This is a genomic window from Natrarchaeobius halalkaliphilus (assembly GCF_003841485.1).
GTDB lineage: Archaea > Halobacteriota > Halobacteria > Halobacteriales > Natrialbaceae > Natrarchaeobius > Natrarchaeobius halalkaliphilus.
In genome coordinates this window covers 166,371-221,303 of the sequence record NZ_REFY01000006.1, presented here as the reverse complement: position 1 = coordinate 221,303, position 54,933 = coordinate 166,371, and the positions used below count along the sequence as shown (strand labels likewise).

Sequence of the window (54,933 nt, the reverse complement as noted above, 5' to 3'; positions counted from 1 at the left end):
GGAGGGAACCGTCCAGTGGGCCTCAACCCTTCCAGGATATGCGGACGGGTACGGACCAGGAGCCGAAGCACAGACAGCAATGGACTTTCTCGAAGACATCTCCACGTCGCCGAGTAACCGTATCTGTATCGAATGTCTACACTTATTGGACGGCGATGAGAACTTCTGTCCGAACTGTGGTTACGATCTTCCGTAGGCGGGGTGGCCGTCTCAGTACGCCAGATTATTCTACTGAACGAAAGCAACAACACTGCGTTCTCAAGGCTATATTTCGAGCCCTGGGGCTTCGCAGTCTTGCGGTTTTGTTTTCAAAATCTGCGATGGGCGCTGCAGGATTTGAACCCGCGGCAACTTGGTCCGAAGCCAAGCACTCTGTCCAGACTGAGCTAAGCGCCCGCATCTCATCGTTTCCGTCGACTCCGTATAAGTTACTCGATTTTTGGCCACGTAGACACCAGTCGACACGCGACACGACGGTCGATTCACCGACCTTGTGGGCGGTTCCCAGCGGCTGACAATGACGGCCAAGGCTCTTTGCTGTCCGGCCCCGATCCTTCGATGTAGTATGACGGTTAATGAGGCCCCCGTGCCAGAAAACGGTCAGTTCGGAGATGCACAGCTCGAGTTGCTCACCGACGACGAAGAGGTCTGGACCGTCGTCCCCGTCGACGCACGCGGCGACCAGCGGGTGAGCGAGTGGCTCTCTATCGACAGCAGCGGGCTTCGCGATCTCGAGGAGTGGCGATAAGGCTCGAGTAAGGCGAGGTTCCCTGGAAGGCTCGATTCTCGCGAGCGGGCTGGTATCCGCAACGAACTCGTCTTTTGAAGCGATTACGTCGAACAGCGGAGGTCCACGGTCGGGGACGGACTCCCTGTCTAGAACGAGTGCTGGCGGGCGGTATCAGGCGACGACGACCGCTGCGGCCTCGAGTGCGGCGTCGACGACCGGGCCGAAGCCGGGAAGCAGCACGACAGTCATCACGGCCGCGAAGATGATCGCGGCGTACAGTCCGGTCGGCTGACTCAGCGAGTCGCGTTCGACGAGCGGATCGTCGAACCAGACGGCCTTGACCAGTCGTGAGTAGTAGTAAAGCGACAGTGCGCTGTTGATGACGAGGGCGGCCGCCACGACGAGCAGGCCGGCCTCGATCGCGCCGTAGAACAGGAAGTACTTGCTCCAGAATCCACCGAACGGTGGAATACCCGCGAGACTGAACATGAATATCGTGAGCGCGACGCAGGCGATCGGTGCCTGTCGTGCCAGTCCGTTGTAGTCCTCGAACGTTCGTCCGACGTTCCAGTATTCCGCCAGTGCGACGAACAGGAACGCGCCGGTGTTCATGAAGCCATAGACCAGCAGGTGCATCATCGCCGCACCCATTACGGTCTCGCTTCCGGCACCGAGTCCGGCGAGGCCGATCAGTGCGTAGCCGGCGTGGCCGATCGAGGAGTACGCGAGCATTCGCTTGACGTTGTTTTGTGTCGCGGCCGCGAAGTTTCCGACCGTCATGGTAACGATCGCCAGGATGATGAACGCCAGCGTCCAGTCGATTCCGATGAGGTCGGTGGTCACCTCGAGCGGGAACGCCGTCGTGAAGACGCGGAACGCGATCACGAAGCCGGCGGCCTTCGACGCCGAAGAGAGGAACGCACTGATCGGTGCGGGTGCGCCCTCGTAGGCTTCGGGTGCCCAGAAGTGGAACGGAACGCTCGCGGTCTTGAACGCGAAGCCGCCGATCAACATCAGAATGCCGAGACCGAGCAGGCCGCCGTACTCGCCACCCTCACCGGCGGCAAGGGCCTCGAGTTCGGCGGCGATGGCGTCGAGTTGCATGAAACCGGTCGCACCGTAAACCAGCGAGACGCCGTAGACGAAGATAGCCGACGAAAGCGCGCCGATCAGGAAGTACTTCAGTCCGGCCTCGACGCTGCCGCGATTGTCTTTGAGGATCGCGACCAGCGCGTAGGAGGGCAGACTCGCCAATTCGAGGGCGATGAAGATGGTGACGAGGCTGTTTGCGGCGGCCATCGTGGCCATCCCGGTCGCGGCGAGCAAGACGAGTGAGTAGTACTCGGCCTGGTAGGCGTGGCCCTCCATGTAGTCGTAGCTCGCGACGGCCACCAGCGCGGTGACGACTGCGATGACGACCATGAAGAACAGCGCCATCTGGTCGACGACGATCTGACCGTCGAAGAGTTCGATGACGCCGAAGCCGTCCATTCCCGTCGCACCGACGCCGGCGGCGGTGAACCAGACGGCGACGGCGAGCGACGCGAGCGAGCCGATCGCTGCGGTCCCGGCGAGGAAGGTTCGGTTCGTCGAGCGCGGGTTGATGCTGTCGAAGACGAACAGTGCGAGTGCGGTTCCCGCGAGGAGCAATATCGGTGCGAGTGCGACCCACTCGGGAAGTTCGACCAGCGCCATTACAGTTCACCTCGCTCGAGGATCGGATCGACCGCGTCGGTTATCATATCGAATATCAGTTCGGGAGCCACGCCCAGGAGGATGATCAGCCCGAGCAACACGAACATCGGTGCGACGTCGTGAAGCGGTGCGCGACCCACGTCGTAGTCGGTTTCGAGGCTGTACGGACCGAAGACCGCCTGCTGCATCGCATACAGCAGGTAGCCCGCGACGATGACGATTCCGAACATCGCCAGGACGGTGAAGACGGGGGCGTACGCGAGGAAGTCCGAACCGAACGAACCGAAGAAGATGGCGAACTCGCCGTAGAATCCGCTCATCAACGGCAGCCCCATGTATCCGAACGCGCCGGCGATGAAGATGCCGACGGCGACGGGCATCCGGTCGGCCATTCCCGACATGTCGGTGACCATCCGGGTGTGTGTCGCGTTGTAGATGACGCCGACGGCCATGAACATCAGCCCCGAGATGAGGCCGTGGCTGACCATCTGGAACGTCGCGCCGCCGACACCGAACTGCGTGAACGCGATCAACCCGAGGATGACGTATCCCATCGAGGAGACGGACGAGTAGGCGACGATCCGTTTCAGGTCGGTCTGAGCCAGCGCGAGCATCGCGCCGTAGATCACGCTGATCACGGCGATCGCTGCGATCGGAATCGCGTAGGCTTCGGCCTGATCCGGAAACATCGTGAAGTTAAAGCGCAACAGCGCGTAGGTACCCATCTTCAACAACACGCCGGCGAGCAACACCGACGCGGGCGTCGGCGCTTCGACGTGAGCGTCGGGCAGCCACGTGTGGAACGGAACGATAGGGACCTTGACGGCGAAGCCGATGAACATCGCGACGAACACGATCGACGCGAGCGTCGGCCCGTCGATCCCGAAGAGTCCCTCGAGGCCGCCGTTTCGCATCGCGGTCGCGATTTCCGGCAAGGCGAAACTCGAGACGCTATCCCCGAGGCCGAAGACGAGCGCGATGAACGCACCGAACATCAACAGCGATGCGACGTTCGTGTAGACGAAGAACTTGATCGCGGCGTACTTGCGGCGCGGACCGCCCCAGATCCCGATCAGGAGATACATCGGAATCAACACTGCCTCCCAGAAGATGAACCAGAGGAAGAAATCGAGCGAGACGAAGACGCCGATCAGGTTCGCCTCGATGAACAACACGAGGCCGTAGAACTGGGACTCGCGGTCGTCGATCGGCGTCCAGGAACTCACGATGGCGAGCGAAACGAGGATCGTCGTCAGCACGACGAGCGGTAGCGAGATGCCGTCGAGACCGACGAACCAGGTGATCGCGTAGTCACCGAGTTGGATCCACTCGTACTGGGATTCGAACGCAAGTTCGCCGTCGAGTAAGGCGTTGCCGCTTCCGTCGAAGGCGGCGAACAACCACAGCGAGATCGCGACGGGGACCAGACTGATCGCGAACGCCAGTTTTCCGGCGAGACGGTTCGGCGCGACGAACGTCGCAAGCGCGCCGATCAGTGCGACCGCGATCATGGCTTCGATCATCATAGGAACCACCCTCCGAGGATACCGAACACGAGCAACAAGACGATGAACCCGGTTACGAGGAGTGCCGCGTAGTTAGTCACGATACCCGTCTGCAGGCGTTTCATGCGGCCGCTTCCGAACAGACTGGTCGTCGAGACGCCGTTGACGACGCCGTCGATGACGGTCTGGTCGAACCGATCAGCCGCTCGAGCCAGCGGAACGGTGAGTCCGTTGGCGAGCCAGACCTGGTACTCGTCCTGGTAGTAGTTGGCTTCGGCGGCGTCGCCCAGGCGGCCGAGGCGCTCTTTGTGCGCGACTGGCTCGGGAACGTTATAAAGCATCCAGGCGAGGCCAGCCCCGGAGAACGCAAGCAGCAACGAGACGCCGGCGGCGATCAGGACCGTCGTCGACTCGGTGCCGATGTACTCCGTGTCGTACCCGAGTAATCCGTCGTAGGCACCGTAGGTCAGCCCCTCGATCGCACCGTACTCGCCGTCGAGCCAGGACTCGAGGAACGTGATGTCGAGCTGGGCGAGCTTGGCGACCGGTGCGAGGTTGGCGATGCCGGCCACAAGTGCAAGGACGCCGAGGACGATCAGGGGGGCTTTGATCGACCAGCCCACGGAGTGTGGGTCTTCAGCGGCCTCCGAGCGCGGTTCGCCGTGGAAGGTCAAAAAGACCATCCGGAAGGTGTAAAAACCGGTGAAGAAGACGGCGACGAGCCCCATCGCGTACGCCGCGAGGATTACGGGTTCCTCGAGGCCGACGATTAGCGCGTCGTAGAGGATTTCGTCTTTGGACCAAAAGCCCGAGAACGGAACGATCCCGGCGAGCGCGAGCGCGCCGGCGAGGAACGTATAGTACGTGACGGGCGCTTTGTCCTTGAGACCGCCCATCTTCCACATGTCCTGTTCGTGGTGCATGAGGACGATGACGGCTCCGGCACCCAGGAACAACAGCGCCTTGAAGAAGGCGTGGTTCATGAGGTGGAAGACGCCGGCGACGTAGCCGCCGACGCCGAGTCCGAGCATCATATAGCCGTACTGAGAAATCGTCGAGTACGCGAGCACCTGTTTGATGTCGTCTTTGACGACGCCCATCGTCGCCGCAAACAGCGCGGTGAAGCCGCCAACGAAGGCGATGATTCCGAGCGCCGTCGGACTGAGCGCGTAGTACCCGAACATTCGAGCGACCAGGTAGACCCCCGCTGCGACCATCGTCGCCGCGTGAATGAGTGCGGAGACGGTGGTCGGACCCTCCATCGCGTCGGGGAGCCAGGTGTGCAGCGGGAACTGTGCGGACTTGCCGATGACGCCGCCCAGTACGAGCAACGCGGTGATCGTGACCCAGGTATCGGCGTCGAATCCGAACAGCGTCGTGCCGTCGGTAATCGCGGTCTCGGCGGCCGTGACGAACGAATCGTCGCCGGCGAACTGTAGCGTTCCGAACGTCGCCGCGATGGCGACGACGCCGATCAGGAAGAAGTAGTCACCGAACCGGGTGACCAGAAACGCCTTCTTCGCCGCCGATGGGGCGCTTTTCGTTCGGAACCAGAACCCGATCAGCAAGAACGAGCACAGTCCCACCAGCTCGAAGAACATGAACGCCATCAGCAGGTTGTCCGCGTAGACGAACGCGAGCATGCTGAACGTAAACAGCCCGAGCCCGGCGTAGTACCGCGGGAGGCCGGTCTCGCCCTCGGCGTTCATATACCCGAGGCTGAATATGTGGACGAGGAACGCGACGAGCGAGACGATGACCAGCATCAACGCGGCGAGCGGGTCGATCAGAATGCCGAAGGTGAACGTGATTCCCTCGGTGCCGACCTCGCTTATCGCGTCTCCAGCCGCCCACTGATAGAGCGTTTCGTGATACACTTCACCGCGTGCGACCGCCGCGAGCATCACGACAGACAGGAGCAACGATCCTCCCGTCGCGAGAATGCCCGGAATCGCTCCCTTCTTCGGCAAGTGTTTGCCGAACGCGAGAGCGACGACGAACGCCACGAGCGGGAACACTGCGATCGCCGGCGCATAGTCGAATACACCTTCCATCTTACCACCTCATCGTCGTCGGTACCGTGACGTCGACGTCACGGAAGTTACGGTACAACACCAGGATGATTCCGAGTCCAACGGCGACCTCGGCGGCAGCGAGCGCCATCGTAAACAGCGCGAACACCTGCCCAGTGAGGTTGCCGTGGTAGAACGCGAACGCGATCAGGTTGATGTTCGCCGCGTTCAACATGAGTTCGACGGACATCAGAAACAGCAGTGCGTTCCGACGGGTCAGAACCCCGAAGAGTCCGATACAGAACAGCGCCATCGAGAGGAGTACGTAGTACTCGACCGCGACCGTCACTGCTGGTCACCCCCGGTGCGTTCGGTCGCTCCGGAGCTCTGCGTCGAAAGTGGAGCGACGGGCCCGTCTCCCTCTTCGCGTTTGGCGAGAACGAGCGAGGCGTCGAGTGCGGCGTCGAGTGCGACCGCGATCAACAGGAACGCGGCGAGGAAGGACTCGGTGTTGGCCATCGCTTCCTCGGTCGATTGCAAGGGTGAGAGATCGAACATCGCGTAGCCGATCTCGGACGTGATCGAGATTCCCTCCGGATAGCCGCTCATCTGTCCGAACTGCGTGTTCAGGGCGATCGCACCCATCATGGCGAAGAGGATGACGGCGAGGATGCCGGGCGCAAGCGCCCCGCCGAGTCGAAGCTTCGGGCCGGTCGTCATGTCTGTACCACCTCGTCGGCGTCGGCGTCCGTCTCTTCACGCTGTGTCAACATCACGGCGAACGTAATGAGGATGAGGACCCCGCCGACGTAGACGAGGATCTGCATCATCGCGACGAACTCCGCCGCGAGCATCACGTAGTGGACCGCGACGCTGAGCAGCGCCACTCCGAGCATCAGCGCGGAGTGCCAGGGGTCCTTCAGCAGGACCACGCCCAGCGCGCTGGTGAGCGTGACGAAGGCGAACAGCCCGAACGCGAGTAGATCGTATGTCATTGTTGTCGTAACTGCCCGTTCCGGGACGGGCGACCCGTTACTGGTAATCGACCTCGCCTTCACCGTCCCCGATCCACGCGCCCCGGTCGGGCTCGCGTGACTCGAGCGGGTCGATATCTTTGTACCACGGTACCGATTTCAGCTGTTCTTTGTTGTAGACCAGATCGTGTTTGGTGTCGGCCGTGAACTCGAAGTTTTGGGTGAGCAAGATCGCATCGACGGGACAGACTTCCTCGCAGAGCCGACAGTAGATACACTGTCCGATGTGGAGGTTGTACTGTTCACCGTTGCGTTTGTCGTCCATTACGATCTGGATCGTGTCGTTCGGACAGACGTTTTCGCACTGGCGACACCAGATGCACCGTTCCTGGCTGAACTTGTGGACGCCTCTGAATCGCGGTGAGATGTCCGGGGCAGTTTCCGGATACTCGACGGTAAACGTCGAGCCATCCAGTGCGTGTTTCATCGTCGTCGCCATCGATTTGAGTAGTCCGATCATGCGATCACCCCAACGATTGCCGCAGTGAGAGCGAGGTTCGCAAAGGAGAGAACGAGCAGCCCTTTCCAGCCGATTTCGATGAGCTGGTCGATCCTGACGCGTGGAATCGCCGACCGGAGCCACTGAGTCAGGAAGAACACGCCCCAGATCTTGAGGATGAACCAGACGATTCCGAGTTCGGACGGACCCGGACCGGCCGGGCCGCCGAGGAAGATCGTCGCGATAATTGCACCGCCAAGGAAGATGTGCAGGAACTCACCGAGATAGACCAACACGAAATACACCGAGGAGTACTCGGTCTGGTAGCCTGCGATCAGTTCTGCGGGCGCTTCCGGCATGTCGAACGGATTCCGTCCGACCTCAGCGAAGTTCGCGATCAGGAACAACACGAACGCGAACGGGTTGACCAGAGCGAACCAGGCCGGCACGGCCCACTCGAGTCCCGGTATTGTAAACAGGACCGTTTCGTTCTGGACGGCGACGATCTCGCCCATCTGCAGCGAGCCCGCAAAGAGCACGACCGACATCCCGGTCACGACGAGCGGGATCTCGTAGGCGATGTTCTGGGCGACCGCACGCAGACCGCCGAGCATCGAGTACTTGTTCCCCGACGCGTAACCGGCCATCACCAGCCCGATCGAGGCGATGCCAGCGACCGCGAAGACGAACGCCAGACCGACCTCGGGATCTGCGAGGTGGATACCGCTTCCCATCGGGATCACGGCAAAGCCGAGTAACGCCGAACCCGCGATGACGATCGGCGCGAGGTCGTACGCCGGCCGGTCGGCGTTCTCGGGAATAATGTTTTCTTTCGAGAGCAACCGAACTGCGTCGGCAACGATAATCAGAATGCCACCGGGTCCGATGTGATTGACTGCGATCCGATCGGTGAAAGCGGCGGTGATCTTTCGTTTTGCCCACGGTCCGGCGACGCCCGTCATCGCGAGCATCAGGTTGGCGATGATGAACGCGCCGAGAAACGCCGCGATCAGCTCCCCGGCGATACCGAACTCGCTCAGACCGGTGAGGTCACCGATTCGTTCGGGCAATAACACGGTGTCGCTGTTTTGAAGCGGATTGATCGCCGCGTTCATCGATCCACCTCCCCGAGGACGATATCCAGACTACCGAGCGACGCGATCAAGTCGGGGATGTACTCGCCTTCGGACATCTCCTCCAGTGCCTGCAGGTTCGAAAAACACGGACTGCGAATCTTGAAGCGAGCGGGTTTGTCCGTTCCGTCAGAACGCATGTAGATGCCGAGTTCCCCTTTGGCGGCTTCGACCGCGCGATAGGTTTCGCTGTCGGCGTCCGGCTTCAGCGTCCGTGGCACGTTCGCCTGAACCTCGCGGTCGTCTTCGGGCCAGTCCGCGATCAGGTCGAGACACTGTTCGACGATCTTCGCGGACTCTTCGACTTCTTGCATCCGACAGAGGACGCGCGCGTAGTTATCGCAGCCGTCGCGCGTGATGACGTCCCACTCCAGGTTCTCGTAGTAGCCGTAGGGGTCGTCCCGCCGGAGGTCGTAATCGACGCCCGAGCCGCGGGCGACGGGGCCGGTACAGCCGTAGTCCTTCGCGACGTCCGGCTCCAGGACGCCGGTGTCGACACATCGGGTCTGGAAGATTTCGTTCGTCGTGATCAGGTCGTTGTACTCCGCGACCTTCGCGGGGAGTTCGTCGAGGAAGTCCCGCGTCTGATCGATGAACTCCTCGCGAGGTTCGGGAAGATCCCAGGCGACTCCGCCGACGCGGAAGTAGTTGAACATCATCCGCTGTCCCGTGAGCTCCTCCAGAATGTCCTGGACGATCTCGCGGTCGCGGAAGGTGTACATGAACGTCGCCGTGAACTCGCCGTAAACGTCGAGTGCGAACGTTCCGAGCGCGAGCATGTGCGAGGCGATGCGACACAACTCGGCTCCGAGCGTCCGGATGATCTGGGCGTACTCGGGAACGTCGATGTCGGCCAGATCCTCGATCGCTCGCGCGTAGGCCCACTCGTTGAGGAGTCCCGACGAGACGTAGTCCCAGCGGTCGGGATAGGGCATGATCTGGTGGCGGTAGGTTCCCTGTTGACACATCTGTTCCTCACACCGATGCAGATAGCCGATGTCGGGTTCGATGTCGGCAACCGTCTCCCCATCGAGAACCGTCTTGACGTGGAGAACACCGTGTGTCGCCGGATGGTGTGGCCCCACGTTCAGGAACATCGTATCCGACTCCGGATCCTCGTGGTCCGGCTCGAGCGGGTTCGCGTGTTCGGTCAACGTCACGACCTGGGGTTTTTCCTGGTCGTAGTCCGCCGAAAGCGGGTGACCCTGCCAGGTCTCGGGAAGGAGAATCCGTCGCAGGTCCGGATGACCGTCGTATCCGATCCCGACGAGATCGTACGCTTCGCGCTCGTGCCAGTCGGCCGTCCGATAGACCGGTTCGGCGCTCTGGTTGACGGGGTTCGAAAGCGGGGTCGGAACGACGATGCTGACCTCGTCGGTCGGATCGGCGTACTTCTTCAGGTGGTAGATCGTCTCGAAGCGGTCCTCGTACTGCTGGGCGGTGACGCACGAACAGTGGTCGTAGCCGCCGTCGTCTCGCAGATCGAAGAGGACGTCCCGAACCTCGTTCGGGTTCACGACGAATCCCGGTGCGTTGCGGTGATCTTCCCGTGCGAGCGCACGGTCTCCGATCAGTTCTGCGAGCTCGTCTCGGGTGGGTTCTTCCGTCGACTCCGATTCGACTCCGGTGCTCATGGTGAATCAGCCCAGTTGTAGCGCATAACGAGGTCGTCTTCGTCGATTTCGCTCGCTAGCTTCCGTACCAGTTCGTCCTCCGGAAGGTCTCCGAACTCCTCGAGTTCGTACGGTTTGACGACGACCGGCGAGGACTCGCCGTTCTTGATCCGTTCTTGCAGTTTCAAGATTCCGTAGATCAGCGCCTCGGGACGGGGGGGACAGCCCGGGACGTGAATATCGATCGGGATGATCTCCTCTGCGCCTTTGACCACGTTGTACCCCTCCTGGAATGGACCACCGGAGATCGTACACGAGCCCATGCCGACGACGAACTTGGGCTCGGGCATCTGGTCGTAGACGCGTTTCATTCGCGGGCCGAACTTCGAGACGATCGTTCCGGGGACGATCATGACGTCGGCCTGGCGAGGAGATGCACGGGGAACCCCGGCTCCGTATCGGTCGACATCGTGTTTGATCGCGTACGTGTGAATCATCTCGATGCTACAGCAAGCGATTCCGAACTGCAGCATGAACATCGAGTTTCCCCGAACCCAGTTCATGAATTCGTCGAACTTCGTCAGGATGAACGGCGACGTGCCGAAGGCCTCTCGAAGCTTCGAGTTGAATCGATCGTCGAGACCGTCTCCGATCCGGGCGTCTCGAGTGTCCGTCGACGGTGCGGTGCTATCGTGGATCGTTTGCCGTGGTTCGTCGCTACTCATGGTCGATTACCGTCGGTTTCCACCTGCCGAGGTGTCTCTGCCCACTGTACCGCGCCGTTTCGCCACGCCCACGCGAGTCCGACGAGCAGGATGACGACGAACGCGACCATCGGGCCGAGAATCTCGAGCAGCGTGACGGCATCCGACTCGATGGCATCCAGATACACGACCGCCCACGGGAACAACAGGACGGTCTCGATATCGAAGATGACGAACAGAAGCGCAACCATGTAATACTGGATGTTGAATCGGATGCGCGTTCCGCCGGTCGGAATCTCGCCACTCTCGTAGGTGGCACGTTTGCTCGTTTCCGGAACGCTCGGCCGCAGGAGATACGATACCGCCATCATACCGAGCGGTATCAACAACCCCACGAACGCGAGTGCCCCAATAGCTATCCAGTCGTTCATCTCGGTAACGTTCGGGAGTTGAAACCCCACCCACATAAGGGTTGATTGTTAGATTTCCTGCTCAAAACCGTCCCAGACGCGTTTCACCGCCGTATTAGCCGATTTACAAGATCGAACGCTTATCCATCACGGTCTCGAAACGAAGTGATCCCGCCGTCGTGGAGTTCTCGCGAGACGTCACCGACGCCCTCGCGAAGCCGGTCATGATACGAGATCAACCGGTCCCGAACCGCATCGTGACTCCGGGCGAGGATCTGTGCCGCGGAGAGTGCAGCGTTGAACGACTTGCCCGCGTCGACCGCGACGAGCGGCGCGCCGGCCGGCATTCCGATGACGCTGTCGACTGACTTCTCCTGAACCGGGACGCCGATGACCGGCAGCGGGTACGCGATCGACGCCGTCATGTTCGGCAGATCGGCGGATTTTCCGCCGGCCCCGGCGATGATGACCTCGAGACCCCGGTCTTCTGCCGTCTCGGCGTAGGCCGTCATCAGGTCGGGCGTCCGGTGAGCGGACGTGACGTACGTCTCGAAGGTAAACCGTTCTTCGGGCGGAGCGTCGAACGCCGTTTGCTCTGCAAAGTCGAGTTCGTCGACGAACGCATCGTACGCACCGGGACGCGTTCCGCCGGTCATCATCGTCTCGAGATCCGAGTCACTTCCCATGACGATTCCCACGTCGGGCGTCTCCGCTGGTGGACGGTCCTGGTCGGCCTCACGGTGCAACCGATCGATCAGGTCGCGGACGCTGTCGCTCATGTGTGTGGTGATGGTCGGGCGGCCGACTTTAATTCGCGGTAAACGCTCTCGAGGGCGTTACGACCGAAACGTCACCGCGCGCTCGAGTTCGCGTGCGGTCTCGAGCAACGCCTCGACGGTCGCGCCCTCGTCGCGACCCGACACGGTCACGTGGCCCATCTTCCGGCCCGGTCGCGCCTCCCGTTTGCCGTACCAGTGGAGGTTCGCACCAGGCGTCTCGAGAACGCGATCGACGTTTCGAAGCTGTGCGTCTCGGCTCTCCTCGACGTCCGCCAGAAGGTTCGCAAGCGCCGTCGGCGAGCGGAGTTCGGTCGAACCGAGCGGCCAGCCGAGGACGGCCCGAACGTGCTGTTCGAACTGCGAGCTCTGCGCTCCTTCGATCGTCCAGTGACCCGAGTTGTGCGGTCGGGGAGCGATCTCGTTGAGCAGGATCTCCCCGTCCGGCGTTTCGAAGAGTTCGATACCGTAGACGCCGCGGCCGTCCATCGCGGAGAGGACGTCGCGAGCGACCTCGTAGGCACGCTCAGTCGCGGTTTCACTCGAGCGCGCGGGAACGATCGTCTCTCGCAGTATCTCGTCGACGTGAACGTTTTCACCCAGCGGGAACGTCGCGACTTCGCCGTCTCCTTTCACCGCGATGACGGACACCTCGCGCTCGAACTCGACGAACGACTCGACCATCGCGGGGCCCGCAATCGACTCGAGGGCCGCGTCGGCGTCGGCTTTCGACTCGACGGGAACGTTGCCGCGGCCGTCGTAGCCGCCCGTGCGAGCCTTGAGCATCACCGGTGCGCCGTAGTCGTCGATGGCGTCGCGGATGTCTTCGGCGTCCTCGACCGCCCGAAACGGTGGAACCGGAATGGCGGCGTCAGCGAGTTCGCGCTTTTGAACGAGCTTGTCGTGGATGGTCTCGAGCGTCGACGGCTTCGGGTGCACCGGCGTCCCGGTCTCCTCACCGATCTGCTCGAGGGCGGTCTGGTCGGCCAGTTCGATCTCGAACGTGAGGACGTCGGATCGGTCTGCGAGCTGTCGAATTCCCCCCCCATCGTCGAAGTCGGCGACGATCTGGTCGCGGGCGACCGTCGCCGCCGGACAGTCCGGCGTCGGATCCAGAACGACGATCTCGACGCCGAGTGGCGACGCAGCCTCCGCGAGCATTCGACCGAGCTGTCCCCCACCGACGACACCGACGGTCGATCCCGGCGTCTCGAGCGTGGTCATTGCGGGGCGGTTGTCCGTGTCCGCGCTTAAGGATTCCCAAAACCGACGACAGTGGGCGGCCATACGGATTACTGTAAATCATTGCCGGCGCACCCGCGACCCGGGCGGCGGGTGCGCCGGTAAATCGTTACAGTAATCCGTATCACACCCCGCTCCGACGGGAGAACGGTAGCTCTTTTACCGGCCCACACCACGCCTCCCGTATGACCACGCTCGGACTGGTAGTTGCGGAGTTCAATCGGCCGATCACCGAGCAGATGGAAGATGAGGCCCTCGAGACGGCACACGCCGCGGGAGCGTCGGTGTCCGAGACGGTCCGCGTTCCGGGCGTCTACGACGCCCCCCTCGCGGCGGACCGACTCGCCCGACTCGAGACCGTCGACGCGGTCGTCGTTCTCGGGAGCGTCATCACCGGCGACACCGATCACGATCAGGTGATCTCCGATGCGACCGCACAGCGGCTCTCCGACGTCAGCCTCGAGCGTGATACTCCCGTTACCCTGGGTGTAACGGGTCCCGGAATGTCAGCAGCAGAGGCGCGCGAACGCGTCGAAAACGCGGCGAAAGCCGTCGACGGCGCGCTCGATCTCGTTTCGGAACTTCCAGAACCCAGCGAAGACAACCAATGACGATGGAATTCACCGACCGCGTAACCCGAGTCGAACCGTCCGCAACCCTCGCGATCTCCGCGCTCGCGACCGAACTCGAGGCCGACGGCGCGGACGTCGTCGACCTCTCCGTCGGCGAACCGGACTTCCCGACGCCTCGGAATATCGTCGACGCCGGCCAGGAGGCGATGGACGCAGGCCACACCGGCTACACGACCTCCGCGGGGATCCTCGCGTTGCGCGAAGCGATCTCGGAGAAGCTGGCCGACGACGGCCTCGACCGCGGCACCGACGAGATCATCGTCACGCCCGGCGCGAAGCAAGCGCTCTACGAGATCGTCAGCTCGCTCGTCCAGGACGGCGACGAGGTCGTCTTGCTGGACCCGGCGTGGGTCTCCTACGAGGCGATGGTGAAGATGGCCGGCGGCTCGCTTTCCCGCGTCGACCTCTCGCCGCACGACTTCCAGCTCGAGCCGGCCAGAGACGAACTCGAAGAAGCCGTCTCCGCCGATACCGAGCTGTTGATCGTCAACTCGCCGTCGAACCCGACGGGTGCCGTCTACTCCGACGCCGCGCTAGAGGGCGTCCGCGATCTGGCGGTCGAACACGACGTCACCGTCATCTCCGACGAGATCTACAAGGAGATCACCTACGGCGTCGAACCGACGAGTCTGGGAACGCTCGACGGGATGGCCGACCGAACGGTGACGGTCAACGGCTTCTCGAAGGCCTACTCGATGACCGGCTGGCGACTCGGTTACTTCGCCGGCCCATCGGAGCTGATCGACCAGGCCGGCAAACTCCACAGCCACTCGGTCTCTTCTGCCGTGAACTTCGTCCAGCACGCCGGGATCGAGGCGCTCGAGAACACCGACGAGGCCGTCGCCGAGATGGTCGAGGCCTTCGAGGGACGCCGCGACCTGGTCGTCGACCTGCTCGCGGACCACGGCGTCGACGTCGCCGTTCCCGACGGCGCGTTCTACATGATGCTCCCCGTCGGGGACGACGATCAGGCCTGGTGTGAGGGTGCCATCGAGGACGCTCACGTCGCGACGGTTCCCGGAAGCGCCTTCGGCACGCCCGGCTACGCGCGAATCTCGTATGCCGCGAGCGAAGAGCGACTCGAGGAGGGAATCGAGCGGCTGGTCGCCGAAGGATATCTCTAGGACGACCGGGAATCGGTCCCGTCCGTCGGAAACGGACCGAGTCGTCAAGTTGATAGCCAGAGAGTCCATCCGTTAGTCTGACTATGCCGCCCTCACCAGCCACGGCCGGTGTGGATCCGTCCGTCGCTCTCGAGTTCTCGACGGCGTCAGCGCTCGCCCCGGCCACGCTGGGGCTGTCGTTGACGGACGCGCTCGCGTGGCTCGCGATCGGCGCGTTCTTCGTCGCAATCGTTCTCCAGTGGCGTGACGTTCGCGAGCCTGCACGGCTGATCGCGTCGGGTGCCTGGCTCGTCTTCGGCGTCTTCTGGCTGACGATGGCGCCGTACTACTATTACGACGCCCAGAGCCCGCTCCAGACGGTCCTTTCGATGGCAGCGTTACCCCTCTGTGCGTACGCCGGCTACCTCCTCTATGCCGGACGGGAGTCGCTTTTCGTGCTCTCGAAGGCCGTCGCGATAATGGGGTTGATCTACCTCCCCGCGGAGATGATCCCGTTCGTCCGCCAGTGGCTGATCGAGACGACCGCCGCCCAGACACACGTCGGAATGGAACTACTGGGCCACAGCCCCGGAATCAACGAGGGGGCAAACGGCCACCAGAGTCGCTTCGACTTCGACCCCGACGAGACGGTTACCGGACGAACGACGTACATCGTCCTCGCCTGTACCGGAATCGGAAGCATGGCGATCTTCTCCGGCCTGATCGCTGCGGTGAAAGCACCCCTGAAACGAAAAGTCGCAGGTATCGCACTCGCCGTCGGAGTCATCTGGCTTCTCAACCTCGTCCGAAACGTCTTCATCGGCCTCGCATCACCCTGGGGCTGGTTCCAGCAGGACTGGCTCGTCTCGTTCATGACGACCTATACGGGTGCCCAGCCCGAGCGAGTCTCGTTTCTCGTCGCTCACAACTACATCGCACAATCGCTTTCGATCGTCGCGCTCGTAGCGATCACGTACCTCGTGGTCAGGATCGTTCCCGAAGTACTCGAGCCCCTGGAGGAGGTTCTGTTCGTCCTGACCGGAAACGAGTACGATCTCTTCGAAGCGATGACGACCGACGGGGTGCGCGCCGACGGCGGCTCGGAGACGGACCAGTGACCGTGGCGACGGTCGATCTCCCGTTCTCGATCGAGGAACGTGCCGTCTTCGTCCCCACCGCTGATTCGCTGATCGTCGCAGACATCCATCTCGGACGAGCCGCCGCCTCGAGCATCGACGCTCCGATCGATGACGGTGGGGACGTCCGTGATCGGCTGGCGTCGCTTCTGGATCGAACCGATCCATCGACGGTCGTCGTCGCCGGCGATCTGCTTCACTCCTTTGACACCGTTCCGCGGGGCGTCGAGCGAGACGTGGTCGCCCTCGTGTCCGTGATCGACGACGCCGGCGCGTCACTCGTCGTCACGCCCGGAAACCACGACACCATGCTGGCCGACGTCTTCCACGGAGAGACGACGCGGGAGTATCGGCTCGCGGACGACGAAACGGTGGTCTGTCACGGCCACGAACCGCCGGACGAAGACGCGAAACGATACGTCATCGGTCACGATCATCCAGCGCTATCCGTCGAGGGACGTAAACTTCCCTGCGCGCTCTACGGCCCGAACGCCCACGAGGGCTCGGACGTACTCGTTCTCCCCGCGTTCACGCGGACGGCAGCGGGTGCGACGATCAACCGGATGCGATCTCGAGACTTCCAGTCGCCGCTGATCTCCGACGCGGACGCGTTCCATCCGGCGGTGTGGGACGACTCGAACGGGGACACCCTGTGGTTTCCACCGCTGGGACGGTGTCGCGATCTCCTGTGATAGTCGAACGTCTCCACGAGCGATCGACGACTCGGCTCGATTACGCCGAGAGGTCGTCGAGAACGGCCTTCGCCGCCACTCGACCGCTCTCCATCGCACCCTGAATCGACGACCACTGGGTGTACTCGCCGGCGAGATAGACCGACCCGTCGGGAGCACGAACGTTCGGCAGTTCGTCGTGAATACCGGGTGGCTGGTCGAACTGAGCGAACGGGATTCGATCGGTGTGAAGGCGCTCTACGTCGTCGAACCGCCGCTCGGGATACCACGACTCGAGCGCCCGAACCGTTTCCGTTGCCAGTTCCGCGTCCGTTTGCGCTCTCGTGCCGAGATAGGTCGCACTGAGCAACGCCATACCGTCCGGCGCGTACCTCGGTGCGACCGCACTGTGGGGAACGACGTGATTCGGTCCCGTTTCGTCCGCATTCACGAGCAGACGGGCTCCGAGTTCGGGTACCTGACGTTCCGGCAACCCGTAGTACTGGGTCACACACCCCCTGCCATCGGTCGGATTCGAGTCGACCGCCGGCCCGGCCGAGCGATCGTCGCCCCCGGAGTAAACCGGCGAAGCTCGAGCCCCTCGAAATCGAGTTCACGACGGACGGCGGGGTAGCCGGTGAACAGAACCTGAAAACCGCGATCGAACAGGTACCCGTTTCGTTCGCGAGTTCGAACACGTCCGCCGACGGTCTCACACTGCTCGTACAGAGTGACGTCGACGCCACCACCGGCCAGGTGACGCGCCGTGACGAGACCGGCCAATCCGCCGCCGACGACGATGATTCGCGGGGACGACTGCATGCGCGATACTCGACCGAGGGCCCACATAAAGAGTAGACCTAACCGCGTTCGGCGTCGAGCAGTAATGCGAGCGCGAAATCCGAGACGATCGTTCGGTGATCGATCGGCGACAGTCCCGACTCGGCGGTCGAACGATCGGCTCGAGTCCGGTTCGACCGCTCCGATCCTCTTTGAGCGATGTTCCGGAGTCGGCGGGGTACGGTCCGCGTCGGGAAGCGGTTTGTGCTGGTCTGGCACCATCCCGCAAGCCACCGCAAGCACCACCGTCTTGGTCGCATTTGTGCTGTAGCTTAATGCAATGGCTTCACAATTCACCGACGACGACGTCGGAAAGACGGTCGTGAACGCGGACGGAGAGGAAGTCGGAATCGTTGCAGGGGTCGAACACGGCACCGCACACGTCGAGCCGAATCCCGGAATCGCGGACACGATCAAGGCGAAACTCGGGTGGGGCGGGACCGCTGAGGACGCTTACCCGCTTCAAGAAGAGTCCGTCGCTCGCGTGACCGACGACGAAATCCGGCTCGAGACCGACCTCTCGGGAACCGGCTCCAGCGCCGGAACGACCGGTGGACGGTCCGACGTGGATACCGGAGCGACCGATACAGCCGGCGGAACCGATCGTCGGACGGAGATGGGCGATGATGACGATCTGATCGGTGACGACGATGATGGGTTGATGGATGATGACGACGGGTTGATGGGCGACGATGACGATGATGGGTTGATGGACGACGATGATGGGTTGATGGATGACGACGATGACGATCTGATGGATGATGACGATGATGGGTTGATGGACGACGATGATGGGTTGATGGATGACGACGATGACGATCTGATGGATGATGACGATGATGGGTTGATGGACGACGACGATGATGATCTGATCGGTGACGACGATATCTGAGACGAGTGCGCTCCGTGCCTCCTCGAGTCTCGACTCCAGTTTTTGACGGTGTCGACGAAACCGTTGGTAAACACACGCACGAAAGACACACCGGACGGAACGCTAACGGATAGCACGACCGTCGTACTCAGGGTCAATCGCTATGCTCGCAGAGAGCATTTTTGTATACACCTCCATGAACAGACAGACGACCTCCGAGATCCGATTTTCGGCCCCGAAATCACGACAGATACGTCTCGCGTTTCTGGTAGTGTGGTTCACAGACATGGTTGCGACGATGTTCCTCTTTGCCGTCCCGTACGCGACCGAACTCAATCCGATCACGAACCTGTTTTTCGGCTCGTTCGGGTTCCTCGGCGTGATCCTTGCAGCGCTCTGTTACGCCGCGATCATCGTTCTCATGGGTGGCTATCTCCCGGATCCGATCGATATTCGATTCGTCGCAGCGTTAGCGGTCATCTATGGAGTATTCGTGATCAACAACGTCCTCCTGTTGGTGTCCGGAACTTCATTGATAAGTATCGTCGCGGCCTAACTCGTATCGGAAGGGACCGTTCTGGGATATCGGCCAGTACTCCCCGTCCCGACGGGGTATCTCCTCCTGCGGACTCGTGCTTTCTGGGCTCGAATCCGCGGAGCTATTCGCTCCTTACGTTCGTTCGTCGAAGAATAGTCCCGGGCGGATTCGAACCGCGAGGACTCGAGTTCTCTCGTCCTCTGGGCCCGAATTCGCGAGGACACCTGCTGCTCACGACGATGTTCGCAGCAGGATAGTCCCGGGCGGATTCGAACCGCCGTCCTAAGCTCCAAAGGCTTAGATGATTGGCCACTACACCACGGGACTGAACTCGCCAGTTGCGGATTGGCAACAGAGCGGCTTATGAGTTATTGTTTGGCTGTCGGACGACGAGGCGGTCTCGAGGTGTGGATCGGACCGTTTAACCACTCTCGCTGAAGACTCCCGTTCGATGACAGCCGCCGAGACGATCCGCGGTTTGCTCGAGTTGATGCGGCCGGTGAACGTGATCGCGGCGAGCATGCTGACGTTTATCGGTGCGTTCGTCGCCGGCGGCGTGACCGACGTTCCACTCGAGGTCGGAGCTGCTGTCGCGGCGACCGGACTGGCGGTCGGTGCTGGAAACGCGATCAACGACTACTTCGACCGAGAGATAGATCGGATCAATCAGCCCAACCGGGCGATTCCACGGGGGGCCGTAAGCCCTGGCAGCGCACTCGGGTTCAGCATCGTGCTCTTCGTCGCTGCCGTTGCGGTCGCGCTTACGCTTCCCTGGCTTGCGGTCGCCATCGCAGCCGTCAATCTCGTTGCCCTGATCGCTTACACCGAGTTCTTCAAGGGATTACCCGGGCTCGGAAACGCACTCGTCGCGTACCTCGTCGGGAGTACGTTCCTCTTCGGCGGCGCGGCGGTCGGTGAAATCGGTCCGTCGATCGTTCTCTTCGTGCTCGCCGCCCTCGCCACCCTGACCAGGGAGATCATCAAAGACGTCGAAGATATCGAAGGCGACCGCGAGCAGGGACTGAACACGCTGCCGATCGCGATCGGCGAACGACGAGCACTACAGGTCGCCACCGCGTTGCTCGTCGTCGCCGTACTGGCGAGCCCGATTCCCTACCTGCACGAGGACTTCGGTATCGCGTACCTGCTCGTCGTCATTCCCGCAGACGCGGTCATGCTGTCTGCGGTGATCACGAGCTTCGACGATCCGACCGCCGCCCAGTCTCGACTCAAGTACGGAATGTTTCTTGCGGCGCTCGCGTTTATCATCGGCCGCGCCGCGGTCGGAGTGAGTGTACTGTAGTGTCAAAACACACCTTCTGCCCGGCGAGTCGGTCTGTATTACCAAATTTAACTAGGCTGTAATCAAAAGTACTATAAACAGCATGCGACATTTCCTTAACAGACGTCAGAAACAGCAGTACTGTCAGTGGTGGTCGCCACCGCACTGTAGACGGATGTGAATACTTCGCATGTATGATCTCGCAGATGTCGTCCCGGGTGCCGAGATCGACCCCGGATCGAACGTCCTTATCGCGGGCCCACCGATGACTGGGAAACGACAGATTGGTTTCGAAATCCTCAGGAGCGGTGCTGACCGCGGTGATGGTTCGATCATCGTCACGACCAAAGACAGCGCCGACAAGGTTCTCGACGAGTTCTCGGCGGCTACCGAAGACGAAGGTTCCGACGTCGGTATCGTCGATTGCGTAACGAAACAGCGCGGAATCGGGACGGTTGACGATGACGCTCGTGTCAAGTACGCCTCGTCTCCGATAGACATGACCGGGATCGGGATCAAACTCTCCAAGTTCCTCGAGAAGTTCTACGAACGACGGGAGTGCACCGAAAACCGAATCCTCCTCCACTCGGTGTCGACGCTGTTGATGTACTCCGATCTCCAGACCGTGTTTCGGTTCCTTCACGTCTTTACCGGTCGAATTCAGAGCGCAAACGCGCTGGGCGTGTACATCATCGATTCGACCGCACACGACGAACAGACGATGAACACGCTCAAACAGCTCTTCGACGGCGTTGTCGACGTACGAGAGGGAACCGACGGGCCCGAGATCACGACGGCAGGCATTCCGTCCTGATAGACGCGCGCCTGGGAATCGAACGAAGAAATTTCTGGCTGACTCTCCACGTGTTCGTATGGTCCCGTTGACGATGGGGTGGCGACACCTCCTGTTCGAGAACTGGCCGGTCGATCCCGACGTGGTGAGTCCCCACGTCCCCGATGCGCTGGAACTCGAGGAGCACGACGGTTCGGCGTGGCTTTCCGTCGTTCCGTTCACGAACGTCGCCGTTCGCCCGACCGGAGTGCCACGGTCGTTCGGCATCCGGCTGCCAGAACTCAACCTCAGGACGTACGTCACTCGCGGTGGCGTCCCCAGCGTGTACTTTTTCAGTCTCGACGCACAGGGCGTCTCGAGCGTAATCGGGGCACGTCTCTTCTATCACCTCCCCTACTACTACGCGCGGATCTCGTTGAGCCCGGAGGATGATCGGATACGATTCAAGAGCCGGCGTCGTCATCCCGGAGCGCGACCGGCGTGCTACGAGGGGACGTATCGACCGAGTGGCGAGCCGTTCTCGGCACCCGACGATCCGCTCGGGGAGTTCCTCGTCGAACGGTATCGGTTCTACACGCAGGCCCAGGACGGTTCGATTCGGTACACGGACGTCGACCACGAGCCGTGGACACTGTATCCGGCCGAGGCCGAAATCGAGACGAACACCCTGCTATCGGCACACGGATTCGAACGGCCAGCCGCAGATCCGGTCTACCACTACAGCCCTGGTCTCGACGTAACCACCTCGCGGAGCGAGCGAGCGTAACTCGCTCGAGGAGAACGACCCTCGAGTCTCACCGATCGGTCGGCGGGGGACTCGAGGGGTACGGCCGGGTACGGGAAGATGCGAGTACAGTCACGTTCGCGAGATGGTCCGACGGGGTCGAGTCGTCATCGACTTCACTTATACTATCGGGCCGCAACCAGAATCGACCTCGACGGTCGACAGCATTCGAATGGATGGGGTCGACTACAGGACGAGCAACCAGAGAACGATCGTCAGGACGATCGCCAACAGCAGGACGGTCGTGCCGATACTCGCTCGAAGGTGGATCGTCGACGGTCGACCACCGTCGGCCGGCTGGCGTTGCTCGACCTCGAGTCCGGGGACGCGCCGGGCGGCCTCGTCGACCGCCAGCGCCGGATTGTTCCCGATCCAGTAACAGCGTTTGACGGAGCCGACGACGGCGTTGTCGACGGCTGCGTAGAGTTCAGTGACCGCGAACATCGAGGTGCGCCCGACGTAGTACGACGCCGGGTTGACGATCAGCGCCGGATCGGAGTAGTCGAGCTTCGAAAGCGGCTTGCGGATGAGCTTGAATCCGACGACGGAGACGACGACCAAGATTGCAGCGTCGGTCAGGTGGCCGGCGCTGTAAGGATTGAGCGACGTGTCCATCTCCGTCACCGTGACGCCATCGATCAGCGGCAGCAGGTCGGCAAAGATCGGCCAGCCGATCGCCGGGAGTCCGAGCAGGACGCAGACACCGCCGACGGAGAACATCGCCACCGTCTGACCGGTTTTCGCGTCGGTAACCGTGTACTCGGCGGGTCCGTGGAGGAAGACGTAGTAGCCGAGTTTGATGAACGAGAGGAACGTTCCGATCGCGCCGATAAACAGCAGCCAGTACAGCGCCTGGTACTCGGGTGCGCCGTAGTAGCCCGGATCGGCAGCGTCGAGCACCATTCCCTTGCTGATGAAGCCGCTGAAACCGGGGACGGCGGTGATCGAGAGCGCGCCGATGGCGAACGCGATCGCGGTCAGCGGCATCTCGCGCCAGAGCCCGCCGAGCTTGTAGAGGTCGTTCTCGCCGGTCCGGTAGATGACGACTCCGACGGCCATGAACAGCAGGCTCTTGTACAGTACGTTGTTGAACAGGTGCCCCATCGCGCCGGCGACGCCGATGGCGCTGCCGATCCCGATCCCGGCGACCATGTAGCCGAGCTGGGCCTGGATGTGATAGGACAACAGCGCGCGCATGTCGTGTTGGAGCAACGCGAAGACGACGCCGTAGACGGCCATCGCACCGCCCATGTACGCGAGGAACAGGTGACCGTCCGGAATCGCCCGGTAAAGCACGTACGCGCTCGTCTTCGTCGTAAAGGCCGCGAGGAATACCGACGCGGCGAAGTGCGGTCGCGGGTAGGTGTCGGGCAGCCAGGTGTGAAAGCCGACGAACGCGACGTTGACGCCGATGCCGAGCACGGCGAGCAACAGCGGCAGGCCGTCGGCCATCCCGACCGTCTCCCCGGCCTCGGTGACCATCGCGAACGAGCCGGTGGCGGCATACTGGGCGATCACCGCGAACAGCACCAGGCTGCCGCCGATACCGTGGGCGATGGCATACCGGTAGCCCGCCCGCACCGCGTCGCCGCCGTGGTGCCAGACTAACAGCGTGCTCGTCAGGGCCATGATCTCCCACATGAACACCATAACGAGCCAGTCGCCCGCAAAGGCCGCGCCCAGCGCCGAGGCGACGTAGGCGAGCGCGAACGCAGCCATCACCCGCGACGCGTCGCTCGAGTAGGCGTAGATCACGCCGAAGGTGCCGAGAAACGCGAGGCCGCCGCCGACCATTCGGGTGAACTCGTCGACGTAGAACGGCTGAATGTCGGCAAAGCCGAGGAACGTCGTCGTGAGGTGGGCTCCGTCGGGTGCGAACAGCGCAACGGCGACGACGGAGGCGAGGCTCACCGCGGCGGCCGCGAAGCCGAGCGCCCGCGGAAGGACGAGCACGAGCAGCGCCGCCGCGAAGACGAGCAGCGGCGGGTAGGCGTACGTTAGCAGGTCAGGTTCGATCATTCGTCGATCACCTCCATAGCCTCGGCCAGCGAGAGGCCGCCCAGTTCGTCGAAGGAGTCGACGCCGAAGACGCCCTCGACGATGTAGATCACGAGTTCGAGGAAGACGGCGTAGTCGGGAACGACGCCGAGCGTGACCGCGCCCGTCGCGATGACGGCGATCGGAACGATCATGAGCCAGGTGCTCTCCGCGAACGGCGACCGGCGCTCCCAGCCGCCGGCCGGCGGTCCGCCGTGATGGTGGTCACCGTGATCGTGATGATCGTCGGCGTGGTCACCGTGTGCGCCCGACCGAGCGGGAACGTCGGCATCGCTCGGATACTGATCGACGGCGTACTCGAAGTCGTCGGATTCGTCGACATCGCCGTCGGTCTCGTCGGTTTCGAGTGGCGTACCGGCCCCTTTCGCTTCCGTCTCGCCCTCGTCGTCGTCCGCGGGACGGGGCTGTCCGCCCGGAGCGCGTTCGTCGTCGTCCTCGTCGGTTGGGTTCCCGCCGTCCGTCGCGACCGCGTCGTCGGCGACGTACGACTCCCGCTTTCCGCCCGGCGGGAACTCGAGCAGCGGCTTGGCGTCGTGGCGCTCCTCGCTCTCGAAGAACGCGGTGTAGACGACCGGCCAGAGGTAGGCGATGTTGAGAACGCCGGAGACGATCAGCGCGGCGGCGAAGATCCAGTAGCCGCCGCCGACGGTGCCGGAGCCGATCAGCATGTAGAACTTGCTGACGAAACCGGCGATCAGCGGCATGCCGGCCATCCCCGCCGCGCCGATGGCGAAGGCGGACATCGTCAGCGGCATGCGTTTGCCGATGCCGGCCATCTCGCTGACGTAGTCGGTGTGGGTCTCGACGTGGACGGCCCCCGCACAGAAGAACAGCGTGAGCTTTCCGAACGCGTGGGCGGGAATGTGAAACAGCGCCCCGAGGATGGCGTAGGGGTGAAGCAGCGACAGTCCGAGGACGATGTACGACAGCTGCGCCGTCGTCGAGAACGCCAGCCGGCGCTTCAAGTGGTCCTTGCGAAGGGCGATGATGCTCGCCGCGGTGAGCGTGAAGGCGGCGAGTATCGCGACCGGAACGTTCAATCCGACCTCCCCGACGCCCGGCACGGAAAGCGGCAGGTCGTGGATGAGCCCGGGTCCGAACACCTCGAGTATCACCCGTGCGACGCCGAACGCGCCGGATTTCACGACCGCAACGGCGTGAAGCAGCCCGGAAACGGGCGTCGGCGCGACCATCGCATCTGCGAGCCAGGAGTGAAGCGGCATCACCGCGGCCTTGACGCCGAAGCCAGCGATCAGGAGGAAGAAGGCTGCCTGTGCGAAGACGGGTTCGGCGGCAGCCGCCTCGGCGAGCATCTCGATGCCGCCGGTTTCGAACGCGAGGTGGGCCTCGCCGGCCGCGTCGACGTTACTGGTGAGCCAGTAGACGAGGACGGTCCCGGCGAGCAAGAAGACGCCGCCGCCGAAGAAGGTGTACGCGAGGTACTTTCGGCCGGCGATGCGGGCCTCGTCGTCTTCGTTGTGAGCGACCAGCGGATAGGTCACGAGGCTCAGTAGCTCATAGAAGATGAAGATCGTGACCAGGTTCCCGGCAAACGCGATGCCGAGAGCCGTCGAGAGGCTGGCCGCAAAAGAGGCGAAAAATCGGGTCTGTGCGTGTTCGTCCAGCCCGCGCATGTATCCCGCCGCGTAGAACGACGTAAAGATCCAGAGGAAACTCGCGAGCATCGCAAACAGCATGCCGAGGGGATCGGCGCGCAGGACGAAGTCGATCCCAGCGAGGAACTCAACCCCGAGGGAGTCCGCGAGACTCCACTCGTAGACGGTACCGTCCATCACGCCGGGCAGCATACTCACGACGATTCCGAACTTGGTGAGTGCCGCAAGGACGGACCAGCCCTCGCGAACGTTCGGATGGTGATACGACGCGACGATCAAGAACATCGCAACCGCCGAAACGAGGACGGCGGCCAGCGGTAAGATGGATTCTTCGGTCATTCGGTAAACACCTCCGTGGTAAACGGCTCGAGCCACTCGAAGAACGCCCCACCGGCGAATCCGAGAAGAACGGCCGACAGCGTGAGGACGACGAGGATGCCGAGCATTCCGATCGAGACCAGTTCGAGTCGCTCACCGCCGTCGGCGGCGACCGATTCCGAGGAATGGGGCGACTCGACGACCGATGCCGGTGTGAAGTACATCTTCTCGAGTAGCCGAGCGGCGTAGGCGAGCGTCAACATGGTGCTGAGGAAGATGACGATTGCGACGGGCCAAACCTCGGCTTCGACCGCGCCGACGGCGATGTACCACTTGCCGATGAATCCGACGGACGGTGGGATGCCGATCAATGCGATGAGCAAGACCCCGGTCGAGGCGGCGACGACCGGTCTATTTGACGCGAGATCGGCGTATTCGTCGACGGTTCGTGCGCCGTAGCCGAGTGCAACGATTCCGGCCGCGATGAACAGTCCGGCCTTCATCACGCCGTGGCCGATCAGGTGGATAACCGCGCCGACGAACGCCGTCTGCGTGACGAGTCCATAGGCGGCGACGACGAGCCCGAACTGGGACACAGAAGAGTACGCGAACATCCGTTTGACGTCGCGCTGGATCACGGCGAGTCCGCTCCCGACGAGAACGCTGATCGCGCCGACCGTGACGACGATTTCGGTCAGATACGGCGTGGCAACGAGGAATTCGGGGCCGAAAACGTTGTACATGATCCGGCCGAGCGCGTAGGCGGAGACGGTCGAGACGAGTGCCGCGATCACCGGCGTGACGCCGTCGGGTGCGTGCTGGTAGGCGTCGGGCTGCCAGGTGTGTAACGGCCACTGGGCGACCTTGAGAGCGAAGCCGACGAAGATGAAGGCGAACGCGCCACGAAGCAGCGTCAGATCGCCACCACCGGCCGCGGCAACTTCGGGGACGACTCGCCCGAGAACCTCGATGTTCAACGCCCCGGTGGCCATAAAGAGGAGGCCGACGCCGATCAGGTACATCGACGCGCCGACGGTTCCGAGAATCAGGTACTTGAGCGCCGCCACCGCGGACTCCGGACCGTCCCCGCTCGCGATCATGGCGTAGGTCGCGAGCCCGACGATCTCGAGGAAGACGAACATGTTGAAGACGTCGCCGGTCATCGAGAGGCCGAGCAGTCCCCCGACGAGCAGGAGATAACCGGCGTAGAAGGTGTTTCCGCGCGGGCCGCCGACGCGAGTGTACGCGAGTACGCCCGCAGCGACGGCGGTCACGAGGAGGGCGATCAGCACGGAGAACTCGTCCGCGACGAGTTCGATACCGATCCCCTGTTGGCCCTGTTCTGCTCCCCAGTTGCCGAGGACGTGAACGACCTGGCCAGTTTCGTAGACCGCGCCCGCGAGGTACACCGTCGCGGCGAACAGTGCGGTCGTGGTGATCGCGGCGACGGACCAACCGGTCCGGTCGAATCGAAGCCCGAGTACGATCGGTACGGTGGCCAGCAAGATCGGCGCGGCGATCAGCAGGGCCGGCAGCAACTCGGCGAGGCTACTCATCGGCACGCACCTCCCGGAGCGTATCCTCTCGAAGCGTCCCGTACTCCGCGTAGATACGGACGATCAATGCGAGTCCGACGGCGGTCAACGCGATTCCGACGACGATGGCGGTCAGGACGATGACGTGGGGTAACGGACTCGCCATCGCCAGTTCGCCGGGGACCGGATCGTCCGGAACGATCGGTGCCTGCCCGCCCTCGACGTACGCGACCGCGACGAAAAACAGGAAGATCGCGGTCTGGAAGAGGTTGACTCCGATCAGCTTCTTGACGAGGTTCTCGTTTGCGATCATCATGTACATCCCGATACCCATGAGGACGAACATCAGGGCGTAGGCGTAACGCGTCGCCAGCACGTCGAGTGCCCCCTCAATCATCGTCGCTCACCCCCTCGAGGCGCTCATCGCTCCGGCGTTCGGGCGTAAAGCCCGCGGCCGTCGCGAAAAAGAGGGTGATGACGACGCCGGCGACGATCAACGCGACGCCGCCGACCTCGATCGCTTCCATCCCCCAGTAGTGTGCGATACCGAACGCGTCGACGAACGCATCGTACTCGAGGAAGTTCCCGCCGAGCGCTATCGTGGCGAGACCGGTCGCGATGAAGATCGTGACGCCGCCGGTGACGAGGCCGACGACGAAGGAGTTCTTCAGCCACCGTCGGGTGGGTTCGATCCCGAACGCGAACGCGAGCATGAGAACGGTGACGCCGATGATCGCACCGCCCTGGAAGCTCCCGCCGGGCGTATCGGCCCCATGTAGGCTCATGAACATACCGTAGGTGAGCGTAAACGGTGCGATGATCTTGACGGAGGTCATGATCACCTGACTTTCGGTGTAGGTGTCGTCGTAGGAATCGGTGCGAGACATTAGGTGAACACCTCCCGTTTCAGGACGAGGAGAACGGCAACGCCGGCGGCGAAGACGACCACAGCCTCTCCGAACGTGTCGAACCCTCGGTAGGAGGCGAGCACCGCGCTCACGGCGTTTTGAGCGCCGGTGTCTGCAAACGTGTTCTGGACGTAGTACAGCGAGGGCGTTTCGGACAGTCCGTCCCAGCCCCAGATTGGCGCGTCCGGATCACCGACGGCGTACATCTCCGGAAGGAGCCCGACGATCAGGACGAGCACGAAGGCACCGGAGACGGCGACGGCCGGTACGTCGAGTCGCTCGAAGAGCCGGTCGGTCGGCGGTCGAGACGTGCGCGCGATCGTCAACAGTAACAGGATCGTCGTCACGCCGGCACCGATCGCCGCCTCGGTCATCGCGACGTCGGGTGCGAGCAAGTACGTATAGAGGATCGCCATCCCCAGGCTGTAAGCTCCGAAGACGACGATCGCAGAGAGGACGTCCCGAAACAGCGCCGTCGCGAGCGCCGTCAAGAGGATGAAGATCACGAGCGTGTACGCGATGGCGCTCACGACGTCTCACCCTCCTCGTCAGGGTCCTCCTCGGGACTCGAGTCGCCGGTCACCGGTTCGATCCCGGTCTCGGCGGCGGATCGAGCGATCGCGTGTGCCGCAGTGGGGTTCGTGATGAACACGAAAAACAGCAACAACACCGTGTAAACGGTGGCGTGCTGCCAGCCGAGTGCGATCGCGACGGCTGCGAGTGCAAGACCCGCACCGAGAGTGTCGGTCTGGGAGGCGGTGTGGGCGCGGGCGTAGATGTCCGGGAGCCGGATAACGCCCACCGCCGAGACGAACGTAAAGAACAGTCCGGCGACCACGAGGACGACGATGGCCCAAAAACGGATGCTCTCGATCACAGGACACCACCTCGCTCGACGGTGAACTTCGAGATGGCGACCGCCATCAGGAAGTTGAGCAGGGCGTAGATCAACGCGACGTCGAGGAACCACGGCTCCCCGAGTCCTGCGGCGAGCAGTGCGAGGATGACGACCGTGTTCGTCCCGAGGACGTTGACCGCGAGCAGTCGGTCCTGCGTCGTCGGCCCGGCCACCGCCCGATAAAACATCATGATCGCGAGTACGACGAACAGGGCGGCCGCGAGCAGGAAGATTTCCTCGATCGAGATTCCGGCGGGAATCACAGTTCGTCACCCCCGATGATCTCCGTATCCCCGCGCTCTCGTGGCGTGGGGATCGCGGCCGATTCGCGACCGTTGAACACGAATCGAACGGCTCGCTCAAGCGCGCCGTCGAAGAGATCCTCGCGGGCCGACGGAATCAGCGTGTGAACGATCAGGCGCTGGTCGTTGGCTCGGACCGTAAGCGTTCCCGGCGTGAGGGTGATGCTGTTGGCCAGTGCGAGCAGTGGGAGGCCGCTCCTGACGCGGGTGTTGACGCGCGTCACCGTGGGCTCGATCGGCATCGACGGGCGCAAAATGACGTACGAAATCGCGATATTCGCCTTGACGATCTCCCAGACGAGATAGGGCACGTACATCCCAAAGCGGATCGTCCGCAACGGCGACTCGAGCCGTCCGAGCGGAAAGGAGAACGTTACGTTGGCCAGCGAGAGGGAGACGATACCGGCGACGGCCGCGCCGGTGACGAGGTCGAACCAGTAGGTCGGATCGCCCAACACGAGATAGAATCCGTAGGAGATCCAAAACAGCGCGAAGTACCGATCGAAGCGTTCGGTTCCCTCACCGACGAGCCGTTCGTGACGAGCGGGTCGTTCGACGGCCGCTTCGTCGTAGCTGAGCCCGACCGCCTCGAGTTCGCGCTCCAGTGGCTGGAGTATCGACGACGTCACGCCGGGCTGGTACTCGGGATCGAGAACGAGCAGATCGATGCCGTGGTCGTCGGCGTACTCCCCGAACGTGTCCGCGTAATCCCTCGGACCGAACAGGTACTCGTCGTCGCCGATGACGGCGGTTTCGACCGTGATATCCGCGCCGCCCGTATCCTCTTCGAGCCACCGTCTGGCCCGCGAGAGTAACTGTCTCGCCTCTTCGATCTGCACGTCGCCCTCCGGAACGTCGGTGTCGTAGGGAAGCGCGACGACGAGGTGGACCTCGAGTGGATCGTCGGATCCGAGTCCGGTCCGAACGGCGTAGCCGATCGTCTGGCGAACGGTCACCGTATCCGAAAGCGGTACGAGCACTCGGTTAGCCGTCACAGTTCGGCCCTCCAGATGACCGACGTTGGTTACTCATGGCACTGGTTGTTAGTCGACTCAAGCGGTACCCATAGGAAAACGATTTCGTTATCCGCTGGCCTTCTCGGAGTTTCGGCCTCTTTTGCCGGATCTATACTATTTCTCCAGTGATCGGTCTCGGACGGAACGCGGCTCCATCACGAGGAGGATCAATTTATATTTCAGTAGTCCAATTGCGTTTTATGGACTCGACGCAAACGGTCGCATTCGAACGACGTGGAGTGGCTGGCCGGTCGAACGGACAGTATAGAGCGAGCGAGCGATTGCCCACGACGGAACGGACACGCCCGCGATGAAGCGCCGAACCGACCGCCAACGAGACCGGGTCGGTGCGCACGTCCTCGTCTGTACGAACGGGCGAGACTCGGAGTACGCCTGCTGTCGGGACGCCGGGTCGGACGCGGTCGTTCAGGCCGTCAAGACGTGGCTTCGAGACCGGGACGCGTTCTGGTCACCGATCGCCGTCACGACGACCGGTTGCCTCGGCCTCTGTAGCGAAGACGGGACGGCGATCGCCATCCAGCCGCGCAACGAGTGGTACGCCGACGTTACGCCCGACGACGTTCCCGCCCTCCTCGCACGGGAGTTCGGAACCGACGCCGGTTCGATCGACGGGCGAGCAGTCGACGCGGTCGACTCGAGCGTGTCATAGGATAGCACCCACCGCCGGCGGCGAGCCTTCGAGGTGTTTACGTACCTGCTCGCTCGACGTACCGTCAACGCATAATGACGCTGTACTCGCGGGTCCGTCCGCTCGCGTTCAAACTCCCGCCCGAAAGAGCACACAATCTCGGGAAACGAACGCTCAAGGCAGCACAATCTACGATGCCGACGCGAGCCACACTGTCGTACATCTATCAGTACGAACACCCGGCGCTCGAGGTGGATCTGTTCGGAACGACGTTCCCGAATCCCGTCGGGATGGCGGCCGGGTTCGACAAGAACGCCGAGGTGACACACGCACTCGAAGCGCTCGGGTTCGGCTTCGTCGAAATCGGGACCGTGACGCCGTATCCCCAGACGGGTAACGATCGTCCGCGGCTGTTTCGGTTGCGCGAAGACCGCGCGATGGTCAATCGGATGGGGTTCAACGGGCAGGGAATGGACCGCGTCAGGGATCGACTCGAGAGAAACGCCGTCCCCAAAATTCCACTCGGCGTCAACGTCGGCAAGATGAACACCTCGAGCGAGGACGAAGCGATCGAGGACTACCGGCGAGTCTTCGATCGGCTCTCGCCGTTTGCGGATTACGTCGTGGTCAACGTCTCCTGTCCGAACACGCCCAAACAGTTCGACGAGACGTCGTCCGATCACCTCCGGCGAATCTTCGAAACGCTACAGGACGAAAACGACGAGGATCGGCCGATTCTGGTAAAGGTCGGTCCCGACTCTCCGACGAAATCGGTTCTCGAGCTCGTCGACATCGTTCTCGAGTTCGATATCGACGGGATCGTGGCGACGAATACGACGACCGGTCGCGATGGAGCCACCGACTCGAATCGAGAGGAGTGGGGCGGAATGAGCGGCAAGCCGCTCGCAGATCCCTCGACCGAGGTCATCCGATCGATCGCCGCCGCCACCGACGGCGAACTTCCCATCGTCGGCGTCGGCGGCGTCGATTCGGCCGAGCGCGCCTACGAGAAGATCCGTGCGGGTGCGTCCCTCGTTCAACTGTACACCGGATTCGTCTACGAGGGTCCCTCGACCGCAACCCGCATCAACAAAGAGCTGGTCGAACTCCTCGAGCGAGACGGCTTTTCGTCGATTCAGGCGGCCGTCGGCGCGGATCTCGACTAACGATACTCGAGACGGGCCGGGTTCGTCTCGCCGGACTCACTCGAGGTGAAACCGTTCTACCGATCGAATCGCGTACCGCATGGAGAGCAATCCCACGGGAGCGGCGAGAAGCACCGTCCCGATCGTTCCACCGAGCGCGAGCGAGAGCTGGGAGGTCCCGAACGCGGACTCGATGACGTGACCGACCACCGAGCTGTGACCGACGAGCGTCGGCAGCGCGACGAGGGCGATGACCACGGAGTAGATCCCGAACGCGATCGTGCTCGGGACGATCGCTTTGGTGCTTCGAGAGACGTTGATCTCCTCGTACCGTGGAAACACCGCACCGATCCCAGTCGCGATCGAGGCGGCAGCGACGACCAGGACGAAGCTGCTCACCGTCAGCGTGAGGACGGACGTGAGCGGACGTGGACTCAACAGTGTGAGTCCCGCGGTCAGGATCACGGCGATCGGTGCGACCAGCAGCGTGCCTGCGAGAACGTGTCCGACCACGAGCGCGCGTTCGGGGCCGGCCGTCAGCACCGTCGATGGGAGGACCGCACCCTCGTTTCCGAGCACGTTGAGCGTGAACAGGACGCCGGCGACCCAGCCGACGGTGAGCACGATCCACAGCGGAAACGAGCTTCCGATCGTGCCGGTCTGGATCACCGAGAAGATCGGATTGATCAACACGATGAGCGGGTAGAGGACGAACGACAGCGTGATGGGCGCACGTCTGGCGCGCTTCCAGTCCGCCAGTACGACGCCCGCGACCGACCGCGGAAGGTACCGCTCGAGTCGCGACCCGTCAGTCGTCGAGGCTGATGTCGACGCAGCGTCGACCTCGGCGTGGGCACCGTCAGCGTACCAGAGCCACTCGGCAAGCGTCGAAAGAACGCGAGCGCTCGCGAGGAGGAAGAGGACGCTCGCCACCAGAACGCCGACACCTCGAGCGGGCGACGCCTCCGACGCGCCACCGAGAAGCGCGAGGTCACCGTACCAGCCGATAGGCGTCGGCTCGAGCAGCCAGAACACCGGATCGAGGGCGGCAGTGACGTTCTGCGTGTAGATGAGAGCGACGTAGGCGATCGCAGCCAGGAGGAACGCGACGGTCCGAAGGCGGGCCAGCCGCGGCGATCGGACGCCCGCGTTGCGGACGACCAGTGCGACGAGAAAGCCGGTCGCGAACGCGGTGAACACGGCCAGACAGATCGCGAGGAGCGCAAGCGGTGCGGCTACGATCGATCGCAGACCGGCGGCGAACGCAAGCGACGCGGCGACGCCGTACAGAACCGTCGCCAGTCCCCAGAGGAGGACCTCCGAAAGGACGATCCCGCCGAGGAGGTCGCGATGTGAGACCGTCGTCAAGAGTCCGTCCAGTCGATCCGGACGTAGCGCCGACGAGTACGCGCGGTAACCGCTGAAGACGGCGACGAAGAGCCAGCCGTAGACGAGCACGAGCCGCCCCCAGTGAAGCGGCGTCTCGAGTCCCCCGGATGCTATCTGTTCTCCGAAGACGTAGGCACCGACCAGCCCGGAGAGCGAGAACGGAACCAGAAAGAGTGCGAGAAATCCGAACGCGATCATCTGTCCGGCGTCCTGCTGGATGGCACGCGACGTCCGGCGGAGTTCGGTGCGGGCGATCGCACGGATGCGGTTCCACTCCGTCATCGGTGCTCGCTGACGGTGGGACCGTGGTCCGTCGTGACCGTGAGAAAGACGTCTTCGAGCGTCGAGTCGGCCTCGCTTTCGATCTGTGCGGTGAGCTCGTCGGGATCACCCTCGGTAACGATTCGCCCGTCGAAGAGGACGCCGACCGTGTCCGCGAGTTCTTCGACGACGGGGAGGATGTGCGTCGAGAGAAAGACGGTGTGGCCGTCGTCGGCCAATTCTCTGATCGCGTTCATGACGGTCCGGGCGGCCCTCGGGTCGAGACCGCTCGTCGGCTCGTCGAGGAAGACGACCGCGGGTTCGTGCAACAGTGCCTGGACGAGCCCGATCTTCTGGCGCATTCCCTTCGAGTAGTCGTCGATCCGTTTCCCGGCGTCGGCGCTCAGGCTAAATCGCTCGAGCCAGCCGTCGATCCGTCGTTGTGATCGCTCTCGGGGGATCTCCCGTAGTCGGGCCGTGTACTCGAGTTGCTCCCGGCCGGTCAGCTCGTCGAAGACCGGCGGCTCTTCGGGGAGGTAGCCGATCGAGTCACGCACAGCGCCACGGTCGGTCACGGGATCGCCTGCGATCCACGCGTTGCCGGCCGTTGGACGGGTGAGGGTCGTCAGCATTCGCATCGTCGTCGTCTTTCCGGCACCGTTCGGTCCGAGAAAGCCGTAGACGGTCCCGCGTTCGACGGCCAGATCGACGCCGTCGACGGCGGTCGCGGAGCCGAACCGCTTCGTCAATCCGTCCGCATCGATCGCTCGTGGTGTGGAGGACATAGTCTGAACGAATACGACTTCGTGGTCGGTCCTCACTAAGCTTTGGTTATCCAACAGTAAGCGCGAAAGGCGGTCGTCGGATCCGGCCGAACACGCGGAGGTGGCGGACGTGAGACGTCTGCCGGTTCGACGACCGGTACATCCGCTGGACAGTCGTGGTAACACCGAAACCGGCCGACGGCAGTCCGCATAGAGGGAGATCGGATTCTGAACGCTTCGCCCTCGCTGCTCGCCGGCCGGATTATCCGGATTCCTCAAACAGTTCGTCGACGGCCTCCTGGGCAGCGAGCGCGGCGTCGTCGGCAACACGCTCGGGATCGTGGCTTCCCTCGTCGTCGGGGACGTTTACGTAAACGTCCACGTCGAGGACGCCCTCTTCGAACGTAACGGTGACGTCACAGTCGCGAACGACCGACTGTTTGTACCGCGAGAAGATCAGCCCTTCCGCGGCGTCGGATGCGGTCTGGACGACCGCTTCGTCGGTCGGTTCAGCCTGCGTCATTTACGCGCCGCCAGCGCCCGGGCCGCCCGGACCGGCCGGGCCGCCGCCCATCCCGCCGCCGAGCAGCCCTTCGAGCTCCTCCTGGAGGCTCTCGAACTGCTGCTGAACGCGGTCTTCTTGCTTTTCGAGCGTCTCGAGACGGATCTCGAGGGAGTTGACCTTGTCATCGAGTTCGTCCTCGGCCTCGTCGTACTCCGTCTCGACGAGGAGTTCACCGACCTGGCGGTACATCACGGTGTCGTCGTCGACGTTCTCGAGTTCGTCGAGGGCGTTTTCGGCGTCCGTGAGGGTGGATTCGGCTTCCTGCTTCTGGACGGCGACCTGCTGTGCGGTCTCCTGAAGGTCCTGAAGCTGTTCGATTTTCTCCTGTGCTTCCGGCGGCAGGTTTCCTTGCATGTCTCGACCGTCGCCCTCCGGACTTAAAAAGTCAAGCTTTACGCTCGATCGGCGGGTCGGTTCGGGAGAGTCGGCATCCGATCACGAACGGCCGTCACTGCGGGCGATCTCGCTGGTTTCGGAGCCATCCAGTCGCGCGGTCCGCTGCGAGCCGTCTCCGAAGTACCCGCGAGCCGTCTGCGGGTGTGCCAGAACGTCGGGACAGCAGGCCGTATCAGCGCCGCTCGAGCGTGTACTCTCCGAGAGTTCCGGCCTGCTCTGCGACGTCGACCAGGGAAAACCAGGTGTTCAGCGCCGCCCGTAACGCGACGGCATCGTCGGCAGCGACCTCGAGGCGGACCGTCGAGTCGGTTCGCTCGATCGCCGTCCGAGACCGATCGTCGTCGATATCACCGATCTCGAGACGGACGCTCTCCGCGACGGTACGTGCCGTGGACGCGCACCCGTACTCGAACTCGAGAGTCGCGTCGTGAGAAGTCACGAACCGTTAGTCGACGCCGACTTCCTTGACGTCGCGGCTGCGTTCTTTCAGCAGGACGCGGTGTCCACAGTAGGGACAGCGGACGCCGCCGTACTCATCGAGCTGGACGTCACGTTTGCAGCGGGAACACTTGTAACTCATGTGTGTGATCGACGTCGGTATTATTCGTCGCTGTCGTCGGCCAGTGCGGCGCGGATCGAACGCGTGACGGTGCGACCGGCTGGCGTTTTCGGTCGGTACGCACCGCCGGTAAAGACCTCGCCGGTTTCGTCGTTCTTCCAGATACCGGTCCCGACGCGAGAGACGTCGTCACCGTCGACTTCGGCGTTGTTCATGTCGTCTTCGATCTCGCTGATGCGACGTCGTGCGACTCGACCGTAACGAGCGCCAAAGCGGCCCGCGCTACCGACGGTTCCTTTATCGGCCATAGTACTGCTCTCTATCGTCAGCGGATTCTTAAAGCTGTTGAGTCACGACGATCCGTCGTTCGAACGTTGGGCGACGGGTCCGACGAGGAGTTCGTGAACGACGAGCGCGAAGGCGGCGAGATAGCCGATCGGAGCCAGCGGTGCGACGAGCAATCCGGTTCCGAACCCGGTTGCGGCGATCAGCGACCGAAGGACCAGTCCGCTCGCCGCGAGCAACGGAATCGCGGCCAGGACGGCGTCGGGACGCTCGAGCATAGCTAATTAAATCTAATTACGCTGGTCGGATAAGGTGTGGACAACCAGCAGACGGTGACACTTCCACGGGGTCGTGACAATATTCGTGCGTTTCGGCCAACGGATCGGAAAAGCGGGCCCGGCCCGACGGGTTCCGTCGAGAGCGCCTACCGGAACTCCTCGTCGGAGAGGACGTCGTTCAGATCGTCGCGGATCCGCTCGCCCATCTCCCGATCGCGGGCGGTCGTCACGATACGGTTTTCCTGGACGCTCGAGCCGTCGCGCAAGAGCATGCGAACGTTGCCGCCACCGTCGGCGCGGGTGACTTTCGCCCGGAGACCGGACCGGGAACCGGTTCCGCCGGCGTCGATCGGACCGGGGATGACTTTTTTGACGTGAGGGTGGTCGGCGACGGCGTGAATGGCTCGCATTCCGGTTCGGCCGCCGATGAGCGTCGTGTGGCTGCCGCCGATCTTCTCGGCCGGAGGCGTCTCGACGACGTCGAGTGCGCGATTTCCGCGGCGCTCGAGAACGGCGGCGACGGGGTCCTCGTCGTCGACGCGGTAGCACGGGTAGTGAATGTCCGCGCGGACGGCACGGATAACCGACCGAACGCCGCCCGCATAGACCTCCTCGGGTCGTTTGCGGCGAATTTCGTCACCGATCAGTCCAGCGAAATTCCGGAGTTCGACGGGTTCGTTCTCACCGCGTTCGGGCGTCGTCGTGATCGTCGTCGTCCCTCGGATCTGCGTGTCGTCGGTGGGTCGTTCGTCGTCGCCATCCGCTCTCGCGAGTATCGTCATCGTCGCCCGGTCCCGTGCCGCCTCGAGGACGATCGCGCCGGTGTTCGACTCCCGACAGACGAGACAGAAGTCGCCGGGTTTCTCGAGCGGCGAGCCGCAGTGGCGACACTCCATACCGGATGGTACCGACGAAGCTGTAAAACGGACGCGTTTTTGATCGCATCGGCGGCCTCTCGATGATCGCCAGAACCCTCAAGATGCGGCCCCGCGAATAGCAGGCAGATGCATCGTCGCGCGTTCCTCTCGCTCGCGATCGTGTTACCCGGCTGTCTCGACTTCGTCGAGGAGAACGGAGAAGACATCACGGAGCCCGGAGACGTCGAAATCGTCTGGGACGACCTCGTGCGAGACGATCCTGGAACCGAAGACGAGCGCGTCTACGTCTGGGCAGTCGTTCGAAACGTGGGCGAGCGGACGCTGAGTTACATCGAGATTCGGGCAACTTTCTTCGACGAGGAAGGCGAGCAACTCGAGAGCGTCATCGAGAACGTCGACGAGGACGTCTCTTCAGGGGAACAGTGGGCGTTCGAGGTCGAATTTCCACACTTCGGGGAGAGAGCTGCCGAGGTCGAGTCGTACGAACTCGAACCGGCGACTGGCGTCTAGGCGGCGATGCACCTGGCAGGTGACGGTGCGGAGACACGACCGGTATGGGGACATGACGAATCAGGACGAGGGCATCTCGACGCTCGCAAAGCAAGGAAGCATCACGTTCGTCGGGAACGTCGTCAACGGTGTCTTCGGCTTCGCAATAGTCATGCTGATGACACGATTTGTCAGCCCTTCCGTCTACGGACTGTTCGTTCTCGCGACGTCCGTCATTCTGTTCATGCAGGTGTTTGCGAACCTCGGTCTCCCGCTCGCGATCGACTACTTCGTTCCACAGTATTTAGACGAGGGAGAACGCGGCAAGGCAAAGGGCGTGATCGTCCAGGTAACCGCGACCGTCCTCGTGACGTCCTCGCTCGTCGCGCTCGCACTCGCGATGAGTTCCGACTTCGTGGGCGAGTTCTTCCAGGAGCCGGCGATGCGGATCGCTCTGTTGCTCCTCTCCGTGACGATCCCGATGCTCGCGATCTACAACGTCTTGCTCACCTCCTACTACAGCATCAAAAAGCTGCAGTATCGCGTCATCATGCGCGATCTCGTCCGTCCGATCGTTCGCTTCGCCGTCACCGCCGTTCTATTGCTCGTCGGATACGGGCTCCTGGGTCTGATCGCCGGCTACGTCATCGGTCTGTTCGTCGCGATCACCATCGGCGCGGCCGTCTTCACCTACAAGGCGTGGGACCTCCTCTCGACCGAACTCGAGTTCGTCGCACCGGGACCGCTCGTGACGTACTCCGTGCCCCTCGCGATGACTAGCGTCGTCTTCGTGTTGATGGGACACGTCGACTACTTCGTTCTGGGGTACTTCCTCGAGTCCGACGACGTCGGTATCTACCGGGTCGGCTACATGCTGGGCTCCGGGCTGATGATCATTTTCAACTCCCTGTCGCCGGTGTTCAAGCCCCTCATCGCGGAAACCAGAGACGACGTCGAACTGGTCCAACAGCGGTTTCGGATCATGGCTCGCTGGATCGTCGCGATCACGCTCCCGGTGGCGATCGTGCTCTCGCTCGGGGCGAGTTCGTATCTCGCGGTGTTGTACACGCCACAGTACGCCGAAGCCAGCGCGGTCGTTGCACTGCTCGCCGGCGCGTTTCTGTTCAACGTCACGTTCGGCGGTCCGGACGGCTCGCTGTTACAGGGACTCGGCTACTCGCGGATCGTCTTCGCCAACACGCTTGCACTCTTCGGAACCAATTTCATCGTCTCGATGGCGCTCGTTCCGATCGTCGGCATCGAAGGCGCTGCGATCGGCTCCGCGGCGGCGCTCTTTCTGGTCGGCGCACTGACGCTGGCCGAGATCTACTACCTCGACCGCATTCATCCGTTCACCAGGGATTTCGCGAAGATCGTGGCTTCGGGCGTCCCGGCCACGATCGCCGGCGTTCCCGTCGTCTACGTCCTCGAGTCCGACCTCGCGATCGTGGCCGTCCTTCCGGTCGTGGTGATCGCAACGTACCTCGGAACGTTGATCCTGATGGACGCGTTCACCGATGCCGACGCGCAGATGGCCGCCGAGTTCAGTCCGGCGCTCCGCAAGTGGCTCCCGGTTAGCCTGTTCGAGCGGTGATCGACCCGGCGTCGAACGCATCAGACGGACTCGGTGTCGGTCTCCGGTGGACTCGAGCCGTCTCCGGGCGAGCTGCCGTCGTCGATGACGGCTTCTCGCCACGTGCCGAGACGGAACCAGGCGACGGCAACGACGAACGAGGCGACCATACCGAACGAGTACGCCCACCAGATCCCCTCGATGCCCCAGTCGAAGGCGGCGAACGTGAGACCGACGCCGGGGACGGTAATCGTCCAGGCGAACGCGAGCACGAGCGCGACCGGCACGCGAAAGATCCACCGCGAGAGGAACGAGAGGACCATCGCCTCTCGCGTGTTGCCGGCTCCGCGGAACGCTCCCTGGATGACCATCACGCCGGCGAACAGCGCCCAGAAGGGGGTCATGATCCGGAGAAAGACGACGCCCTCGGCGATCACGTCGGGATCCGCGACGAAGATCCGCATCGCCTGGGCGGGAAACGCGAGGAGAATCGCCGCGACGGCGAAGATGAACACCATTGTCGTCGCGGTCGCCGTCCTGGCGACCGTTGCGGCCCGCTCGGGCGTTTTCGCACCGAGGTTCTGCCCGACGCCGGTCGCCGTCGCATCACCGACCGCTCCTGAAACCGCCCAGGTGACTGACATCAACCGGACGCCGATCCCGTACGCCGCGGTGGGTGCTGCGCCGAAGCGGGCGACGAATCCCGCCATCGCGACCGAGGCGAAACTGCGCGCCCAGCCGTCGATCGTGGCCGGGTAGCCGACGTCGATCAACCGGCGCTGAATCGCACGGTTCGGCACGAGATCACCGACCCGAAGTCGAACGCCGAACCGACCGTCGAGGAGGATGACGATACCCGCAACGGCTGCGATCGCTCGAGCGATAAACGTCGCCACCGCCGCCCCTCGCGTTCCCATCTCGGGGAACGGCCCCCAGCCGAGGATGAAAAACGGATCGAGAACGACGTTGATACCCGCCGAGATGAGGACCAGCCACATCGCCGTCTTCGTGTCACCGGCACCCTGCAACGACGACCGAAACGCGAAAAACAGGAACGTCAACGGTAGTGCGAGGAAGATGACTTCGATGTACGCGAGCGCCTCGACGAACACCTGATCGCGCGCACCGATCAGCCACAGCAAGGGTCGCCGGAAGTACAGGCCGACGGCGGCGAGAGCGCTCGAGACCGCGAGGGCGAGTAGAATCGTCTGCCCGACGACTCTGTCAGCCGTCCGGTCGTCGCCAGCGCCGACGTGCTGGGAGACGAGAGCGATGGTCGCGGCGGTTAGCCCCATCGCCGTCGAGACGAACAGCCACGAGAGCGGGAACATGAGCGAGACGGCAGCGACGGCGTCGCTCCCCACGCGACCGACCCAGAACATATCCGCGAGGTTGTAGAACGTCTGGAGGAGGTTCCCCAGAACGAGCGGCCACGCCAGCTGGAGCAGTTTCGGAGGGATCACGCCGGTCGTCATGTCGACGCGCTTTCGATCCCCGTCCCGTTCCAGTTCGGTATCCGACACGGTGTTCCTCGTCCGAACCTGGCCCGGACGGCTGAAAAGGGCTCGGCTCTCGGCTGTGCGTTGCCGGCTTCGAAACGAGCGAAAGTTCAATCACCGGTCGGATCAGAGCCCAGTACGCGAAACGAATGTCAGACGGTCACATCGGAACGGAGGGTATTCCGCCGACCGGTCCGGAAAATCCACCAGACGGCACACGCTCGAGCGCGGCGACGGATTACGTCGATCCACGGAGAGCCACCTTCTCGAATCAAAGAGCCACGTCCGTGTCGATCCTGGATAGAAATTCGATCGAAATACCCATAGTTGTGGAATCGTGCATAGTGGTATGAACCGAGCCGAGAAAGCAGCCCTTCAGTTACGAGCCGTCGACGTCCTGCGAATGCTGAAAGAAACGCGAACGTACGACGAACTCGCCGTGACGACCGGGCTCCCTGCAGGCGATCTCAACCGATACGTCAACGGACACGTTCTCCCCGGAACCGACCGCGCACACGACGTCGTCGAAGACCTCGGCCGAACGGCCCTGGCCGAGGAACTCGGCGCGCGAATCCAGGTCGACGACGAAGGGTACGTCGACAACACCGGGACCGTCTTCGACCAGCCGTTTCTGGACCTCGTTTCGCCCGTCATCGCGAACGGGTTCGAGTTCGGTCGACCGGACGTCGTTCTCACCGCAGCAACCGACGGAATCACGCTCGCCGCGTCGCTTGCGAGCTACTACGGGACGCGTTGTGCCTACGCGAAAAAGCGCAAAGAAACCGCCGTCGAGGAGTTCATCGAGGCCCGTGAACGACTCGAATCGGGAATTCAACTCACCTACTACCTCCCCGCATCCGCGATCGACGCTGGCGAATCCGTTCTGGTCGTCGATGACCTCATTCGCTCCGGGGAAACGCAGGAACTCCTCCTCGACATCGTCGAAACGGCCGATGCCGACGTCGCCGGCGTCTTCACCCTCATCGCCGCCGGCGAAGACGGGATCGAACGCGCACGCGGGCGAACGGACGCACCAGTCGGCGCGCTCACGAGCGTCTGATTCCGAGAGAAATTCAGTGAGGCGATAGCCTCAGCGAACGATCGTTACGGGGACCGGCGAGCGCCGGGCCACCGTCTCGGCCACGCTACCGAGGAGGATTCGACTCGCACCCGTTCGGCCGTGGCTGCCGATCGCGACGTGATCGACGTCGTGTTCGTCGGCGTAATCGACGATCGACCGGGAGACGCTGCCGATCATCTGTTCGGTCTCGAGTTCGCGTCCGTGTTCGGCCGCCAGTTCGCGTGCGTTCTCGAGGACCGTCTCGGCCTGTCGTTCGTGTTGCTGGTGAATCTCGTCGTAGTTCACCATCGCACCACCCTCGAGTCCGGTCGCCGCGTAGAAATCGCCAGGATCGAGGACGTGTAATGCGGTGATCGTCGCATTCGGGTACTCCCGACAGGCGAACTCGATCGCTTGCGTCGATCGGTTGGAATCGTCGACGGGAACGAGGATGTGATCCGTCATGGCCGAACGTAGGCGTGCCGAGAGCTTAAATATCGGGCATAGCTCCCGCTCGATGGAAACTATCGAACGGACGAAACGTGATCGGTTTTGTTCGATTTCGATCGATTATGCGCGAACCGAGAACGCGATTTCGCTGTCGTTACTTCGCGCGACCCTGTCCACCGGTGTTGGACGGACGGACCTTCTCTGCACCCTTGCCGCGGTTGTTGAGCCCACGGTTTGCCTTGCCGGCATTAGTGAGGCCACGGAACGCGCGGTTGTTGTGGGCGTCGTCGCAGATCCAGTTCAGATCGTCGTCGTTTTCGATCGCGGGGTGGTTCGGATCGACGAGGATCACTTCGAACCACTTCTGTGAGCCGTCTTCACCGACCCAGTAGCTGTTGAGCACCCGCAGGTTGGGGTACTTCCGGGAGACGCGCTCCTCTCCGATGCGCTGGATGTTTTTTCGCCGCCCGATGCGGTTGACGCCCTGGCGCTTCGAGCGTCGACCGGCCTTGTGTCGCTGTTTGCGTGCCGTCCCCTTTCGGACGGAAACGCGGGTTACGACGATTCCCTGTTTCGCTTTGTAGCCGAGTTCGCGCGCTTTGTCGAGTCGCGTTGGACGATCGATTCGCTCGATCGCGCCCTGTTTGCGCCACTCCTGTTTGCGTTGCCACTGCAGTTCCCCGAGTTTACCGTCGTCGGGGTCCTTCCATGCCTCCTTGATGTGGGAGTAGAAGCTTCGTGCCATTGGTGTTACCTGCGGGCCTTTCCTGGTTCAATCCGGACCGGGGACCGTCCCCGCGGATCACATCCCGACCTGCGGCGGATGCCGTGCAGGTGCCCACTGATGCCCGCGAACCAGCGAGTCGGTCGAACGTATCCGTCGTTCGGGTATAAGGACTTCGAACCCGGCCGACGATCACCCGTCGTCGGTGACTCGTACGATCTATCGTATCGATCTACCGGTGGGACCGCGATCGTTCGACGGTCCACCGAAACCGACGTACAGCAGATCGTCTCACTCGAGGCCGCCGATGGGCGATGCAGCGAGACGCTGTTCGCGGACGGTTTCTGTCACCTCGTTCGGATTCGGCACGTTCTGAAACTCGACGTAGCCGAGGCTGGCGTTCGTCCCGCCGGTGAGAACCGAGATCGTTCCGACGCCGAAAACCCGCTGGATGCGATCCTGCTGGAACTCCTGTCCGCGAACTCTGTCGAGGGGGATCTCCCGCGAGTACTGTCTGAACCACAGCGAGAACTCGTGGCGAATGTCCGTCTCGGTCACCGTGTACGTCGTCCGGGTCAAGACGTAGATGCGAACGAGCAACCGGAGGGAAACGACGAAGACGACGAAGACGACCGTCCATCCGACGATCGATGCGAGACCGGGGTCCTCGAGTCCGTAGACGTTGGCGAAGGACGCGAGAGCGAGTGCGCCACCCACGATGACCGTCACGAGGATCCACACCAGCGGCGGTTTGATCGTCGGTCGCGTCCGGAGACGCACTCGCTCGTGACGTGACGGATCGGATCCGTCGGTCTCGGCTGACTGATCATCGATCGATTCGTCGGCGTCGGGTATGGATTGCTGTGGTGTCATGGCTAAATCGGTAGGAACGCGGCGGCAACGGTGCCGGTCTGGGCGGACAGTGCCAGCAGGATCGATCCGAGCACGAACAGGATCGGTGAGACGATCACGAAGGCGACCGCGATCAGCGCCGCAAATCGGTTCGATTCGTGGTTGATCCGGCTACCGAGGTACAACGAGTACAGGTAGTAGCCGACCGAGACGAACAGGCCGGCGAGCGCGAGCGCTCCGGATTGCGTAATGCCGCCCAAATCGACGGGATCCGGACGTCCACCGGGGAGTTCCAGATTTGCCCCGACGAGGTCGATGAGCGTGTAAATGAACTCGGCCTGAATCCAGATCAACCACCCCTCAGCGACGACGATCGCCGGCGACGTCGAGAGATACCAGGTGAAACTGAAGATCGCTGCGAGATAGATACCGGTGCTGTAGACGACGGTGTGAATCGACTGGAGAAACCCACTCGAGTTCCGGGTGAGCCAGACGGCGAGATGAAACATCCCGAACGTCAGAACCGAGAACAGGAGGAGGTACGAGCAGTTCTGAATCAGCGTAGACAGGAACTGCCAGGTCGTGGCCGGATCCGAGCCGACGATGACCGCGAGTTCCCCGACGATGGCGGGCGGATCACCGACCGTTCCGGTGGCGCCGAAACCGGCGTACGTCAACGGAACAGCGTAGACGAACAGATTGGTCAGGTAGAAACTAACCAGCCGGGCCGCCTTTCGGACCCGCTCGCGTCGCGTCTGTGCGTAAACCGCCGTTCGTTCTCCGACGATTTTTGAGGGGTCAAAAACGGCGTAGAACCCGTATCGAACGACGCGAAGCGGTGTCGCAACCATCTAGATGGGCCATACAAACTGACTTATTTAATACTACCGATCAGACAGGTTCGAACCGTGAAACCGTCCCGCCTCGCCCGGTACACGCACGTCGTACCGTGTTAGGTCGCAAATTCACGGGATTCGATACGTTTTTGAACAGTGACACACCGGTAGTTCGTAATGTCACGGGAGGGATCGAACGTCGGAGGTCTCGCGAACAGGCGGGAGGCGCTGCGTGTGACTTCGCTGTCGATACTCGGGGGGCTGGCGGGATGCATGCAGCCGCTTCTCGAGGAGACGCCGGACGAACAGTCCGCCGACACCCACTCCACGCCGGGTAACGGCGACGACGCGGGCGGGAGTGACGACGACGAGGCACCAGCGAGTGGTGAAGATACCGACGGCGACGACCAGCCTGACGAACTCGAGTTGACCGAGGCCTGGCACGATCTGGAACTCTCGCACGTGTACGTTTCCGACGGGCAGTTCGTCGCCAGGGACAGCCCGGACGTGTACGTTCTGACCCGGGACGGCGAAGTGGTGTGGTCGACAGAAAGCAGCGACCCTGACAGGTACAGCATCTGGCCGATGAACGGCGACGGATTCGCGAGAACGGACGAGTTCGCGTTCATCAACTACACGAGCTTCACGTCCGAGCCAGGCGAGTACGATGGCCGAATCTACGCCTACGACGGGGACGATGGGACCGAGCTGTGGATGCACGAGACGGGTCTCGATCGGCTGAGAGGGCTCGATGCGACTACGGAACGGGTGTACTACACGGGAACGCCGTTCGACGACGAGGCGGTTCCGATCCGGGCGCTTTCGGTCGACTCTCGGGAGATCGAGTGGGAACGAACGATCGGGACGGAACACCCGTACGGGCCGGTTCTCTTCGACTCCACGCTGTACGTCTCGGATGACGTACTGTACGCGCTGGATCCGGATACCGGTGAGATCGAGCGGGAACACGACGTCTCGGGGAGGTTCGCTCGGAGAGGCGACACGCTGTACTTTACGGGCCACGAGTCGGTTCAAGCGTTCGATCTGGCCACTGAAGCCGTCGAATGGGAGCTCACTCTCGAGAACGCCATCCACTCGCAGATCGCCGTCGCCAACGGGACGATTTATGCGGGCGACGACATGGGCTACGTGTCGGCTTACGACGCGGACGACGGAAGCGAACGGTGGGAGTACCGCCTTGTCGGGAGCGTCACCGGCTCGCCGCGATACGACGACGGCATCGTCTGGGCGTTCGACGACACGAGCACCGTCTGGGCGCTCGACGCGACGGACGGAACGCCGCTGTACCGCCGCGAGACGGAGGCCGCAACCGACGATCCCATGGCCCCGCTCGAGGGCCGCGTCTACGTCCCCGAACCCTACTACACCGCCTACGACGTCGAGCGAGACTGAGACATGGAGACCGTATCGAAACGAATATCTGCGGTCATCCGAACAGTGAGGCATGCGACGGCGGGGTTTTTGTACGCTCTCGACGCTGGGACTGCTGGGCGGCTGTCTCCAACTCCAGGAGCAATCGACAGGGGAGACCGACGACGGAACGGAGACGAGCCCCGACGGTGAGGACGGCGACACTCGGACGGAAACCGACGGAATCGAACGTGATACCGAACGGATAGATCTGGTCGAGGCGTGGAGCCGAGACGTCGACAGTATCGCGTTTCACGACGGTTCGTTCGTTGGTGTCGTCAGACCCCCTCACTCCGATGAGGTGGAGACGACGCGGCTCGAGCGCTACGACGAGCACGGCGAGATCGACTGGTCGTCCGACGAGATCGAAGACGGATATCGCTTCGCGATCACCGAGCACGACGGCGGCGGAATCCGTTCTCTCGATGGTGCGATCGTCACGGCAGCAACCGGAATGGAAGACACCGACGGTGCGCGACTGTACGCGTTCGATTCGGAGACGGGAGAGCAACTCTGGGTTCACGAGACGGACGGCGAGCGAGCCGAGACCTACTTTCGAGCGCTTACGGTCCACGACGAGACGATCTACTACGGCGTGACCGACTCCGGCGGCACCGACGAAGATCAGAACCCGTCAATACGAGCGATCGATACCACCACCGGCGACGTACGCTGGGAAGAACAGTTCGACGAGGGATTCTTCTCCGGTATCACCGTCTTCGACGACCGCCTGTACGTCGGCCGCGGCTGGGAACTGAACGTGTTCGAGCGCGAAACCGGAACTCGAGTCCACGAGGAGGACGTTTCGATCGGATTTGACGGGTTCATCGTAACCGAAGACACCCTCTATTTCGCTGAGTCGGAACTACAGGCGTACGACCCGGTCGACGACGAACTGCGCTGGGAGCGCGAACCCGACCGAACCTTCGATTCGGGGATCACTCACACCAATGGAACGATTTACGGCGGAACGCGCTCGGGGTGGGTTCTCGCTCGAGACGAGAGTGACGGGGACCTACTGTGGGAGACGCGAATCGACGGGAGCGTTATCAACCCGCTGCTCGTCGATCACGGCGTCCTGTGGACGGTCAGCGATTCACACGAGTTGTCCGCGCTCAACGCCGACACGGGAGCGATCCTGTACGAACGTGAGAACGGGTCCCGGCGGATTGCAACGGGAAGCGGTCGCGTGTTCATCGAAGAGACGGCCTACGAACTGGAACGCTCCGAAGCGTAAGTCACCTCGTCTCATTCGTCGGTTTTCGACGCGAAAACGCTCGAGTCTCTTCGTTTCGACCCCCTGGCGTCGCTATCTCGCCCTCGACGGACCGGCTCGTGGCCCGGATCCGAATCGTCACAACCACATTCTTCGCGTGCTTATAAACCTACAAATGAAACTAGGAAATTCACGAGCTGGTGATTCCCAATTCGGTGCGAAAATCGGACGAGATCGAATTAGCAACTACGAACTATTCACCTATATGACAACTAGTTCGAAAATTCGCAAAAATCGACAGCGCAGCCGCTACCGAATTAGTGAACTCGGAGTGAGAAAAACGTTACCCGAACTCACGCAGGAAGTCGCCCAACGCTCGCACGAACGTCTTCGCCGTGATCACTGGCGGTGACCGGATCGGCTCGTCAAGCGCGACCTTGATGAGGTAATCCGTCAGCCGCCACAGATTGTAGATCAGCGTCGACAGCGCGAAGTTACACAGCCGAAGCCGGTAGTCCGTCGACGACGTCTTCGGCATGAAATCCTTGATCGACTTGTACTGGTTCTCGATATCCCACCGACGACTGTACCCGTTCACGACACTCGAGATATCTTCGGGCTCGACGCGGTCCTGGTTCGTTACGAACACCGCGTACTTTCCGTCAGCATCGTCGCTCGTACTCGGCGCATAGAGGAATTCCGCCTCATGGTGGACCTCACCGTCGATTCCGAACGGGACATCATTTTTCACAGCTTCGTCCGCCGTTGGATGTTTCTGAATATTCTGGATATCCTCTAAATCATCCTCATATGTCGGAACCGGCGAGAGGTACGTGAGCCCGCGATCGTGAACGTCGGCGTACACGCGATTGACGTAGAATCCACGATCGAACATCACCAGATCCAGGTCGACGAACTGCTCGGCCCGGTCAAGCAACCGACTTACTAAGTCGGCTTTCGAGTACGATGGAGAGTCGTCGGGTTCCCACGCAGAGTTCTCTTTGACCGGCTCAATACCGAGAACGATCGGTGCGTGGTCTCCAACCAGCGTGATTGTGGCGTACTTGTACCCGCGCTTGTACTCGCCGTCATTCTTGTACCCGCTCACCATCTTCGGGTAGTCTGGCTTCGCGATCCCCGCCTCCTTGTCTTCCCACGGCCAGACGTGGAACTGCTCGTGGGTGATGTCGATCGCCGCAACGGTCTCACGAGAGTCGAAGGGATCGTCGCCACGGATCGAGTTGATGATGTTTTCCGTCGCGGCGTTGAACGCCGTCATAATAGCGTCCCGAATCTGGTCGATCTCGGGCATCGAGTCATCGTCCTCGAAGTCCTCGAACGTGAGCTGGCCGTCCGAGTCTTCGGGCGTGGCTATCTTTTTGATTGCTCGTAGGAAGGTCGAGTCGTCGCAGATGAGTTCGTCGTCGGTGAGCCAGCCGTACTCGGCTTCTGAGTGGGCACTGCCGTTGTTCGCGCAGATACTCGCAAACATATCCAGCATTACCTCGTCGGAGTACGTCTTGTGGGCTGCTCGATGCGTGTCGAATTCGGGGATAACGTGTTTTCGAGCGAGCGTCAGCGTCTTCTGGGCCTTCTCCTTCTTGTACTCATTCGCGCTTTGTGACTCTTCCTCGGTTTCGGCTGGGACTGATGGGACGAGCCCTTCTGTGAGGACACCGTTGTCGAGAGCAACTTGCCGGACGCCAGCAACCGTGCGATTGAGGACTTCCTGGGTATCCTCGCTGAACTGCGCGTGCGTGTACGAGAGCTGTTGTTGGGTCGGTGTATTCGAGAGATCGGTGATATCGAGGTGGAAGCTCTTGACTAAGCTCGGCTCCCGACCGAGTCGTTGCGCTAATTCGTTCTGGGAGATGCCGCGAATTCCTTTGAATAAGAGCGTGCGGAACATCTCGTCAGTTCCAAAGGTTACGCGGTTCTGATTGCGGGCATCCTCCAGTTCGTCGACGGGGATTGAGAGTTTCCGGATGGCATCCCAGAGGTGGTCTTCACGCTCACAGAGCGTCTCCGCGTGGACAATGATTGACTCAGCGACAGCCGACGGATCAGTCGACATTGAGCCACCTCCGGGACAAGCTGCTCTGTTTCTGGGCTGCGATCGACCAGATACTGGAGTGATAGGGTGTAGAAGCGTCTGCTGTGAAGGAGCGAATATCAGTATAGAATAGAGTGAAAATTTGATTGTGCATTAATGCCGATTGTCTGCTCTTGGCTTGTAGTGGGAGCCATATGAAGAGGTATGCGTGCTATACTTGGAGAATTGATTGTGATTACAATTCGATGTGAGTCAAGAATCAGTGTGAATCAAATATTGCTTGGACTTATAGTAGTGGGCCGAGAACAGGAAGGTACGATGGGATTGGACGAACTCGAGTCGTTTCTTCGGAAGAAGGGAGCGGCGGAACTTATTACGGAGATCGGGACGGGAACAGCGACGTTCAACGCACTCGTCGACGCGGTTGCGGTCAGTGGCTCGACGGTGTCCTCACGGCTCTCGGAAGGTGTTGAGCGCGACGTGTTCACGGTGAGTCACAGGCCGACCGAGCATGGGACAGAGAAGCGATATGAACTCACGATCCTCGGACGTCGCGTGTATGATTGGGCAGTGCAGACAGAGTTCGAGCGGAAGGTCCGAGAGCTCCGGCGGATTCGGCACGAACGTGAGACGGCGTTCGAGCAGCTGGTCGGGAAAATCAATCGGGATATGGAGATCCGCAAGATGGTGGTCGACGTAGATCCATTGGTGGATGAGGACGTAGAACTGCCTGAGGATACGTCTGTCGTGCAGAAAGAGCCGTCAGAGGAAGCGCTCCGTAAAGCTCATTTCGAACGGATGGAAGAATCCCTCGAGCCCATTACAGACGACCAATCCGAAGAGAATAGTGAGTGAAGACAAACTCCTGAACGCTAACTACAGAAGATGTATTGATCTTATAGAGATGGCCAATCAGCGGTAGATAGTTACAACAGATCTACGGAAGAATGCTGATTCGCTGAGTCAGCGAATGCGGGTAAATACCTTATTGTCCGGTTGCCAACGTAGATACATGTCCGACAATCAGTCGCTCGGGGCACGTCTCAAAGAGGACCTAACAAGCAATCTCTCGGTCAGTGTTGTTTCTGTGATCCTTGCTGTTGTGGCATGGTTTGTATTTGCTCAGATAGGCGATCCAACTACGGGAGGATTATTCCTTGCGCTCAATATCGGAGTGTTCATTCCTTACGCATACGAGCGTTACTGGCCTGTCGCGTATTCAAGCAGCGCAGCAGTAGTGTGGACTATCTCAGCCGCGCTGATCACGGCAGGTTTGTTCATCGGCACATATCAACTCGCTCTCGGTGTGGTTCCCGGCGAGTACACCGGTGGAATTGCGTTTGTTCTAACCGTGTTAATTCAGTATGGGATCGCAGCATTGTTCATGCGAGTCCGACAGAACACGTAAGTGAAAGATGGTAACTAATGGATGATTTGTATCCGGAGTGAACAGAATGAGCGCACATGCGGCAGCCAACTGGCCGTCTCAACACAAGGCAACTTGGGGCATCACAGCCGAGGAGAGTATAGGCGTGACCGATGAAGCGGACGCAGATGAAATACTCGCTCTCCTTGACGATCAGTACGCGCAGGTAATCCTCCAACAGACACGGAACAATGCAATGTCGGCCAAAGAAATTAGCGAAATATGTGATATCTCAATCTCCACGGTCTACCGGCGGACAGAACGACTAGTCGAATGCGGACTTCTCGCTGAACGGCGCGTCGCACAACCCGATGGAACTCACTATAGTCTGTACGAAGCACGGTTGGATGAACTTACCGTTCGTCTCACTGATGATGGATTCAAGATAACGGTCTCAGAGAAGGCAACTGGCGATCTCGCTGACCGCTTCACTGATATGTGGGAGGGATTATGATGTCCGTGATCCAGGCGACCGATACACAGCTGCCGTCCGATTATTTGCTACTGCTATCTGCATCGCTTATCGCCCTCGGATTAGCGCTGTTCATTGTGTTCCACGCCTATAGGGGATACCAGCGAAACAGCAGCGTCCGGATGCTGTACCTAGCCTGTGGTCTCGGCCTCATCACTGTTGTCCCCATGACGCTCTCAATCGGGGTTAACTCACTTGGACAGATGGTCGATCTTGCTCCCCGCGTGTATACCTTTTATCTTCCACTAGCGACACGAGTGAGCGAAATAACCGGGATTTGTACTCTGCTCTACTCCTTGCTTATCAAGCCTAGCAAATCTAAGTGAGTGTTCAGTTCGCACACCTACTGATCGGCTGATTTTTTCCAACGCTGTAAACCATTCTCCGGGATTGTGCCGCCCCTCCTAAAGTTCTGATAGCTCGACATTGGGGAGAAGTGTTGCTGAGTTGTTGGTTTGTAGAAATTCAAACGCGGAATCTCTGCACAACGGCCGCAGTTCAATATAGCGGGGATTAGTTTATGCCTGACGTTTCGCGATCGGCTCCAACGAGTCCGTAGCGATCGAGTCTACAACCTCCTCCGTCTCGATATCCTCGGGGACCGCTCGAGGATACTTGCGTCGGAAGTATCCCAGGAGGTTCTCGAGATCGCGGTGGAGAAACCCGTCGGCGTTTTCGTGGTCGGTTGGGACGGACTGTGGCCAGTCGAAGACGGTCACTCCGTCCTCGTCGACGAAGACGTTGTACTCGCTCATGTCGGCGTGGACGTATCCGCGCTCGTGTGCGCGCGCGATCTCGTTCAGTACGAGGTCGAGAACTCCCAGGATCTGATCGTCCTCGAGTTTCGTTCGCGAGAGCTCGACGCCGTTCATCTTCTCCATGACGATCGCGTGGCGGTTCTGATCGATCGGCTGGGGGACGGCGACGTCGGGATACAGCGTCTCGAGAACGTCGTACTCGCGTTCGGCTGCCTTTCGTGCGGTGTACATCCAGGAGACGTGGTCGTTGTCCGATGTGTAATCCCGCTCTTTGTGGACTTCGCGGAAGTTGGTGTACCCCTCGCGGTGGTACTTCAGGGCGAACGGTTTGTACGACCGAACTTCGTAGACGTCGCTTTCCTTGCCGACGCCAAGCGGGGATCCGAACTCGGAGATCGTCTCTCGCTCGACGAACGCGCGCAGCGCGAGCGTATCGTAGCCCTCGAACTGCAGGGTGTAGCCCTCGTACTGGATGGTCTTTTTCTCGATCAACCCTCGTTTGAGACATCGTTCGAGGCGGTAGTCGACCTCCTCGTCGGTCAACCGCGAGAACTTCGGTATCTTCTCGCGCTGGACCCACTCCGAAAAGCGCATCCCCTGTTCGACGCCCGACAGGAGATAGAAGTCCTCCTCCTCGAGTTCCGACAGTAAGCCGGCAACGTTCCGCACCATGGCCCTCGATAGCCCTCGAGGACGTAAAAACGTCGTGTCACGGCCTTCACTCGAGAGGTGAGTGCGTCCGAACGCCCCCAAATAAATGGTATTTAGCTATATGAAATCGGTGCGCTCGAGACGAGAGATACCGACGGAATATAATCCACCAGAACCAACGAACGCGTATGACCGATCTCGCGGACGAACGCTGGCGACTGATACGGGACGATCCACGGGAGGGGGAAACACAGATGGCCCTCGAGGAAATCGCCGCCGAAACGGCCCTCGAAGACGACGTTCGAACGGTTCGGGTGTACTCGTGGGAGCCGAGTACGCTTTCGCTCGGGTACAGACAGGACGCAGAGACCGTCGACTGGAAGTACTGCGAGCACGAGGAAATCGGCGTCACGCGCAGGCAGACGGGCGGCGGCGGAATCTATCACGACCGTCACGCCGACATCTCGTATTCGATCGTCGCGCCGGCATCGGAGGTTCCCGGCGATCTGATGGAGTGTTACGCGCTCTTTTGTGAGCCAATTCTGAGCGCACTCGAGCGGATGGGTATCGAGGCGGACTTCGCGAACGCCGAACAGCCGTCGATCTATCAGCCGTCGTGTTATCTCAGAGATATCAATCCGGCACACGACATCGTCGCGCCCGCCAGTGCGGGCACGGACGCCGGAAAGCTAAGCGGCAACGCACAGTACCGACGACGGGACGTGGTCATCCAGCACGGATCGCTGAACTACGACCGTGCACCCGAGCGTCACGTCGGCGTCTTCGAGGGCGACCTCGAGCCGACGACGTTCTCCGATCGCGTGACGAGCGTTCGCGACGAGGTCGGCATCGACCGCAACGAGGCGGTCGAGACCCTCGCGGACACCCTTGGTGAGTGGTGTGACGCGTCGGAAGGATCGTGGCGAGACGGTGAACTCGAGGCCGCTCGGGAACTGGCGGGCCGAAAGTACGGCGAGGACGCGTGGGTACGAGACCGAACGGTACTCGAGGCTGACGGCGAGAACAGCTAACCGGTGGCGCGATCCTGCCGGTCGAGGTCCGGGTCGGCGGCGCCGACCGACAGCGGTCAAACAGCGAGTCGCCGCTCGCCTCGCTCCGGTATACCTATCACGGACGGGTACTGACGGGGATTCATGACCATGAAGGTCGGCGCACACGTATCGATTTCCGGCTCGCGCGTTTCTTCTGACGACGAGACGCCGCCGTACGACGACGTTCGGAACGCCATCCACCGTCAACTGGCCTTCGGCGGCAACTGCGGGCAGATATTTACGACCTCTCCGCAGGTCTGGGCTCAACCCGAGATCAGCGACGAGGCTGCGACGGGCTTTCGGACCGAGACCGCCGAGAAACTCGAGGGACCGTGGGTGATCCACTCCGCGTACCTGGTTAATCTCTGTACGCCGAAAGACGACCTCCGTCGAAAGTCACTCGAGAGCATGCAGGCGGAACTCGACGCCGCCGAGAAACTCGGAGTCCCGTACGTCAACGTCCACCTGGGAGCACACACGGGAGCGGGCGTCGAGGGCGGTCTCGACAACGCCGCGAGCGTGATCGACGACCTCGAGGTTCCGGACGACGTTCGGATCCTCGTCGAATCGGACGCCGGAAGCGGAACCAAACTCGGCGGCGAGTTCTCACATCTCGCCGGAATCATCG

62 protein-coding genes, 2 tRNA genes and 1 pseudogene (2 of these 65 running past the window's edge) are annotated in these 54,933 nt (G+C 61.9%); 24 read left to right on the top strand and 41 right to left on the bottom strand.

Annotation, left to right across the window (positions count from 1 at the left end; translation table 11 throughout):
* Nucleotides 1–196, top strand: the 3' portion of a protein-coding gene (locus EA462_RS15680) for a zinc ribbon domain-containing protein (RefSeq protein WP_124179516.1). Its footprint begins 299 nt before the window's first position; the window shows 196 of its 495 coding nt (coding positions 300–495); its start codon lies off the left edge, out of view; the stop codon is at nt 194–196.
* Nucleotides 197–321: 125 nt separating this feature from the next.
* Here the strand turns inward: EA462_RS15680 and EA462_RS15675 are convergent.
* Nucleotides 322–396: transfer RNA gene (locus tag EA462_RS15675), tRNA-Arg, on the bottom strand.
* Between the two features lie 169 nt (nt 397–565).
* On the opposite strand from EA462_RS15675, the gene EA462_RS15670 reads away from it, so the two are divergent.
* Entirely contained in the window at nt 566–748 is a 183-nt protein-coding gene (locus EA462_RS15670; RefSeq protein ID WP_124179515.1) for a DUF7511 domain-containing protein, read from the top strand.
* 153 nt (nt 749–901) lie between these two features.
* On the opposite strand, the gene EA462_RS15665 is transcribed toward EA462_RS15670, so the two are convergent.
* From EA462_RS15665 to EA462_RS15605, 13 genes are all read right to left on the bottom strand, one after another.
* A complete protein-coding gene (locus EA462_RS15665; RefSeq protein WP_124179514.1) occupies nt 902–2,425 on the bottom strand; it encodes an NADH-quinone oxidoreductase subunit N in 1,524 nt (507 codons plus the stop codon).
* The gene (locus tag EA462_RS15660) at nt 2,425–3,951 is read right to left on the bottom strand and encodes a complex I subunit 4 family protein (protein WP_124179513.1); all 1,527 of its coding nucleotides are present in this window, start codon (nt 3,949–3,951) and stop codon (nt 2,425–2,427) included. Before EA462_RS15660 ends, EA462_RS15665 begins: the two co-directional genes overlap by 1 nt.
* Nucleotides 3,948–5,984: an NADH-quinone oxidoreductase subunit L gene (gene nuoL / locus EA462_RS15655; RefSeq protein ID WP_124179512.1), complete on the bottom strand. Its 2,037-nt coding sequence runs from the start codon at nt 5,982–5,984 to the stop codon at nt 3,948–3,950. Before nuoL ends, EA462_RS15660 begins: the two co-directional genes overlap by 4 nt.
* 1 nt (nt 5,985) lies before the next feature.
* Nucleotides 5,986–6,291 carry an NADH-quinone oxidoreductase subunit NuoK gene (gene nuoK / locus EA462_RS15650; protein ID WP_124179511.1) on the bottom strand — a complete coding sequence of 102 codons (306 nt, stop codon included), beginning with the start codon at nt 6,289–6,291 and terminating at the stop codon, nt 5,986–5,988.
* Nucleotides 6,288–6,662 (bottom strand): hypothetical protein, encoded by a 375-nt coding sequence (locus EA462_RS15645; RefSeq protein WP_124179510.1) that lies wholly within the window; start codon nt 6,660–6,662, stop codon nt 6,288–6,290. Before EA462_RS15645 ends, nuoK begins: the two co-directional genes overlap by 4 nt.
* Complete coding sequence (locus EA462_RS15640; protein ID WP_124179509.1) at nt 6,659–6,937, bottom strand: NADH-quinone oxidoreductase subunit J; 279 nt, start codon at nt 6,935–6,937, stop codon at nt 6,659–6,661. The genes EA462_RS15645 and EA462_RS15640 overlap by 4 nt, the downstream gene beginning before the upstream one ends.
* Before the next feature lie 37 nt (nt 6,938–6,974).
* Complete coding sequence (locus EA462_RS15635) at nt 6,975–7,436, bottom strand: NuoI/complex I 23 kDa subunit family protein (RefSeq protein WP_124179508.1); 462 nt, start codon at nt 7,434–7,436, stop codon at nt 6,975–6,977.
* Nucleotides 7,433–8,530 carry a complex I subunit 1/NuoH family protein gene (locus EA462_RS15630; protein ID WP_124179507.1) on the bottom strand — a complete coding sequence of 366 codons (1,098 nt, stop codon included), beginning with the start codon at nt 8,528–8,530 and terminating at the stop codon, nt 7,433–7,435. The genes EA462_RS15635 and EA462_RS15630 overlap by 4 nt, the downstream gene beginning before the upstream one ends.
* The gene (locus EA462_RS15625; protein ID WP_124179506.1) at nt 8,527–10,182 is read right to left on the bottom strand and encodes an NADH-quinone oxidoreductase subunit D; all 1,656 of its coding nucleotides are present in this window, start codon (nt 10,180–10,182) and stop codon (nt 8,527–8,529) included. Before EA462_RS15625 ends, EA462_RS15630 begins: the two co-directional genes overlap by 4 nt.
* A complete protein-coding gene (locus EA462_RS15620; protein ID WP_124179505.1) occupies nt 10,179–10,886 on the bottom strand; it encodes an NADH-quinone oxidoreductase subunit B in 708 nt (235 codons plus the stop codon). The genes EA462_RS15625 and EA462_RS15620 overlap by 4 nt, the downstream gene beginning before the upstream one ends.
* The gene (locus EA462_RS15615; RefSeq protein ID WP_124179539.1) at nt 10,883–11,296 is read right to left on the bottom strand and encodes an NADH-quinone oxidoreductase subunit A; all 414 of its coding nucleotides are present in this window, start codon (nt 11,294–11,296) and stop codon (nt 10,883–10,885) included. The genes EA462_RS15620 and EA462_RS15615 overlap by 4 nt, the downstream gene beginning before the upstream one ends.
* Nucleotides 11,297–11,415: 119 nt before the next feature.
* The gene (locus tag EA462_RS15610) at nt 11,416–12,054 is read right to left on the bottom strand and encodes an AIR carboxylase family protein (RefSeq protein WP_124179504.1); all 639 of its coding nucleotides are present in this window, start codon (nt 12,052–12,054) and stop codon (nt 11,416–11,418) included.
* A gap of 57 nt (nt 12,055–12,111) precedes the next feature.
* Nucleotides 12,112–13,338 carry a 5-(carboxyamino)imidazole ribonucleotide synthase gene (locus tag EA462_RS15605; RefSeq protein WP_124179503.1) on the bottom strand — a complete coding sequence of 409 codons (1,227 nt, stop codon included), beginning with the start codon at nt 13,336–13,338 and terminating at the stop codon, nt 12,112–12,114.
* A 140-nt stretch (nt 13,339–13,478) separates the two neighbouring features.
* Between EA462_RS15605 and ribH the strand changes: the two genes are divergently transcribed.
* The 4 genes from ribH to EA462_RS15585 all read left to right on the top strand — a co-directional run bounded on the left by ribH (nt 13,479) and on the right by EA462_RS15585 (nt 16,856).
* Nucleotides 13,479–13,904 (top strand): 6,7-dimethyl-8-ribityllumazine synthase, encoded by a 426-nt coding sequence (ribH, locus tag EA462_RS15600; RefSeq protein ID WP_124179502.1) that lies wholly within the window; start codon nt 13,479–13,481, stop codon nt 13,902–13,904.
* Nucleotides 13,901–15,049, top strand: coding sequence for a pyridoxal phosphate-dependent aminotransferase (locus tag EA462_RS15595; protein ID WP_124179501.1), 1,149 nt, complete (start codon nt 13,901–13,903; stop codon nt 15,047–15,049). Before ribH ends, EA462_RS15595 begins: the two co-directional genes overlap by 4 nt.
* 83 nt (nt 15,050–15,132) lie before the next feature.
* Nucleotides 15,133–16,146, top strand: a complete 1,014-nt coding sequence (artA, locus tag EA462_RS15590; protein ID WP_124179500.1) for an archaeosortase A — start codon at nt 15,133–15,135, stop codon at nt 16,144–16,146.
* Nucleotides 16,147–16,148: 2 nt separating this feature from the next.
* On the top strand, nt 16,149–16,856 hold the full coding sequence (locus EA462_RS15585) for a metallophosphoesterase (RefSeq protein WP_124179538.1): 708 nt from the start codon (nt 16,149–16,151) through the stop codon (nt 16,854–16,856).
* A 40-nt stretch (nt 16,857–16,896) separates the two neighbouring features.
* Here EA462_RS15585 and EA462_RS15580 read toward each other — a convergent pair.
* Nucleotides 16,897–17,657: pseudogene (locus EA462_RS15580) on the bottom strand (FAD-dependent oxidoreductase).
* Between the two features lie 298 nt (nt 17,658–17,955).
* Between EA462_RS15580 and EA462_RS15575 the strand changes: the two are divergent.
* Both EA462_RS15575 and EA462_RS15570 read left to right on the top strand, forming a co-directional pair.
* Complete coding sequence (locus EA462_RS15575; RefSeq protein WP_124179499.1) at nt 17,956–18,567, top strand: hypothetical protein; 612 nt, start codon at nt 17,956–17,958, stop codon at nt 18,565–18,567.
* 265 nt (nt 18,568–18,832) lie between these two features.
* Nucleotides 18,833–19,102: a hypothetical protein gene (locus tag EA462_RS15570; RefSeq protein WP_341538908.1), complete on the top strand. Its 270-nt coding sequence runs from the start codon at nt 18,833–18,835 to the stop codon at nt 19,100–19,102.
* A 236-nt stretch (nt 19,103–19,338) separates the two neighbouring features.
* Here the strand turns inward: EA462_RS15570 and EA462_RS15565 are convergent.
* Nucleotides 19,339–19,411, bottom strand: a tRNA-Gln gene (locus EA462_RS15565).
* A gap of 124 nt (nt 19,412–19,535) precedes the next feature.
* On the opposite strand from EA462_RS15565, the gene EA462_RS15560 reads away from it, so the two are divergent.
* From EA462_RS15560 to EA462_RS15550, 3 genes are all read left to right on the top strand, one after another.
* On the top strand, nt 19,536–20,387 hold the full coding sequence (locus tag EA462_RS15560) for a geranylgeranylglycerol-phosphate geranylgeranyltransferase (RefSeq protein WP_124179497.1): 852 nt from the start codon (nt 19,536–19,538) through the stop codon (nt 20,385–20,387).
* A gap of 169 nt (nt 20,388–20,556) precedes the next feature.
* On the top strand, nt 20,557–21,180 hold the full coding sequence (locus tag EA462_RS15555; RefSeq protein ID WP_124179496.1) for an RAD55 family ATPase: 624 nt from the start codon (nt 20,557–20,559) through the stop codon (nt 21,178–21,180).
* A 58-nt stretch (nt 21,181–21,238) separates the two neighbouring features.
* Nucleotides 21,239–21,925, top strand: coding sequence for a YqjF family protein (locus EA462_RS15550; RefSeq protein WP_243641441.1), 687 nt, complete (start codon nt 21,239–21,241; stop codon nt 21,923–21,925).
* Between the two features lie 204 nt (nt 21,926–22,129).
* Here the strand turns inward: EA462_RS15550 and EA462_RS15545 are convergent, their stop codons facing one another.
* From EA462_RS15545 to EA462_RS15505, 9 genes are read right to left on the bottom strand one after another with little or no spacing between them, the layout of a single operon-like run.
* Nucleotides 22,130–23,962 carry a Na(+)/H(+) antiporter subunit D gene (locus EA462_RS15545; protein WP_124179495.1) on the bottom strand — a complete coding sequence of 611 codons (1,833 nt, stop codon included), beginning with the start codon at nt 23,960–23,962 and terminating at the stop codon, nt 22,130–22,132.
* Entirely contained in the window at nt 23,959–25,956 is a 1,998-nt protein-coding gene (locus tag EA462_RS15540; RefSeq protein WP_124179494.1) for a proton-conducting transporter transmembrane domain-containing protein, read from the bottom strand. Before EA462_RS15540 ends, EA462_RS15545 begins: the two co-directional genes overlap by 4 nt.
* Nucleotides 25,953–27,491, bottom strand: coding sequence for a proton-conducting transporter transmembrane domain-containing protein (locus EA462_RS15535; RefSeq protein ID WP_124179493.1), 1,539 nt, complete (start codon nt 27,489–27,491; stop codon nt 25,953–25,955). The genes EA462_RS15540 and EA462_RS15535 overlap by 4 nt, the downstream gene beginning before the upstream one ends.
* Complete coding sequence (locus tag EA462_RS15530) at nt 27,484–27,867, bottom strand: cation:proton antiporter subunit C (protein WP_124179492.1); 384 nt, start codon at nt 27,865–27,867, stop codon at nt 27,484–27,486. The genes EA462_RS15535 and EA462_RS15530 overlap by 8 nt, the downstream gene beginning before the upstream one ends.
* Nucleotides 27,860–28,357, bottom strand: a complete 498-nt coding sequence (locus EA462_RS15525; RefSeq protein ID WP_124179491.1) for an MnhB domain-containing protein — start codon at nt 28,355–28,357, stop codon at nt 27,860–27,862. The genes EA462_RS15530 and EA462_RS15525 overlap by 8 nt, the downstream gene beginning before the upstream one ends.
* Complete coding sequence (locus EA462_RS15520) at nt 28,357–28,908, bottom strand: DUF4040 domain-containing protein (protein ID WP_124179490.1); 552 nt, start codon at nt 28,906–28,908, stop codon at nt 28,357–28,359. Before EA462_RS15520 ends, EA462_RS15525 begins: the two co-directional genes overlap by 1 nt.
* Nucleotides 28,905–29,255, bottom strand: coding sequence for a monovalent cation/H(+) antiporter subunit G (gene mnhG / locus EA462_RS15515; RefSeq protein ID WP_124179489.1), 351 nt, complete (start codon nt 29,253–29,255; stop codon nt 28,905–28,907). The genes EA462_RS15520 and mnhG overlap by 4 nt, the downstream gene beginning before the upstream one ends.
* Nucleotides 29,252–29,539 (bottom strand): cation:proton antiporter, encoded by a 288-nt coding sequence (locus EA462_RS15510; protein ID WP_124179488.1) that lies wholly within the window; start codon nt 29,537–29,539, stop codon nt 29,252–29,254. The genes mnhG and EA462_RS15510 overlap by 4 nt, the downstream gene beginning before the upstream one ends.
* Nucleotides 29,536–30,573 (bottom strand): monovalent cation/H+ antiporter subunit E, encoded by a 1,038-nt coding sequence (locus EA462_RS15505; RefSeq protein ID WP_124179487.1) that lies wholly within the window; start codon nt 30,571–30,573, stop codon nt 29,536–29,538. Before EA462_RS15505 ends, EA462_RS15510 begins: the two co-directional genes overlap by 4 nt.
* A gap of 331 nt (nt 30,574–30,904) precedes the next feature.
* Here EA462_RS15505 and EA462_RS15500 point away from each other — a divergent pair, with 331 nt between their 5' ends.
* Both EA462_RS15500 and EA462_RS15495 read left to right on the top strand, forming a co-directional pair.
* Nucleotides 30,905–31,264: a (2Fe-2S) ferredoxin domain-containing protein gene (locus EA462_RS15500; RefSeq protein ID WP_124179486.1), complete on the top strand. Its 360-nt coding sequence runs from the start codon at nt 30,905–30,907 to the stop codon at nt 31,262–31,264.
* 74 nt (nt 31,265–31,338) lie between these two features.
* Complete coding sequence (locus EA462_RS15495) at nt 31,339–32,409, top strand: quinone-dependent dihydroorotate dehydrogenase (RefSeq protein ID WP_124179485.1); 1,071 nt, start codon at nt 31,339–31,341, stop codon at nt 32,407–32,409.
* Nucleotides 32,410–32,445: 36 nt separating this feature from the next.
* Here EA462_RS15495 and EA462_RS15490 read toward each other — a convergent pair whose 3' ends face one another.
* From EA462_RS15490 to EA462_RS15450, 9 genes are all read right to left on the bottom strand, one after another.
* Nucleotides 32,446–34,059, bottom strand: a complete 1,614-nt coding sequence (locus tag EA462_RS15490; RefSeq protein WP_124179484.1) for a hypothetical protein — start codon at nt 34,057–34,059, stop codon at nt 32,446–32,448.
* Nucleotides 34,056–34,823: an ABC transporter ATP-binding protein gene (locus EA462_RS15485; RefSeq protein WP_124179483.1), complete on the bottom strand. Its 768-nt coding sequence runs from the start codon at nt 34,821–34,823 to the stop codon at nt 34,056–34,058. The genes EA462_RS15490 and EA462_RS15485 overlap by 4 nt, the downstream gene beginning before the upstream one ends.
* A 241-nt stretch (nt 34,824–35,064) precedes the next feature.
* The gene (locus EA462_RS15480; protein WP_124179482.1) at nt 35,065–35,325 is read right to left on the bottom strand and encodes a DUF3194 domain-containing protein; all 261 of its coding nucleotides are present in this window, start codon (nt 35,323–35,325) and stop codon (nt 35,065–35,067) included.
* On the bottom strand, nt 35,326–35,721 hold the full coding sequence (locus EA462_RS15475) for a prefoldin subunit beta (RefSeq protein ID WP_124179481.1): 396 nt from the start codon (nt 35,719–35,721) through the stop codon (nt 35,326–35,328).
* Between the two features lie 214 nt (nt 35,722–35,935).
* Nucleotides 35,936–36,202, bottom strand: a complete 267-nt coding sequence (locus tag EA462_RS15470) for a KEOPS complex subunit Pcc1 (protein WP_124179480.1) — start codon at nt 36,200–36,202, stop codon at nt 35,936–35,938.
* 6 nt (nt 36,203–36,208) lie between these two features.
* Nucleotides 36,209–36,343: a DNA-directed RNA polymerase subunit P gene (locus tag EA462_RS15465; RefSeq protein ID WP_124179479.1), complete on the bottom strand. Its 135-nt coding sequence runs from the start codon at nt 36,341–36,343 to the stop codon at nt 36,209–36,211.
* Between the two features lie 20 nt (nt 36,344–36,363).
* Complete coding sequence (locus EA462_RS15460) at nt 36,364–36,630, bottom strand: 50S ribosomal protein L37ae (protein WP_124179478.1); 267 nt, start codon at nt 36,628–36,630, stop codon at nt 36,364–36,366.
* Nucleotides 36,631–36,672: 42 nt separating this feature from the next.
* Nucleotides 36,673–36,885 (bottom strand): hypothetical protein, encoded by a 213-nt coding sequence (locus tag EA462_RS15455; RefSeq protein WP_124179477.1) that lies wholly within the window; start codon nt 36,883–36,885, stop codon nt 36,673–36,675.
* A 146-nt stretch (nt 36,886–37,031) separates the two neighbouring features.
* Nucleotides 37,032–37,781, bottom strand: coding sequence for a DUF2103 domain-containing protein (locus EA462_RS15450; protein WP_124179476.1), 750 nt, complete (start codon nt 37,779–37,781; stop codon nt 37,032–37,034).
* A 108-nt stretch (nt 37,782–37,889) separates the two neighbouring features.
* Here EA462_RS15450 and EA462_RS15445 point away from each other — a divergent pair, with 108 nt between their 5' ends.
* Entirely contained in the window at nt 37,890–38,273 is a 384-nt protein-coding gene (locus EA462_RS15445) for an FxLYD domain-containing protein (protein ID WP_124179475.1), read from the top strand.
* Nucleotides 38,274–38,325: 52 nt separating this feature from the next.
* On the top strand, nt 38,326–39,846 hold the full coding sequence (locus tag EA462_RS15440; protein WP_124179474.1) for a flippase: 1,521 nt from the start codon (nt 38,326–38,328) through the stop codon (nt 39,844–39,846).
* 20 nt (nt 39,847–39,866) lie between these two features.
* Here EA462_RS15440 and EA462_RS15435 read toward each other — a convergent pair whose 3' ends face one another.
* A complete protein-coding gene (locus tag EA462_RS15435) occupies nt 39,867–41,300 on the bottom strand; it encodes an MATE family efflux transporter (protein ID WP_124179536.1) in 1,434 nt (477 codons plus the stop codon).
* 373 nt (nt 41,301–41,673) lie between these two features.
* Between EA462_RS15435 and EA462_RS15430 the strand changes: the two genes are divergently transcribed.
* Complete coding sequence (locus EA462_RS15430) at nt 41,674–42,384, top strand: phosphoribosyltransferase family protein (protein ID WP_124179473.1); 711 nt, start codon at nt 41,674–41,676, stop codon at nt 42,382–42,384.
* A 30-nt stretch (nt 42,385–42,414) separates the two neighbouring features.
* Here EA462_RS15430 and EA462_RS15425 read toward each other — a convergent pair whose 3' ends face one another.
* From EA462_RS15425 to EA462_RS15410, 4 genes are all read right to left on the bottom strand, one after another.
* The gene (locus tag EA462_RS15425; protein ID WP_124179472.1) at nt 42,415–42,849 is read right to left on the bottom strand and encodes a universal stress protein; all 435 of its coding nucleotides are present in this window, start codon (nt 42,847–42,849) and stop codon (nt 42,415–42,417) included.
* 139 nt (nt 42,850–42,988) lie between these two features.
* Nucleotides 42,989–43,579: a 50S ribosomal protein L15e gene (locus EA462_RS15420; RefSeq protein ID WP_124179471.1), complete on the bottom strand. Its 591-nt coding sequence runs from the start codon at nt 43,577–43,579 to the stop codon at nt 42,989–42,991.
* 270 nt (nt 43,580–43,849) lie between these two features.
* Complete coding sequence (locus EA462_RS15415) at nt 43,850–44,431, bottom strand: PH domain-containing protein (RefSeq protein ID WP_124179470.1); 582 nt, start codon at nt 44,429–44,431, stop codon at nt 43,850–43,852.
* A gap of 2 nt (nt 44,432–44,433) precedes the next feature.
* Complete coding sequence (locus EA462_RS15410) at nt 44,434–45,261, bottom strand: hypothetical protein (protein WP_124179469.1); 828 nt, start codon at nt 45,259–45,261, stop codon at nt 44,434–44,436.
* Between the two features lie 162 nt (nt 45,262–45,423).
* Here EA462_RS15410 and EA462_RS15405 point away from each other — a divergent pair, with 162 nt between their 5' ends.
* Nucleotides 45,424–46,659 carry a PQQ-binding-like beta-propeller repeat protein gene (locus EA462_RS15405; RefSeq protein WP_124179468.1) on the top strand — a complete coding sequence of 412 codons (1,236 nt, stop codon included), beginning with the start codon at nt 45,424–45,426 and terminating at the stop codon, nt 46,657–46,659.
* A gap of 52 nt (nt 46,660–46,711) precedes the next feature.
* Entirely contained in the window at nt 46,712–47,914 is a 1,203-nt protein-coding gene (locus EA462_RS15400) for an outer membrane protein assembly factor BamB family protein (protein ID WP_124179467.1), read from the top strand.
* 322 nt (nt 47,915–48,236) lie between these two features.
* Here the strand turns inward: EA462_RS15400 and EA462_RS15395 are convergent, their stop codons facing one another.
* Complete coding sequence (locus tag EA462_RS15395) at nt 48,237–49,967, bottom strand: transposase (protein ID WP_124179466.1); 1,731 nt, start codon at nt 49,965–49,967, stop codon at nt 48,237–48,239.
* Between the two features lie 297 nt (nt 49,968–50,264).
* Between EA462_RS15395 and EA462_RS15390 the strand changes: the two genes are divergently transcribed.
* The 4 genes from EA462_RS15390 (at nt 50,265) to EA462_RS15375 (ending at nt 52,170) form a co-directional block, all read left to right on the top strand.
* Nucleotides 50,265–50,801: a hypothetical protein gene (locus EA462_RS15390; RefSeq protein ID WP_124179465.1), complete on the top strand. Its 537-nt coding sequence runs from the start codon at nt 50,265–50,267 to the stop codon at nt 50,799–50,801.
* A gap of 157 nt (nt 50,802–50,958) precedes the next feature.
* Nucleotides 50,959–51,354: a hypothetical protein gene (locus EA462_RS15385; protein WP_124179464.1), complete on the top strand. Its 396-nt coding sequence runs from the start codon at nt 50,959–50,961 to the stop codon at nt 51,352–51,354.
* Nucleotides 51,355–51,478: 124 nt separating this feature from the next.
* Nucleotides 51,479–51,826, top strand: coding sequence for a winged helix-turn-helix domain-containing protein (locus tag EA462_RS15380; protein ID WP_124179535.1), 348 nt, complete (start codon nt 51,479–51,481; stop codon nt 51,824–51,826).
* Entirely contained in the window at nt 51,823–52,170 is a 348-nt protein-coding gene (locus tag EA462_RS15375) for a DUF7521 family protein (protein ID WP_243641440.1), read from the top strand. The genes EA462_RS15380 and EA462_RS15375 overlap by 4 nt, the downstream gene beginning before the upstream one ends.
* Nucleotides 52,171–52,362: 192 nt before the next feature.
* Here the strand turns inward: EA462_RS15375 and EA462_RS15370 are convergent, their stop codons facing one another.
* On the bottom strand, nt 52,363–53,274 hold the full coding sequence (locus tag EA462_RS15370) for an RIO1 family regulatory kinase/ATPase domain-containing protein (RefSeq protein WP_124179463.1): 912 nt from the start codon (nt 53,272–53,274) through the stop codon (nt 52,363–52,365).
* 167 nt (nt 53,275–53,441) lie between these two features.
* Between EA462_RS15370 and EA462_RS15365 the strand changes: the two genes are divergently transcribed.
* Complete coding sequence (locus tag EA462_RS15365) at nt 53,442–54,284, top strand: lipoate--protein ligase family protein (protein ID WP_124179462.1); 843 nt, start codon at nt 53,442–53,444, stop codon at nt 54,282–54,284.
* A gap of 129 nt (nt 54,285–54,413) precedes the next feature.
* On the top strand, nt 54,414–54,933 hold the 5' portion of the coding sequence (locus EA462_RS15360) for a deoxyribonuclease IV (protein WP_124179533.1). Its footprint extends 350 nt past the window's final position; 520 of the gene's 870 nt are visible here — the first part of the coding sequence; its start codon is at nt 54,414–54,416; the stop codon falls past the right edge of the window.

Excerpts from the sequence above, each read along its gene's own strand:
- EA462_RS15670 (WP_124179515.1), top strand. The coding sequence starts at position 566 with ATGACGGTTAATGAGGCCCCCGTGCCAGAAAACGGTCAGTTCGGAGAT.
- EA462_RS15665 (WP_124179514.1), bottom strand. The coding sequence starts at position 2,425 with ATGGCGCTGGTCGAACTTCCCGAGTGGGTCGCACTCGCACCGATATTG.
- EA462_RS15660 (WP_124179513.1), bottom strand. The coding sequence starts at position 3,951 with ATGATGATCGAAGCCATGATCGCGGTCGCACTGATCGGCGCGCTTGCG.
- nuoL (WP_124179512.1), bottom strand. The coding sequence starts at position 5,984 with ATGGAAGGTGTATTCGACTATGCGCCGGCGATCGCAGTGTTCCCGCTC.
- EA462_RS15645 (WP_124179510.1), bottom strand. The coding sequence starts at position 6,662 with ATGACGACCGGCCCGAAGCTTCGACTCGGCGGGGCGCTTGCGCCCGGC.
- EA462_RS15640 (WP_124179509.1), bottom strand. The coding sequence starts at position 6,937 with ATGACATACGATCTACTCGCGTTCGGGCTGTTCGCCTTCGTCACGCTC.
- EA462_RS15635 (WP_124179508.1), bottom strand. The coding sequence starts at position 7,436 with ATGATCGGACTACTCAAATCGATGGCGACGACGATGAAACACGCACTG.
- EA462_RS15630 (WP_124179507.1), bottom strand. The coding sequence starts at position 8,530 with ATGAACGCGGCGATCAATCCGCTTCAAAACAGCGACACCGTGTTATTG.
- EA462_RS15625 (WP_124179506.1), bottom strand. The coding sequence starts at position 10,182 with ATGAGCACCGGAGTCGAATCGGAGTCGACGGAAGAACCCACCCGAGAC.
- EA462_RS15620 (WP_124179505.1), bottom strand. The coding sequence starts at position 10,886 with ATGAGTAGCGACGAACCACGGCAAACGATCCACGATAGCACCGCACCG.
- EA462_RS15615 (WP_124179539.1), bottom strand. The coding sequence starts at position 11,296 with ATGAACGACTGGATAGCTATTGGGGCACTCGCGTTCGTGGGGTTGTTG.
- EA462_RS15610 (WP_124179504.1), bottom strand. The coding sequence starts at position 12,054 with ATGAGCGACAGCGTCCGCGACCTGATCGATCGGTTGCACCGTGAGGCC.
- EA462_RS15605 (WP_124179503.1), bottom strand. The coding sequence starts at position 13,338 with ATGGCCGCCCACTGTCGTCGGTTTTGGGAATCCTTAAGCGCGGACACG.
- ribH (WP_124179502.1), top strand. The coding sequence starts at position 13,479 with ATGACCACGCTCGGACTGGTAGTTGCGGAGTTCAATCGGCCGATCACC.
- EA462_RS15595 (WP_124179501.1), top strand. The coding sequence starts at position 13,901 with ATGACGATGGAATTCACCGACCGCGTAACCCGAGTCGAACCGTCCGCA.
- artA (WP_124179500.1), top strand. The coding sequence starts at position 15,133 with ATGCCGCCCTCACCAGCCACGGCCGGTGTGGATCCGTCCGTCGCTCTC.
- EA462_RS15575 (WP_124179499.1), top strand. The coding sequence starts at position 17,956 with ATGGCTTCACAATTCACCGACGACGACGTCGGAAAGACGGTCGTGAAC.
- EA462_RS15570 (WP_341538908.1), top strand. The coding sequence starts at position 18,833 with ATGGTTGCGACGATGTTCCTCTTTGCCGTCCCGTACGCGACCGAACTC.
- EA462_RS15560 (WP_124179497.1), top strand. The coding sequence starts at position 19,536 with ATGACAGCCGCCGAGACGATCCGCGGTTTGCTCGAGTTGATGCGGCCG.
- EA462_RS15555 (WP_124179496.1), top strand. The coding sequence starts at position 20,557 with ATGTATGATCTCGCAGATGTCGTCCCGGGTGCCGAGATCGACCCCGGA.
- EA462_RS15550 (WP_243641441.1), top strand. The coding sequence starts at position 21,239 with ATGGTCCCGTTGACGATGGGGTGGCGACACCTCCTGTTCGAGAACTGG.
- EA462_RS15545 (WP_124179495.1), bottom strand. The coding sequence starts at position 23,962 with ATGATCGAACCTGACCTGCTAACGTACGCCTACCCGCCGCTGCTCGTC.
- EA462_RS15540 (WP_124179494.1), bottom strand. The coding sequence starts at position 25,956 with ATGACCGAAGAATCCATCTTACCGCTGGCCGCCGTCCTCGTTTCGGCG.
- EA462_RS15535 (WP_124179493.1), bottom strand. The coding sequence starts at position 27,491 with ATGAGTAGCCTCGCCGAGTTGCTGCCGGCCCTGCTGATCGCCGCGCCG.
- EA462_RS15530 (WP_124179492.1), bottom strand. The coding sequence starts at position 27,867 with ATGATTGAGGGGGCACTCGACGTGCTGGCGACGCGTTACGCCTACGCC.
- EA462_RS15525 (WP_124179491.1), bottom strand. The coding sequence starts at position 28,357 with ATGTCTCGCACCGATTCCTACGACGACACCTACACCGAAAGTCAGGTG.
- EA462_RS15500 (WP_124179486.1), top strand. The coding sequence starts at position 30,905 with ATGAAGCGCCGAACCGACCGCCAACGAGACCGGGTCGGTGCGCACGTC.
- EA462_RS15495 (WP_124179485.1), top strand. The coding sequence starts at position 31,339 with ATGACGCTGTACTCGCGGGTCCGTCCGCTCGCGTTCAAACTCCCGCCC.
- EA462_RS15490 (WP_124179484.1), bottom strand. The coding sequence starts at position 34,059 with ATGACGGAGTGGAACCGCATCCGTGCGATCGCCCGCACCGAACTCCGC.
- EA462_RS15485 (WP_124179483.1), bottom strand. The coding sequence starts at position 34,823 with ATGTCCTCCACACCACGAGCGATCGATGCGGACGGATTGACGAAGCGG.
- EA462_RS15480 (WP_124179482.1), bottom strand. The coding sequence starts at position 35,325 with ATGACGCAGGCTGAACCGACCGACGAAGCGGTCGTCCAGACCGCATCC.
- EA462_RS15475 (WP_124179481.1), bottom strand. The coding sequence starts at position 35,721 with ATGCAAGGAAACCTGCCGCCGGAAGCACAGGAGAAAATCGAACAGCTT.
- EA462_RS15465 (WP_124179479.1), bottom strand. The coding sequence starts at position 36,343 with ATGAGTTACAAGTGTTCCCGCTGCAAACGTGACGTCCAGCTCGATGAG.
- EA462_RS15460 (WP_124179478.1), bottom strand. The coding sequence starts at position 36,630 with ATGGCCGATAAAGGAACCGTCGGTAGCGCGGGCCGCTTTGGCGCTCGT.
- EA462_RS15455 (WP_124179477.1), bottom strand. The coding sequence starts at position 36,885 with ATGCTCGAGCGTCCCGACGCCGTCCTGGCCGCGATTCCGTTGCTCGCG.
- EA462_RS15450 (WP_124179476.1), bottom strand. The coding sequence starts at position 37,781 with ATGGAGTGTCGCCACTGCGGCTCGCCGCTCGAGAAACCCGGCGACTTC.
- EA462_RS15445 (WP_124179475.1), top strand. The coding sequence starts at position 37,890 with ATGCATCGTCGCGCGTTCCTCTCGCTCGCGATCGTGTTACCCGGCTGT.
- EA462_RS15440 (WP_124179474.1), top strand. The coding sequence starts at position 38,326 with ATGACGAATCAGGACGAGGGCATCTCGACGCTCGCAAAGCAAGGAAGC.
- EA462_RS15435 (WP_124179536.1), bottom strand. The coding sequence starts at position 41,300 with ATGACGACCGGCGTGATCCCTCCGAAACTGCTCCAGCTGGCGTGGCCG.
- EA462_RS15430 (WP_124179473.1), top strand. The coding sequence starts at position 41,674 with ATGAACCGAGCCGAGAAAGCAGCCCTTCAGTTACGAGCCGTCGACGTC.
- EA462_RS15425 (WP_124179472.1), bottom strand. The coding sequence starts at position 42,849 with ATGACGGATCACATCCTCGTTCCCGTCGACGATTCCAACCGATCGACG.
- EA462_RS15420 (WP_124179471.1), bottom strand. The coding sequence starts at position 43,579 with ATGGCACGAAGCTTCTACTCCCACATCAAGGAGGCATGGAAGGACCCC.
- EA462_RS15415 (WP_124179470.1), bottom strand. The coding sequence starts at position 44,431 with ATGACACCACAGCAATCCATACCCGACGCCGACGAATCGATCGATGAT.
- EA462_RS15410 (WP_124179469.1), bottom strand. The coding sequence starts at position 45,261 with ATGGTTGCGACACCGCTTCGCGTCGTTCGATACGGGTTCTACGCCGTT.
- EA462_RS15405 (WP_124179468.1), top strand. The coding sequence starts at position 45,424 with ATGTCACGGGAGGGATCGAACGTCGGAGGTCTCGCGAACAGGCGGGAG.
- EA462_RS15400 (WP_124179467.1), top strand. The coding sequence starts at position 46,712 with ATGCGACGGCGGGGTTTTTGTACGCTCTCGACGCTGGGACTGCTGGGC.
- EA462_RS15395 (WP_124179466.1), bottom strand. The coding sequence starts at position 49,967 with ATGTCGACTGATCCGTCGGCTGTCGCTGAGTCAATCATTGTCCACGCG.
- EA462_RS15390 (WP_124179465.1), top strand. The coding sequence starts at position 50,265 with ATGGGATTGGACGAACTCGAGTCGTTTCTTCGGAAGAAGGGAGCGGCG.
- EA462_RS15385 (WP_124179464.1), top strand. The coding sequence starts at position 50,959 with ATGTCCGACAATCAGTCGCTCGGGGCACGTCTCAAAGAGGACCTAACA.
- EA462_RS15375 (WP_243641440.1), top strand. The coding sequence starts at position 51,823 with ATGATGTCCGTGATCCAGGCGACCGATACACAGCTGCCGTCCGATTAT.
- EA462_RS15370 (WP_124179463.1), bottom strand. The coding sequence starts at position 53,274 with ATGGTGCGGAACGTTGCCGGCTTACTGTCGGAACTCGAGGAGGAGGAC.
- EA462_RS15365 (WP_124179462.1), top strand. The coding sequence starts at position 53,442 with ATGACCGATCTCGCGGACGAACGCTGGCGACTGATACGGGACGATCCA.